This window comes from Gordonia sp. GONU, from assembly GCF_024733855.1.
GTDB lineage: Bacteria > Actinomycetota > Actinomycetes > Mycobacteriales > Mycobacteriaceae > Gordonia > Gordonia amicalis.
Genome location: NZ_JANRHB010000019.1, coordinates 1 through 56,864, shown reverse-complemented (window position 1 = coordinate 56,864; position 56,864 = coordinate 1). Strand labels below are relative to the sequence as shown.

At 68.2% G+C, this 56,864-nt stretch carries 52 protein-coding genes, 1 pseudogene and 1 riboswitch (1 of these 54 running past the window's edge); of the genes and pseudogenes, 29 read left to right on the top strand and 24 right to left on the bottom strand.

Annotated elements, in window-relative coordinates:
* The 4 genes in view from NWF34_RS16715 to NWF34_RS16700 are tightly spaced (at most 11 nt apart) and all read left to right on the top strand, a layout consistent with a single transcriptional unit that may run on beyond the window.
* Window positions 1-86, top strand: partial view of a phosphotransferase family protein gene (locus NWF34_RS16715; protein WP_258325549.1) — the 3' end only. 1,300 nt of this gene lie to the left of the window's left edge; 86 of the gene's 1,386 nt are visible here — the last part of the coding sequence; the start codon falls outside the window, past its left edge; the stop codon is at window positions 84-86.
* The gene (locus tag NWF34_RS16710) at window positions 83-1,192 is read left to right on the top strand and encodes a hypothetical protein (protein WP_258325548.1); all 1,110 of its coding nucleotides are present in this window, start codon (window positions 83-85) and stop codon (window positions 1,190-1,192) included. Before NWF34_RS16715 ends, NWF34_RS16710 begins: the two co-directional genes overlap by 4 nt.
* A gap of 11 nt (window positions 1,193-1,203) precedes the next feature.
* Entirely contained in the window at window positions 1,204-1,677 is a 474-nt protein-coding gene (locus tag NWF34_RS16705) for a nuclear transport factor 2 family protein (RefSeq protein WP_258325547.1), read from the top strand.
* Window positions 1,670-2,539 (top strand): TIGR03619 family F420-dependent LLM class oxidoreductase, encoded by an 870-nt coding sequence (locus tag NWF34_RS16700; protein WP_258325546.1) that lies wholly within the window; start codon window positions 1,670-1,672, stop codon window positions 2,537-2,539. Before NWF34_RS16705 ends, NWF34_RS16700 begins: the two co-directional genes overlap by 8 nt.
* Window positions 2,540-2,558: 19 nt before the next feature.
* Here NWF34_RS16700 and NWF34_RS16695 read toward each other — a convergent pair whose 3' ends face one another.
* Complete coding sequence (locus NWF34_RS16695; RefSeq protein WP_258325545.1) at window positions 2,559-3,191, bottom strand: histidine phosphatase family protein; 633 nt, start codon at window positions 3,189-3,191, stop codon at window positions 2,559-2,561.
* Between the two features lie 166 nt (window positions 3,192-3,357).
* On the opposite strand from NWF34_RS16695, the gene NWF34_RS16690 reads away from it, so the two are divergent.
* The gene (locus tag NWF34_RS16690; protein WP_258325544.1) at window positions 3,358-4,341 is read left to right on the top strand and encodes an LLM class F420-dependent oxidoreductase; all 984 of its coding nucleotides are present in this window, start codon (window positions 3,358-3,360) and stop codon (window positions 4,339-4,341) included.
* Window positions 4,342-4,515: 174 nt separating this feature from the next.
* Here the strand turns inward: NWF34_RS16690 and NWF34_RS16685 are convergent, their stop codons facing one another.
* Window positions 4,516-5,682, bottom strand: coding sequence for a pyridoxal phosphate-dependent aminotransferase (locus NWF34_RS16685; RefSeq protein WP_258325543.1), 1,167 nt, complete (start codon window positions 5,680-5,682; stop codon window positions 4,516-4,518).
* Between the two features lie 101 nt (window positions 5,683-5,783).
* Between NWF34_RS16685 and NWF34_RS16680 the strand changes: the two genes are divergently transcribed.
* Window positions 5,784-6,341, top strand: a complete 558-nt coding sequence (locus tag NWF34_RS16680) for a pyridine nucleotide-disulfide oxidoreductase (protein WP_258325542.1) — start codon at window positions 5,784-5,786, stop codon at window positions 6,339-6,341.
* A gap of 141 nt (window positions 6,342-6,482) precedes the next feature.
* Complete coding sequence (locus NWF34_RS16675; protein ID WP_258325541.1) at window positions 6,483-8,246, top strand: serine/threonine-protein kinase; 1,764 nt, start codon at window positions 6,483-6,485, stop codon at window positions 8,244-8,246.
* Window positions 8,247-8,304: 58 nt separating this feature from the next.
* On the opposite strand, the gene NWF34_RS16670 is transcribed toward NWF34_RS16675, so the two are convergent.
* The 4 genes from NWF34_RS16670 to allB all read right to left on the bottom strand — a co-directional run bounded on the left by NWF34_RS16670 (window position 8,305) and on the right by allB (window position 14,914).
* Complete coding sequence (locus tag NWF34_RS16670; protein WP_024499875.1) at window positions 8,305-9,975, bottom strand: DNA repair helicase XPB; 1,671 nt, start codon at window positions 9,973-9,975, stop codon at window positions 8,305-8,307.
* A 55-nt stretch (window positions 9,976-10,030) separates the two neighbouring features.
* Complete coding sequence (locus NWF34_RS16665; protein ID WP_258325540.1) at window positions 10,031-10,957, bottom strand: oxygenase MpaB family protein; 927 nt, start codon at window positions 10,955-10,957, stop codon at window positions 10,031-10,033.
* A 181-nt stretch (window positions 10,958-11,138) separates the two neighbouring features.
* Entirely contained in the window at window positions 11,139-13,487 is a 2,349-nt protein-coding gene (locus NWF34_RS16660; RefSeq protein WP_258325539.1) for a helicase-associated domain-containing protein, read from the bottom strand.
* Between the two features lie 32 nt (window positions 13,488-13,519).
* Entirely contained in the window at window positions 13,520-14,914 is a 1,395-nt protein-coding gene (allB, locus tag NWF34_RS16655) for an allantoinase AllB (RefSeq protein WP_006438198.1), read from the bottom strand.
* 248 nt (window positions 14,915-15,162) lie between these two features.
* On the opposite strand from allB, the gene NWF34_RS16650 reads away from it, so the two are divergent.
* Together NWF34_RS16650 and NWF34_RS16645 are read left to right on the top strand one after the other, a co-directional pair.
* On the top strand, window positions 15,163-16,716 hold the full coding sequence (locus tag NWF34_RS16650; RefSeq protein WP_258325538.1) for an NCS1 family nucleobase:cation symporter-1: 1,554 nt from the start codon (window positions 15,163-15,165) through the stop codon (window positions 16,714-16,716).
* A 20-nt stretch (window positions 16,717-16,736) separates the two neighbouring features.
* Window positions 16,737-17,459, top strand: coding sequence for an aspartate/glutamate racemase family protein (locus tag NWF34_RS16645; protein ID WP_006438200.1), 723 nt, complete (start codon window positions 16,737-16,739; stop codon window positions 17,457-17,459).
* A 55-nt stretch (window positions 17,460-17,514) separates the two neighbouring features.
* Here the strand turns inward: NWF34_RS16645 and NWF34_RS16640 are convergent, their stop codons facing one another.
* The 4 genes from NWF34_RS16640 to NWF34_RS16625 all read right to left on the bottom strand — a co-directional run bounded on the left by NWF34_RS16640 (window position 17,515) and on the right by NWF34_RS16625 (window position 21,379).
* Window positions 17,515-18,132, bottom strand: coding sequence for a TIGR03086 family metal-binding protein (locus tag NWF34_RS16640; protein WP_258325537.1), 618 nt, complete (start codon window positions 18,130-18,132; stop codon window positions 17,515-17,517).
* Window positions 18,133-18,295: 163 nt separating this feature from the next.
* Complete coding sequence (locus NWF34_RS16635; protein ID WP_081598273.1) at window positions 18,296-19,201, bottom strand: alpha/beta hydrolase; 906 nt, start codon at window positions 19,199-19,201, stop codon at window positions 18,296-18,298.
* Window positions 19,202-19,242: 41 nt separating this feature from the next.
* On the bottom strand, window positions 19,243-20,055 hold the full coding sequence (locus NWF34_RS16630) for a bifunctional allantoicase/(S)-ureidoglycine aminohydrolase (protein ID WP_006438203.1): 813 nt from the start codon (window positions 20,053-20,055) through the stop codon (window positions 19,243-19,245).
* 49 nt (window positions 20,056-20,104) lie between these two features.
* Entirely contained in the window at window positions 20,105-21,379 is a 1,275-nt protein-coding gene (locus tag NWF34_RS16625) for an HpcH/HpaI aldolase/citrate lyase family protein (protein WP_258325536.1), read from the bottom strand.
* A 149-nt stretch (window positions 21,380-21,528) separates the two neighbouring features.
* Between NWF34_RS16625 and NWF34_RS16620 the strand changes: the two genes are divergently transcribed.
* Entirely contained in the window at window positions 21,529-22,290 is a 762-nt protein-coding gene (locus NWF34_RS16620; protein WP_006438205.1) for an IclR family transcriptional regulator, read from the top strand.
* 15 nt (window positions 22,291-22,305) lie between these two features.
* On the opposite strand, the gene NWF34_RS16615 is transcribed toward NWF34_RS16620, so the two are convergent.
* Both NWF34_RS16615 and NWF34_RS16610 read right to left on the bottom strand, forming a co-directional pair.
* The gene (locus NWF34_RS16615; RefSeq protein WP_258325535.1) at window positions 22,306-24,702 is read right to left on the bottom strand and encodes a protein kinase; all 2,397 of its coding nucleotides are present in this window, start codon (window positions 24,700-24,702) and stop codon (window positions 22,306-22,308) included.
* 122 nt (window positions 24,703-24,824) lie between these two features.
* Entirely contained in the window at window positions 24,825-27,068 is a 2,244-nt protein-coding gene (locus NWF34_RS16610) for a protein kinase (RefSeq protein ID WP_258325534.1), read from the bottom strand.
* 88 nt (window positions 27,069-27,156) lie between these two features.
* Between NWF34_RS16610 and NWF34_RS16605 the strand changes: the two genes are divergently transcribed.
* From NWF34_RS16605 to NWF34_RS16590, 4 genes are read left to right on the top strand one after another with little or no spacing between them, the layout of a single operon-like run.
* A complete protein-coding gene (locus NWF34_RS16605; RefSeq protein WP_006438208.1) occupies window positions 27,157-27,387 on the top strand; it encodes a hypothetical protein in 231 nt (76 codons plus the stop codon).
* A 5-nt stretch (window positions 27,388-27,392) separates the two neighbouring features.
* Window positions 27,393-27,935, top strand: coding sequence for a cyclic pyranopterin monophosphate synthase MoaC (gene moaC / locus NWF34_RS16600; RefSeq protein WP_024499887.1), 543 nt, complete (start codon window positions 27,393-27,395; stop codon window positions 27,933-27,935).
* On the top strand, window positions 27,928-28,431 hold the full coding sequence (locus NWF34_RS16595; RefSeq protein WP_024499888.1) for a molybdenum cofactor biosynthesis protein B: 504 nt from the start codon (window positions 27,928-27,930) through the stop codon (window positions 28,429-28,431). Before moaC ends, NWF34_RS16595 begins: the two co-directional genes overlap by 8 nt.
* A 28-nt stretch (window positions 28,432-28,459) precedes the next feature.
* Entirely contained in the window at window positions 28,460-28,891 is a 432-nt protein-coding gene (locus NWF34_RS16590) for a molybdenum cofactor biosynthesis protein MoaE (RefSeq protein WP_006438211.1), read from the top strand.
* Window positions 28,892-29,079: 188 nt separating this feature from the next.
* Here the strand turns inward: NWF34_RS16590 and NWF34_RS16585 are convergent, their stop codons facing one another.
* From NWF34_RS16585 to NWF34_RS16565, 5 genes are all read right to left on the bottom strand, one after another.
* On the bottom strand, window positions 29,080-29,715 hold the full coding sequence (locus NWF34_RS16585; protein ID WP_024499889.1) for a transglycosylase family protein: 636 nt from the start codon (window positions 29,713-29,715) through the stop codon (window positions 29,080-29,082).
* Between the two features lie 5 nt (window positions 29,716-29,720).
* A riboswitch (cyclic di-AMP (ydaO/yuaA leader) is annotated at window positions 29,721-29,921 on the bottom strand.
* A 251-nt stretch (window positions 29,922-30,172) separates the two neighbouring features.
* Window positions 30,173-30,421, bottom strand: a complete 249-nt coding sequence (locus NWF34_RS16580; protein ID WP_024499890.1) for a MoaD/ThiS family protein — start codon at window positions 30,419-30,421, stop codon at window positions 30,173-30,175.
* Between the two features lie 12 nt (window positions 30,422-30,433).
* Complete coding sequence (gene moaA, locus NWF34_RS16575; RefSeq protein ID WP_024499891.1) at window positions 30,434-31,522, bottom strand: GTP 3',8-cyclase MoaA; 1,089 nt, start codon at window positions 31,520-31,522, stop codon at window positions 30,434-30,436.
* 13 nt (window positions 31,523-31,535) lie between these two features.
* A complete protein-coding gene (locus tag NWF34_RS16570; RefSeq protein WP_006438215.1) occupies window positions 31,536-32,081 on the bottom strand; it encodes a flavin reductase family protein in 546 nt (181 codons plus the stop codon).
* Between the two features lie 5 nt (window positions 32,082-32,086).
* Entirely contained in the window at window positions 32,087-32,296 is a 210-nt protein-coding gene (locus NWF34_RS16565) for a hypothetical protein (RefSeq protein ID WP_024499892.1), read from the bottom strand.
* Between the two features lie 236 nt (window positions 32,297-32,532).
* On the opposite strand from NWF34_RS16565, the gene NWF34_RS16560 reads away from it, so the two are divergent.
* Window positions 32,533-32,946, top strand: coding sequence for a cold-shock protein (locus NWF34_RS16560; RefSeq protein WP_006438218.1), 414 nt, complete (start codon window positions 32,533-32,535; stop codon window positions 32,944-32,946).
* 21 nt (window positions 32,947-32,967) lie between these two features.
* Here the strand turns inward: NWF34_RS16560 and NWF34_RS16555 are convergent, their stop codons facing one another.
* Window positions 32,968-33,501 carry a DUF2771 family protein gene (locus NWF34_RS16555; protein ID WP_024499893.1) on the bottom strand — a complete coding sequence of 178 codons (534 nt, stop codon included), beginning with the start codon at window positions 33,499-33,501 and terminating at the stop codon, window positions 32,968-32,970.
* Window positions 33,498-35,324, bottom strand: coding sequence for an MFS transporter (locus tag NWF34_RS16550; protein ID WP_258325533.1), 1,827 nt, complete (start codon window positions 35,322-35,324; stop codon window positions 33,498-33,500). Before NWF34_RS16550 ends, NWF34_RS16555 begins: the two co-directional genes overlap by 4 nt.
* A 233-nt stretch (window positions 35,325-35,557) precedes the next feature.
* Between NWF34_RS16550 and NWF34_RS16545 the strand changes: the two genes are divergently transcribed.
* Window positions 35,558-36,346 (top strand): DUF3027 domain-containing protein, encoded by a 789-nt coding sequence (locus tag NWF34_RS16545; RefSeq protein WP_024499895.1) that lies wholly within the window; start codon window positions 35,558-35,560, stop codon window positions 36,344-36,346.
* Between the two features lie 17 nt (window positions 36,347-36,363).
* A complete protein-coding gene (locus tag NWF34_RS16540; RefSeq protein ID WP_258325532.1) occupies window positions 36,364-39,117 on the top strand; it encodes a sacsin N-terminal ATP-binding-like domain-containing protein in 2,754 nt (917 codons plus the stop codon).
* A gap of 118 nt (window positions 39,118-39,235) precedes the next feature.
* Here NWF34_RS16540 and NWF34_RS16535 read toward each other — a convergent pair whose 3' ends face one another.
* Window positions 39,236-39,835, bottom strand: a complete 600-nt coding sequence (locus tag NWF34_RS16535) for a TetR/AcrR family transcriptional regulator (RefSeq protein WP_258325531.1) — start codon at window positions 39,833-39,835, stop codon at window positions 39,236-39,238.
* 108 nt (window positions 39,836-39,943) lie between these two features.
* Here NWF34_RS16535 and NWF34_RS16530 point away from each other — a divergent pair, with 108 nt between their 5' ends.
* Window positions 39,944-41,083 (top strand): acyl-CoA dehydrogenase family protein, encoded by a 1,140-nt coding sequence (locus NWF34_RS16530; RefSeq protein ID WP_127963609.1) that lies wholly within the window; start codon window positions 39,944-39,946, stop codon window positions 41,081-41,083.
* A 207-nt stretch (window positions 41,084-41,290) separates the two neighbouring features.
* Here the strand turns inward: NWF34_RS16530 and NWF34_RS16525 are convergent, their stop codons facing one another.
* Complete coding sequence (locus NWF34_RS16525) at window positions 41,291-42,013, bottom strand: hemerythrin domain-containing protein (RefSeq protein ID WP_258325530.1); 723 nt, start codon at window positions 42,011-42,013, stop codon at window positions 41,291-41,293.
* A 218-nt stretch (window positions 42,014-42,231) separates the two neighbouring features.
* On the opposite strand from NWF34_RS16525, the gene NWF34_RS16520 reads away from it, so the two are divergent.
* The 6 genes from NWF34_RS16520 (at window position 42,232) to NWF34_RS16495 (ending at window position 50,022) form a co-directional block, all read left to right on the top strand.
* Window positions 42,232-42,813 carry a phosphatase PAP2 family protein gene (locus NWF34_RS16520; protein WP_096273349.1) on the top strand — a complete coding sequence of 194 codons (582 nt, stop codon included), beginning with the start codon at window positions 42,232-42,234 and terminating at the stop codon, window positions 42,811-42,813.
* Window positions 42,814-42,874: 61 nt separating this feature from the next.
* A complete protein-coding gene (locus NWF34_RS16515; RefSeq protein WP_258325529.1) occupies window positions 42,875-45,520 on the top strand; it encodes a PQQ-binding-like beta-propeller repeat protein in 2,646 nt (881 codons plus the stop codon).
* Between the two features lie 36 nt (window positions 45,521-45,556).
* The gene (locus tag NWF34_RS16510) at window positions 45,557-46,807 is read left to right on the top strand and encodes an acyl-CoA dehydrogenase family protein (RefSeq protein WP_258325528.1); all 1,251 of its coding nucleotides are present in this window, start codon (window positions 45,557-45,559) and stop codon (window positions 46,805-46,807) included.
* Between the two features lie 49 nt (window positions 46,808-46,856).
* Window positions 46,857-47,930 carry a phosphotransferase family protein gene (locus NWF34_RS16505; protein ID WP_258325527.1) on the top strand — a complete coding sequence of 358 codons (1,074 nt, stop codon included), beginning with the start codon at window positions 46,857-46,859 and terminating at the stop codon, window positions 47,928-47,930.
* 43 nt (window positions 47,931-47,973) lie between these two features.
* Window positions 47,974-49,140: an MFS transporter gene (locus NWF34_RS16500; protein WP_258325526.1), complete on the top strand. Its 1,167-nt coding sequence runs from the start codon at window positions 47,974-47,976 to the stop codon at window positions 49,138-49,140.
* 213 nt (window positions 49,141-49,353) lie between these two features.
* Entirely contained in the window at window positions 49,354-50,022 is a 669-nt protein-coding gene (locus NWF34_RS16495; protein WP_258325525.1) for a hypothetical protein, read from the top strand.
* Here NWF34_RS16495 and NWF34_RS16490 read toward each other — a convergent pair.
* Window positions 50,019-50,267 (bottom strand): DUF2530 domain-containing protein, encoded by a 249-nt coding sequence (locus tag NWF34_RS16490; RefSeq protein WP_006360672.1) that lies wholly within the window; start codon window positions 50,265-50,267, stop codon window positions 50,019-50,021. The genes NWF34_RS16495 and NWF34_RS16490 overlap by 4 nt on opposite strands.
* A gap of 24 nt (window positions 50,268-50,291) precedes the next feature.
* Here NWF34_RS16490 and NWF34_RS16485 point away from each other — a divergent pair, with 24 nt between their 5' ends.
* Together NWF34_RS16485 and NWF34_RS16480 are read left to right on the top strand one after the other, a co-directional pair.
* Window positions 50,292-51,878 carry an NCS2 family permease gene (locus tag NWF34_RS16485; RefSeq protein ID WP_258325524.1) on the top strand — a complete coding sequence of 529 codons (1,587 nt, stop codon included), beginning with the start codon at window positions 50,292-50,294 and terminating at the stop codon, window positions 51,876-51,878.
* Between the two features lie 97 nt (window positions 51,879-51,975).
* Entirely contained in the window at window positions 51,976-52,440 is a 465-nt protein-coding gene (locus tag NWF34_RS16480; protein ID WP_238064203.1) for a MarR family winged helix-turn-helix transcriptional regulator, read from the top strand.
* Window positions 52,441-52,530: 90 nt separating this feature from the next.
* Here the strand turns inward: NWF34_RS16480 and NWF34_RS16475 are convergent, their stop codons facing one another.
* Window positions 52,531-53,781, bottom strand: coding sequence for a GNAT family N-acetyltransferase (locus tag NWF34_RS16475; RefSeq protein WP_258325523.1), 1,251 nt, complete (start codon window positions 53,779-53,781; stop codon window positions 52,531-52,533).
* 96 nt (window positions 53,782-53,877) lie between these two features.
* Between NWF34_RS16475 and NWF34_RS16470 the strand changes: the two genes are divergently transcribed.
* Window positions 53,878-54,732 (top strand): RNA methyltransferase, encoded by an 855-nt coding sequence (locus NWF34_RS16470; RefSeq protein ID WP_258325522.1) that lies wholly within the window; start codon window positions 53,878-53,880, stop codon window positions 54,730-54,732.
* Window positions 54,729-55,055, top strand: coding sequence for a DUF2537 domain-containing protein (locus NWF34_RS16465; RefSeq protein ID WP_258325521.1), 327 nt, complete (start codon window positions 54,729-54,731; stop codon window positions 55,053-55,055). Before NWF34_RS16470 ends, NWF34_RS16465 begins: the two co-directional genes overlap by 4 nt.
* Before the next feature lie 144 nt (window positions 55,056-55,199).
* Here the strand turns inward: NWF34_RS16465 and NWF34_RS16460 are convergent, their stop codons facing one another.
* Window positions 55,200-56,435: an ISL3 family transposase gene (locus tag NWF34_RS16460; protein WP_191834435.1), complete on the bottom strand. Its 1,236-nt coding sequence runs from the start codon at window positions 56,433-56,435 to the stop codon at window positions 55,200-55,202.
* 145 nt (window positions 56,436-56,580) lie between these two features.
* On the opposite strand from NWF34_RS16460, the pseudogene NWF34_RS16455 reads away from it, so the two are divergent.
* Window positions 56,581-56,864, top strand: a pseudogene (locus NWF34_RS16455) (HNH endonuclease); the annotation flags it as partial.

The following is a 56,864-nucleotide window of genomic DNA, read 5'->3' as shown; positions in this document are numbered from 1 at the left end:
CCCTGCTCGACGCGCTCCTGGGATTGGACTACGCGCCCCGCTATCTGCTCGGCGCGCTGGACAAGGCATTCGAGGTGGACCGATGAACACGCGCGCCCTGCACCCGCTCGACGAGACCCTGATGCATCAGGTGCCGTGGCCGTTCGGGTTCGCCGGCACCTCCGACCCGCGGTTCTACGACCGGTATTGGTTCGCCGGCGTCGATCCCGCCGGGGACGCCGGGTTCATCTCCGGCATGGCCCTGTACAAGAACATCGGGGTCTGCGACGGGTACGGAGCGGTCCAGCGCGGCGGTCGTCAGTACAACTCGCGATGGTCGCGACCCCTGACCACCGCGACCGCGCAGTCCGCCGTCGGTGACCTCGCGGTGGAGATCCTCGAGCCGTATCGCACGGTGCGGGTCACGTGGTCCGGTGACAGCACACCACTGGCCGCCGACCTGGTGTTCACCTCCGCATTCGACCCGTACACCGAAGAGCATTACCTCGACGCGAGTACCGGTCGGGTCACCCAGGAGATCACCCGCTACAACCAGATCGGCCGCTGGGACGGATGGCTGTCGATCGACGGTGCCCGCATCGGCGTCGACGACTGGTGGGCGGTGCGCGATCATTCCTGGGGCGTGCGTCCGGGCGTCGGCGGAATCGACCGTTCGGTGGCCGATCCGGCGGCCCGTAGCTCGGCGCCGATGATGCACACGGTGCTGTACGCGGCGACCGCCGACTTCTGTGTCTGTGTGTCCAGGCGAGAGAACCAGCGCGGCACGGTGACCTACCTCGACGGCGAGGTCATCGGCGTCGACGGTCGGCATTCGACCGTCGTGATCGCCGATGTGACAACGGAGTTCGTGTCGGGGACGAGAACCTATCGGTCGGTGCGGCTCGAGGTGGAGACCGATGCCGGTGCCCGCCACGAGATCGTGGCCACTCCGTTGCTGGAGCCGTGGGCCTATGCCGGCACCGGGTATGACGGAGGCTACCGGGACGGCCGCGGCCTCGGGGTGCCGCGCGGCGACCTCGTCGAACACGACGTCTACGAGCTGGTCCCACCCGAAGCCGTTCTGCTCGACGGTGATCCGACCCCGAGCGGCCACCGCGAACAGTTCGCGAAGATCGTCGTCGACGGTGTCACCACCACCGGGTATTGCACGGTCATGGCGCGCGGCTCGCTGCCGCATCGCGGGATCGGCTGATCGGAGAAGAGATGATGCAACCGGACGAAGCGGCCGCCCGCGAGGAGATCCGGGATCTCGCCGCCCGCTACAACCTCTACGGCGACACCGGCCGCACCGAACAGGAAGCCCGACTGTTCACCGCCGACGGCACCCTCGAGTTCGTCGACCTCGACGCCGCACCACGCAGGTACACCGGGCACTCCGACATCCAGGGATTCTTCGAGGGCGTGAAGTCGGCCTGGCTGGCGGAGATCCGCGACACCGGTGTCAGTGCCCGCGTATTCCACCACCTGACAACCCATGTCATCGACATGACCGGGCCGCGCACCGCACGCGGTACCGCCTATGTGGCGCTGATCAGACACTTCGGGCTGGCGGAATGGGGCCGGTACACCGACGAGTACACACTCACCGACAGCGGCTGGCGCTTCTCGTACCGACGGGTCACCCGCGAGGGCGAGGTCGGCCCGGACGGAGGTGTCCGCGGTGAAGTCCATGGCTGAGACGGAACGGTCGGACGGTCCGCGGTACGGGGTGTCGTTGCTCCGGGTCCACCCCGCGCTGTGGCGAGATGTCGCGATCGAAGCCGAGCGCGCCGGGTACGAATCGATCTGGATGTCGGACCATCTCATGCTGCCCGAGGAGGTGGATCGCGAGAAGTACCCCGACGGCGAGCTCCCGATCTCCTCGCATTCGCCGATCTTCGACGTCATGGTTCACCTCGCTGCACTGGCGGCGGTCACCACCACGCTGAGGTTGGGCACCTACGTGTACCAGCCCGCGCTGCGTCATCCGTTCGTGGCGGCACGCGCGGTGGCGACGCTGGACGTGGTGTCCGGAGGTCGCGTCGAACTGGGCGTCGGCGCCGGCTGGTCGGAGGCCGAATGGGACCTCGTCGGAGTCGACTTCGCGCGGCGAGGCGAACTGCTGGACGAAACCCTGGATGTGCTGGACGGCCTCTGGACCCAGAAGAGTTTCGCCTACCAGGGTGCGCACCACGCGTTCCCGAGCGTCGGCTTCGAGCCCAAGCCGGTCCAGCAGCCGCGACCGCCGCTGCACATCGGCGGCGAGTCGGCCCCGGCGTTGCGGCGGGCCGTGGCCCGGGGTGACGGGTGGATCGGCATGCACCACACTCCGGCGTCCGTGGCCGTCCCGCTCGCCAGACTGCGTGCCGCAGAGCGGGATTCCGGCCGGTCGCGGCCGCTGCAGACCACCGTCGCCGCGCATCAGGGCGAGGTCGACGCCGAGGGTTGGTCCGCGAGCGGGATCGACCGTGTCATCGTCGCGCCGTGGAGCCGGTCCGGTGAGGCGATCGACGGTCTCCGGCGGTTTGCGCAGGAGCACATCCGGCCGCGCAGCGAGTAGCGGGAGGCCGGAGCGCGGCTCAGTGACTGATGAGGTCGTGGTTGCGAAGGTGGCCGGTCTCGTTGACGGACTGCACGGCCCATGCCCCGTCGTGATGGCGGACCCGGGTGACCGACGCGTGAGCGGCGAAGAAGAAGACATCCCGCTCGACGCCGAGCAGGGAGGCGAGGAACGCGCTGATCGCACCGCCGTGGCTCACCGCCGCGACGGTCTGCCCGGAATGCTCCTCGCCGATCGCGGTGAGTGCACCGCGGAGCCGGTCGCGCACGGACGCCCCGTCTTCGGCTTGCTCGCCGTGCATCTCGATCTCCCGCAGGTCGTTCCGGATCTGCGTCGTCAGAGGTGCTGCGGCCACGGCGGCGACGGCGTCCGCGGTCGACACCGCGCGGGCCAACCGACTCGAGTAGACGGCCGTCAGCGGCTCGTCCGCGAGGAGTTCGGCGGTCAGCCACGCCTGCGTGGACCCGACCGCCGAGAGCCCGGGTCCGGCCGCACCGCCGGCTTCCAGATCATCGGGATCGAAGGACTGCTGGGCATGGCGGACCAGGATCACCTCGGTCCACGGCCGGTCGATCAGCATCTCCCGCCGCAGCCGGGACCGCTCCTGGTGCAGGATGTTGGTGTCGTATTCAGGCCGGTCGCCTGCTGTCATGTGTCGTTCTCCCCAATTGCCGATGGTCGACCAGCGGCGATGTCGTGGCGGATGGCGGCGAGTCGACGAACTCATCTATGGATGGAATATTCAGTATCAGACTATCGTAGTGACGGGCAGACGCGGGGGTGTGTCGGCGCCGCGGTCAGTGCGTAGGTTGGACATCATGCGATTCGGACTCTTCATTCCCCAGGGCTGGCGGCTTGATCTCGTGGGTATCGACCCGGCGAGCCAGTGGGAGGTGATGTCGTCGGTGGCGAACCGCGCCGAGGCCGGCGGCTGGGACTCGGTGTGGGTCTACGACCACTTCCACACCGTCCCGCTCCCGACCGACGAGGCCACGCACGAGGCCTGGACGCTGGTGTCGGCGCTGGCCGCGACCACCAGTCGCGTCGACATCGGACAGATGTGCACCGCGATGAGCTACCGCAACCCCATGTACCTGGCGAAGGTCGCCGCCACCGCCGACCTCATCTCCGGAGGTCGCGTGCAGATGGGCATCGGCGGCGGTTGGTACGAACATGAGTGGCGCGCCTACGGATACGGGTTTCCCTCGGCAGGAGAGCGTCTCGCCCGGCTCGACGAGGGCGTGCAGATCATGAAGCAGGCGTGGGAGACCGGCCGCGCGACCCTGGATGGCAAGCACTACACCGTCAACGACGCCATCTGCCGGCCGCAGCCGACTGCCGGGAAGCTGCCGCTGTGGATCGCCGGCGGTGGAGAGAAGAAGACGCTCCGGATCGCGGCGCAGTATGCCGACTACACCAACTTCGACGGCACCCCCGAAGGGTTCGCCCACAAATCGTCGGTGCTCCGACAGCACTGCGCCGACCTCGGACGCGACTTCGATTCGATCGTCCAGTCGTCGAACTACAACGTCATGCTCGGTGCGACCGACGCCGACGTGGAGCGCAAGCTCGCCGACCTCGAGACGCGGCTCGCGAAGATCGTCGGACCCGACGCGGCGTCGGGCAGCATGGGGGCGTTCCGCGGGATGCCCGCGGTCGGGACGCCGGAGAAGGTCGTGGAGAACCTGCGTGGGCTCGAGGAAGCCGGGATGTCCTACGGGATCTTCTACTTCCCGAACATCGCCCACGACCGTGAGGATCTCGAACTCTTCGAGCAGCAGGTGGTGCCCGCGCTGCGCTGAGTGGATCGGAGGCGGTCGGGATTGCTGGTTGAGCCGGTAGCGAGCGGAGCGAGCCACCGCGTCGAAACCTCGCGCCATGCTGGTTGAGCGGGTCGGTGGGGTGTGGTGGCGGGCGGGTTTCGACGCGACGCCTCGCTTCGCTCAGTGTCGGCTCAACCGGCATGGGAGCGGAGCTCAGAGGTTTCGCAACCGTTCCGCGGCTTCGGCGATGACGTCGTCGCGTTTGGCGAAGGCGAAGCGTACGAGGTGGTGCCAGGGTTCGCGGTCGTCGGCGAAGACGCTGACCGGGACCGCGGCGACGCCGATCCGTTCCGGCAACGACCGGCAGAACTCGATGCCGTCGTCGATGCCGAGAGGGCGGGGGTCGGCGCAGACGAAATAGGTTGCCTCACTGCGATGTACGTCGAAACCGGCGTCGAGTAGCGCGTCGGTGATCATATCCCGCTTCTCCTGCAGCGCGGCGGCTGATGCACGGACCCAGCCGATCTCGTTGTCGAGTGCGTGCGCGACGGCCGGTTGGAACGGTCCGGAACCGACGTAGGACATGTACTGCTTGGCCGTCTTGGCCGCGGCGATCAGTTCGGGTGGTCCACTGATCCAGCCGACCTTCCAGCCCGTGCAGTTGAAAGTCTTGCCGGCGCTGGAGATCCGGAGCGTACGCTCGCGCATCTCGGGCAGGGTCGCCAGCGGTGTGTGGGTGCGTCCGTCGAAGAGCAGGTGTTCGTACACCTCGTCGGTCACCGCGATGACGTCGAATTCGATGCACAGGCGGGCGATTTCGGCGAGGTCGTCCTCGGAGAGCACGGTGCCCGTCGGGTTGTGCGGCGTGTTCAGCATGAACACGGCACTTTTCGGGCCGAAGGCGTCCGCGAGACGTTCGCGGTCGAGGCGGAAACCGTCGCCGTCGGGGACGAGCGGCACGACGCGTCGGACACCACCGGCCATCGCGACGGTCGCGGCGTAGGCGTCGTAGTACGGCTCGATCATGATGACCTCGTCGCCCGGCTCGATGATCCCGACGATGGCACCCGCGACCGCTTCCGTCGCGCCGACCGTGATCAGAACCTCGCGGTCGGGGTCGTAGTCGAGGTCGTAGTGCTCGCGCTGGTGGCGCGCGACGGCATGCCGCAGTTCCAGGACCCCGATCCCGGGCGGGTACTGGTTGTGGCCGTCGGTGATGGCGCGCCGGGCGGCTTCGAGCATCGCTTCCGGACCGTCGGTGTCGGGGAAACCCTGCCCCAGGTTGATGGCGTCGTGCTCGACGGCCAGCGCCGACATCTCGGCGAAGATCGTGGTCATGAACGGCCGCAGACGGGTCGCGGTCCTGCTCTCGAATGACATGTGTCCAGGGTGGCACATCGCCGGGGCGTGCAGCGTCCGGACCGCGTTTGACCTGCCTGATTCCCGGACTTTGCAACGTCATTGCAGCGTACGATCCTCGCATGACAGCGCCGGCGAAGGTTCGAACGTCTGGTCGCGTGCGACCCGCGGTCATCATCGCCTTCGTGGCGTGCGCCGCGCTGGTGGTGCTGGGCGGGTGTTCGTCGGTCGAGCGTGTGACGAACAACGTCTCCAAGCCGTCGGATGTGGCGATCGGTCAATGTGTGCAGGTCAGGACTGCCGGCGGCGACGATGCAACGGTCGAGGCGACGAAGTCGGAGTGCGACGCCGACGCGATGACCTTCATCGCGTCGCAGATCGTGTCCGGCGAGTGCGGCGAGTTCGAGAACTACCTGACCTTCCCCGAGACCTCCGACCGTCTGTGTCTGATGCCGAACTTCGCTCAGAGTGAGTGCTACTCGATCCCGCAGTCCGCGGGTGGTTCGCTGGTCGACTTCAAGGAGGTCGACTGCACCGCCGACGCCGGCCCCGACTCCGTGATCTATCGCGTCGAGACCACCGGCGACGGCTCGCTCGAATGCGCCGAAGGACAGGTCAAGGCCACCTACGAGAAGCCGGTACCACGCGTCTACTGCCTGGCGTCGCTGTCCGGCGCCTGACCCTCATCGCTCCTCGACCGGGCCACCGCCGGATCGTTCCGGGGTGGTCCGGTTGAGCGACGCCGGGACACGTTGTGCTCGCCGCACACGATCTGGAGGTGACAGACTTGGACAACCTGCCGAGAAGGATGAGGAGGGGCGATGCCGCGGACTCCCGGTGAGCACTTCGCCGGATACACGATCATCCGACTCATCGGTCGGGGCGGAATGGGCGAGATCTATCTGGCCCGACACCCGCACCTGCCACGCAACGAGGCGCTGAAGGTCCTGCCTGCCGAACTCAGCCGTGACCCGATGTACCGGCAGCGGTTCGTCAAGGAGGCCGAACACGCCTCGAGCGTCGTACATCCGTCGATCGTCACCATCTTCAACTCCGGTGAGTACGACGGGCATCTGTGGATCGCGATGGAGTTCATCGACGGCATCGACGCCCTCAAACTGTTGCGGAAGACTCCGCAGGGACTCGATCCGCAGACCGTCATCGCCATCGTCCGGTCCGTCGGCGCGGCCCTCGACCGTGCCCACGCCACCGGCCTGCTGCACCGTGACGTCAAACCCGCCAACATCCTGCTCCAGGGCCTCGACAGTCCAGAACCGCGAGTGTTGCTCGCGGACTTCGGGATTGCCAAGTCGGAACAGGACGTCAGCCATCTGACGTCGACCAACGTCTTTCTCGGCACCGTGGCCTACGCGGCGCCGGAGCAACTGCTCGGCAACACCGTCGACGGCCGCGCCGACCAGTACGCGCTCGCCGCCACCGTCTTCGAACTCCTCACCGGCCGGCCACCGTTCCAGGGCTCCGGCACGGCGTCGATCATCGCCCACCACCTGCAGTCGATGCCGCCACGACTGTCGAGCCTGCGTCCCGGGATCTCGCCCGCGGTCGACGCGGTGTTCAGCCGCGCACTGGCCAAGGAACCCGAACGCCGCTATCGCTCGTGCCGTGAGTTCGGCGTCGAACTCGAACGAGCACTCACCACACCGGACCCGCCGAAACTGTCCAAGGAGCCGACGCCGCGAGCCCCGGGTTCGACGCCCGGACCCGGAATCGGTGCTCCGTATCAGCAGCCGGGGAGCCATCGGCCGCAGCAACCGCCTCGGGCCGTGCAGCCGCCCTACGGGGGTCAACCGTCACATGCCGGGGCGTCATCCGGCGCTGGGTCGCCGGGGTATGCGCCCGGACAACCACCACCGGGTTCGTATCCCGGCGGCTACCAGGGGTATCCGTCGCAACCCGGATACCCGACGCCGCCGCCCGGGAAGAAGGGGGCGGGGGTACTGATCGCGCTCGGTGCGCTCGCACTCGTGCTGGTCCTCGCCATCGTCGGTGGCATCGTCTACGTGGCGACCAAGGTGTCGAGCCCACCCGAGGCGTCGGGGACATCGACGACGAACGCAGTCGGCCCGACGGAGTCCGCCGGGACCACCCCGGGCCAGAGTCCCGCGGCCCGCACCACCGACACCACGCCACTGTCGGTCACCGGACCCGACGACGTGCAACTCGGCGAATGCGTCAGCATCGCCATGCAGGCGGGATCGTCGACGACGGTGCTGGCGTCGAAGGTCGACTGCGACTCGTCGGGCATGAACTTCTACACCGCGTCGATCATCCCCGCATCCACTTCCTGTGCCAGCGAACAAAATTCGACGCTGACCTTCCCGAACAGCACCCGGAAGCTGTGCCTCACACCGAATTTCTACCAGGGGCTCTGCTACCTGATCCCGAAGGAGGGCGGGTCGCTGTCGGACTATCGCGAGGTTCCGTGCACGAGTGCGCCCGCGTTGCGGACGGTACTCGCGCGCGTCAGCACACGGGCCACATCGTCGGTCACCTGCGCCACGGGCGAAGCCCGCTGGACTTTCTTCCAGCCGGAGTCGATCGGGTACTGCCTCGTCGAGATCTGACGGGGGACAGGGGCGTGGTCGACCCCGGCGGGTCTCGCCGCCGGTGTCGGGGCCTGCCTCAGTCCGCGGAGGTGGTGTCCCCGATGGTCGGGCCGAGGAGGTCGTCGGCGTCGGTGATGCGGTACGCGTAACCCTGCTCGGCGAGGAACCGCTGCCGGTGTGCGGCGTAATCGGCGTCGAGGGTGTCGCGGGACACCACCGAGTAGAAGTGGGCTTGTCCGCCATCGTGTTTCGGTCGCAGCAGTCGGCCGAGGCGCTGGGCCTCTTCCTGGCGTGACCCGAAGGTGCCCGACACCTGGACGGCGACCGACGCCTCGGGCAGGTCGATGGAGAAGTTCGCCACCTTGGACACGACGAGAGTCTGCAACTCGCCGGAACGGAAGCGGTCGAACAGGATCTCGCGCTCCTTGTTCTTCGTCGACCCCTGGATGACCGGGCAGTCGAGTTCGCGGCCGAGCTCCTCCAGCTGGTCGATGTAGGCGCCGATCACCAGCGTCTGCTGGCCCTGATGCTTGTTCAGGATCGCCTTCACCACGTTGACCTTGGTGTGCGCGGTGGAGCAGAGTTTGTACTTCTCCTCCGGCTCGGCCACCGCGTACTGCAGGCGCTCCTCGTCGGTGAGGGTCACGCGGACCTCGATGCACTCGGCGGGTGCGATCCAGCCCTGGGCCTCGATGTCCTTCCACGGGGCGTCGTAGCGCTTGGGGCCGATGAGGGAGAAGACGTCACCTTCGCGGCCGTCCTCGCGGACCAGGGTCGCGGTGAGGCCGAGGCGTCGGCGCGACTGCAGGTCGGCGGTCATGCGGAAGACCGGGGCGGGCAGCAGGTGCACCTCGTCGTAGATGATCAGGCCCCAGTCGCGGGAGTCGAAGAGGTCGAGATTCCTGTACTCGCCCTTCGACTTTCGCGTCATCACCTGATAGGTCGCGATGGTGACCGGACGGATCTCCTTGCGCTCGCCCGAGTACTCGCCGATCTCCTCCTCGGTCAGCGTGGTGCGGGCGATCAGCTCACGCTTCCACTGCCGGCCGGCGACGGTGTTGGTCACCAGGATCAGTGTGGTGGCGCCGGCCTTGGCCATCGCGGCCGCGCCGACCATCGTCTTGCCCGCACCACACGGCAGCACGACCACACCGGAGCCGCCGGCCCAGAACGAGTCGGCCGCCATCTCCTGATAGTCGCGCAGGTGCCAGTCGTCCTGGGCGAGGGCGATGGGGTGCGCCTCGCCGTCGACATAACCCGCGAGGTCCTCGGCCGGCCAGCCGACCTTCAGCAGCACCTGCTTGAGGCGGCCGCGCTCGGACGGATGGACGATGACGGTGTCGTCGTCGATCTGCGCACCCAGCATCGGGGCGACCTTCTTGTTGCGCATGACCTCGAGCAGCACCGCACGGTCGAGGCTGACCAGCGTCAGTCCGTGCGCCGGGTGCTTCACCAGCTGCAGACGGCCGAAACGACCCATCGTGTCGACGACGTCCATCAGCAGCGGCTGCGGCACGGCATAGCGCGAGTAGGTGACCAGCGCGTCGACGACCTGCTCGGCGTCGTGACCCGCGGCGCGCGCATTCCACAGGGCGAGCGGCGTGACCCGGTAGGTGTGCACGTGCTCGGGGGCACGTTCGAGTTCGGCGAAGGGTGCGATCGCCTGACGAGCGGCCTGCGCGTCGGGGTGGTCGACCTCGAGCAGCAGTGTTTTGTCGGATTGCACGATCAGGGGTCCATCGGTCACCCGCTCCATTGTCCAGATGGGAGCACCGGTTGTCAGCGACGGGTGAGTTTGTGGGTCAGAACACGGGGATGCCGAGCCGGCGGCGCACCCGCAGGTCGACGATGTTCAGCCGGAAAATACCCCGCAGAACCGGTGCCACGACCGGGTCGACGACGCGCATCGCGGCGAGAATCGACTGGTAGCGGCGGGCGTCGTCCTCGGTCCAGGTCCAGCCCATCATCGCGCGGAACTCCGGGGGGAGGCCTGCGTTGATGGCGTAGGTGAGGAAACCGCCGAGGGTCTTGTGGGCGACGGTGCCCACGACGCCGGCGCGGAACTCGAGGAACGAGAGGTCGGCGAGATTGCGTAGCTCCTGGCGCACCGGCTCGTCGATCCGCAGTTCGGCCAGCTGGCTGTTCCAGTAGACGAGGAGCGCGTCGTAGGTGGCCGGCCACTTGTCGCGGGGGACGTTGAGCGCGGTGCCGAGCGGATGCGCCTCGGTGAGGACCATCTGCTTCTCGGCCTCGGTGAGCGGTCCGTAGATCAGTTCGTACTGATCGATGAAGTACTTGAGCAGGCACACCGCGACCCATAGCTGCAGACGCGAATCGTTGGCGCTGTAGCGGACCGGGCTGTTCTCGGTGGAGTAGACCTGATCGTGGACGCGCCCGACGAACTCGTGGATGTAGGCCTTGTCCTCGTCGCTGCCCATCAGCGCGACGGCCAGGAAGGTGCCGGTGGTTCGGGCACGTTTGATCGGGCGCTTGATGGCATTGCCCCGCGGGACGCGGCTCTCGTGGACGCCGTACCCGACCTTCGGGTTGGACAGCTGCATGATCACGTTCGCGACGGAGAGCGTCGGACCGATGACGGTGACGAGGTCGGCGGGGCGTGTCACCGGACGCCGGCGCCGTGACGGCGGTTTGATCCTCGATACCAGGTCGTGCTGGTAGGTGTCCGGGACGTCGGCGGTAGCGTCGGCGAGAGGGCGCACAGCGGTCATGACGGGCCAACTTTCCTCGGCTGAGTACCCGTGAGCCTACCAAGATTCTGAGACGGATGTCACAGGTCGTTCCATTGGGCGGCCGGACGGTCGAGAAATTCGTCCCCCTGAAGGGTGTCCGGGGGCGATGTGCCCTCGGGTGGTGCTCAGGGGGACGAGAATTTCGCCGGACCGGCGCAGACTAGGCGTCGAGCAGCTCGACGCTGGTGAGGCGGTGCAGGGAGAACCGCTGCTCGGTGTCGCTGCCGTCTTCGACGGCCACCAGTTGGCCGGCGCCGAGGACCTTCGGGGTCACGACGTGGCGGCTGGCCGACCCCTGGGCGTCGACGTAGCCGACGCGGAGCCGGCGGTTGGCGCGCAGTGCGAGCTGGATCAGCGCGGTGGCCGACTCGCCGCCGCCGGTCGCGCGCACGGGTGTCGAGGTAGAGGTGGTGCGTACCGGGGTGGCCGCCGCGGCGCGGTCGGTCGAGCGGATCCGTCCGACCACCGAACGCAGCTGTTCCGCCGACGGCGCGCTGCGGCGCGGCTGGCTCTGGCGACGTGCCCGCGACACGGTGACGCGACTGCCGCGTTCGCGGAGGTCGACGACGGCGCCCGACGAATCCTCGCCTGCCGGAGCGAATCCCGCGGCGCGCAGCTGATCGATCACCTCACGCACCTCCGACGGCGAGATCGCCACGGTCGGGGCGAGCGCCCGCAGCGCAAGGGGTTCGGCGGCCGGACTGCGCAGCACCGCGGCCAGGACCGTCGAGTCCTCGCAGCGGATGAAGGCCGACGCGACGCCGACCCGCAACTGTCCGTGCTTACGGGCGACATCCTCGATCAGATACGAAAGAGATTGTGGCACCGGAGTTCTCGAATGGGTGGTGAACATCGACAGCAGCTCGTTGCTGCTGCGTCCGGCGTCGAGCGCGCGGCGCACGCTTTCCGGGGTGATCCGGTACACCGACGCCGCGCCACCGGATTCGAGGTCGGCGACGAGTTCGACCTGCTCGGCGAGTTCCGGTGTCATCGGGCCCGGCACGGTGAGGGTGAGGTCGGCCTGGGTGAGGAAGTGGTCCACCGGCTCGGGCAGTGCGGCCCGCATTGCCGCCAGGACCGCGGCGTCGGCGTCGGCGGGATCGGCGTCGGCCGGCGGTTCGACGGTGTAGGCCCGGCCGACGGTGGTCAGCGCATCGTGCGCGACGAGGCCGATTTCGCGTGCCTCACGCAGGGTTTCGGCGACGAGGCGTCGGCTGAAGCGTCGGATCTGGCGCGGCCGATGCCAGTGCAGGTTCGCCAGCACGGCGTCGGGCGACACCGCGACCGCCGGATCGGCGTGGGCGAGCGTCGATAGGATGAGCTGCCGCTGGATGGGGGCGTAGGCGTCGTGGAGTTCGGCGGACAGGGTGGCCATCGCGTTGCCGTCGCGGTCGGGGTCGCCGACCTGCCAGGCGCGGCGGGGCATGTGCAGCCAGGCGTCGGCCAGGGACAGCCATTGGCGTTCGCGCGGCTGGTGCATCCAGGTGTCTGCGGTGGAGGTCGGGGCGAAGGCCTGCTCGCCGGAGTCGTTGGGAGGCGGAGGTTCCGGGAACCCGGCGTCGATGATCCGGAGGTAACCGGCGAGTTCGATCAGGAAGGCGACGCGCCCGGTCTCGATGCCGGTGAGCTTGGCGAGGCGTCGGAGTTCGCGGACGCCGAGCGCTCCGGACCGTAGGACCGCGGCGGGGGTGGCGCCGAGGACGTTGATCAGCGAGGTGAGGTGGCGGATGAGTTCGAGGGCCTCGCCGCCCGCCGCGGCGTCGACCGCCTTGGCCGGGAAGCGGGGCTTGACACCCGGTTCGTGCAACGGAGGGGGAGTGAGATCATCGGTGCGCCAAGCTGGTTCGTCGCGGATCACCGCTCCGACCATGGGTGGGAGTTCGACGGTCTGATTGTCGACGCGGGCCAGTAGTCCCGACGAGATCAGCTGTGCGACCGGCGTGGACGGGTCGGCGTCGGGGGCGGCGTCGCGGCTGCGACCCAGGGCCGGACCGCGAGCGAGGGTCTCCAGGAGCTCTCTCGGCCGCTCGTCGAGGTCGGCGATCATCGCGGCGATCTCCTCGCCGGTCCGACCTGCCATCGGGCCGGTGAGATGCGATGACCGCCACGGCATCGCGGACTCCACGTGCTCGCCGGCGCAGAGAGCGGTCTTGTCGCCCCAGAGGATCGCGCGGCGTCGGAGAAGGTCGATGCGGGCACGGATGGCATCGGCGTCGGCGCGCCCGGACAACGCCTTGACGATCTTGGTGACCGATGGGCGCTTGGTCTTCGCGGTACTACGGCTGCCCAGCGCGATCGCCTGCTCCAGGACCGCCACCGCCAGGACGTCGAGATCCTCCCCGGCCAGCGCCAACGACGCCGCGGAGAGTGCACGCTGCGCCAGGACCCGGGTGCCCTGCGGAGTGGGGGAGGCGAGGTCGGGGCGTTCGATCAGCAGTTCGGTGAGCTCGTCGTCGGAACGCGCGGCCAACTCATCGGCCAGGCCGGCGTGCTGGTCATCCGAACTCATTCGATCGAGCTTACCGGGTGGGGGTTTCGCCCTCAGACGTCGCCGCGGCGGAGCATCCGACCCCGCGGGGTCTCGAAGTCGACCCGCTGTCCGCGAACCCAGGTCCCCGTGACCACCCCGGCCAACGCGCGGCCGTCGTACGGGCTCACCGGATTCTTGTGGTGGAGCCGGTTGACGTCGACGATATGGGCGGATTCTGGCTCGAAGATCGCGAAGTCGGCATCGCAGCCGAGGGCGATGCGGCCCTTGGTCGGCAGGCCGGCGAGATCCGCGGGCTTCGACGCCATCCACTCGATGACCTGCGGAAGGTCGATGCCGCGTTTCTTGGCCTCCGACCAGATGAGCGACAGCCCGAGCTGCAGTGACGCGACGCCGCCCCACGCGACGCCGAAGTCGCCGTTCTCGGGGTCCTTGAGGTCGATGGTCGACGGCGAGTGGTCGGAGACGATGCAGTCGATCGTGCCGTCGAGCAGTCCCTCCCAGAGCAACTCGCGGTTGCCGGCCTCGCGGATGGGCGGACAGCACTTGAAGGCCGTCGCGCCGTTGGGCACCTCCTCGGCCAGCAGGGTGAGGTAGTGCGGGCAGGTCTCGACCGTGATCTTCACCCCGTCGTTCTTCGCGCTGGCCAGCATCGGCAGGGCGTCCGACGAGGACAGGTGGAGCACGTGTGCACGCACGCCCGTCCATCGCGCACGCTCGATGACCTCGGCGATCGCCAGGTTCTCGGCGCCCCGCGGCCGCGACGCGAGGAAGCGGGCGTAGTCGTCGCCTTCCGGTGACGGGGCGTTGTCGATGGCGCGGGAGTCCTCGGCGTGGACGATCATCAGCGAGTCGAACTCGGCGAGCTTCGCCATGTCGGCTTCCATCTCGTCGGCCGTCAGGTGCGGGAACTCGTCGACCCCCGAGTGCAGCAGGAAGCACTTGAAGCCGAACACGCCCGCGTCGTGCAGTCCGCGTAGGTCGTCTTCGTTGCCGGGGATGGCGCCGCCCCAGAAACCGACGTCGATGTGCGTCTTGCCCTGCGCGGCTGCGCGCTTCTCGGCCAGCGCGTCGACGTTCACGGTGGGCGGGATCGAGTTGAGCGGCATGTCGATGAGCGTGGTGACGCCGCCGGCGGCCGCCGCACGGGTGGCCGAGTCGAAGCCCTCCCATTCGGTGCGGCCGGGCTCGTTGACGTGCACATGGGTGTCCACCAGTCCGGGGATCATCACCTGGTCGTCGGCCAGCTCGATGACCTCGCGGCCGGCCAGTCCGCTCCCGAGCGGTTCGATGGCGACGACACGCCCGCCGCGGATGCCGATCTCCCGCGCCACGATACCGGCCGTCGTCAGCGTCTGGCGGCCCCGCACGACCAGGTCGAACGGCGCTTCGGTCACGTCGGAGGCGGAATCGGAGAGAGGGGTCGGGGCACCGGTTTCTGCGGTCATGGGGCGGGACTCCTTGGGTGGTCGCCGTGTCCGGGGGTCGGTCCAGAGACTAACCCAGCAGATTCCTCATCGTGGAATCTTGCGATGCTATTTCGGAAACGCGACTCGCGAGTAGTGCTGGGCGGTGCTATTGACAACGCCCCTGACGATGCGGATAACCTTCACGCACGCGGAACACTAATTCCACATCACGGAAACTTCGCGAGTGTACGAGCGCGGTCATCGACCGTCCGACCGAAAGTGCAGAGATGAGCACTGAACCGCCCACGATCCAGCGCGACGAGGCGACGTCGACGACGTCCCGGACCGGCATCCCCGTCGCCGAGGACGCGCACGGTGTGACCGGAACCGTCCCGGCCGGGCTGAGTCCCAAGCTGTACAACGACGACCTGGCGCCCACCAGCCGCGTCGGCCGACGCTGGAGCAGCTACAACATCTTCACGTTGTGGGCCAACGACGTTCACAGCCTCGGCAACTACGCGTTCGCGATCGGCCTCTTCGCGCTCGGACTGGGCGGCTGGCAGATCCTGACGGCGCTGGTGCTCGGCGGCGTCTTCCTCTTCCTGCTTCTGAACCTCTCCGGTTTCATGGGCGAGAAGACCGGTGTGCCGTTCCCGGTCATGAGCCGAATCTCGTTCGGCATCCGCGGCGCGCAGATCCCGGCCCTCATCCGCGGTGGAGTCGCCATCGCGTGGTTCGGCATCCAGACCTACCTCGCGTCCGTCGTCCTCCGGATCATGCTGGTCGCGCTGTTCCCGGGTGCGGCCGATCTGGACACCAACCGGTTCCTCGGGCTCTCGACCCTCGGCTGGATCTCCTTCGTGTCGTTGTGGGTCATCCAGGTGATCATCGTCAGCTACGGCATGGAGATGATCCGTCGCTACGAGGCCTTCGCCGGTCCGGTCATCCTGATCACGATGGTCGCGCTGGCCATCTGGATGCTGAGCAACGCCGACTGGAGCATCGCGTGGTCGACGCCCGACTCGCTCACCGGTGTCGACATGTGGCTCAAGATCATCGGCGGCGCCAGCCTGTGGGTCGCCATCTACGGCACCTTCGTCCTGAACTTCTGCGATTTCACCCGCAACGCCGAATCGCGAAAGGCGATCGTGCGCGGCAACTTCTGGGGCATCCCGCTCAACATGCTGCTGTTCGGCGGCATCGTGGTCGTCCTGGCCGGCGCCCAGTTCCGGATCGACGGCCGCGTCATCGAGTCGCCGTCGGACATCGTCCAGACCGTGCCCAACACCTTCCTGCTGGTGCTGGCCTGCCTGGCGCTGTTGATCCTGACCGTGGCGGTCAACCTGATGGCCAACTTCGTCGCCCCGATCTACGCGCTGTCCAACCTGTTTCCGCGCCACCTCGACTTCCGGCGTGCAGCATTCGTCGCGGCGGTCATCGGCCTGGTCATCCTGCCGTGGAATCTCTACAACTCGCCCGCGGTGATCAACTACTTCCTCGGTGGACTCGGTGCGCTCCTCGGGCCGCTGTTCGGCATCGTCATGGCCGACTACTGGCTCGTCCGACGCTCGCGGATCGACGTCCCCGCGTTGTTCAGCGAAGCCCCGGATGCCGCTTACCATTACCGCAACGGCGTGAACATGCGGGCCATCGTCGCCCTGGTCCCGACGGCCGCCATCGCCCTGGTGATGGCCTTCGTCTCGGCTTTCGAGGTGGTCTCGGAGTTCTCCTGGTTCATCGGTGCCGGTCTCGGCGCGGTCGTCTACCTGCTGGTGGCCGACCGCCGGGGACCGTTCGCCGAGGTGTCGGGTGAGCCGATCTCCGTCCCCAGCACCCACTGACAACCCCGGAGGAAGATCCGATGCGCATCCTCGTCGCCAACGTCAACACGACCGAGTCGATGACCGAGGCCATCGCCTCCTCGGCACGCTCGGTCGCCTCGCCCGGCACCGAGATCGTCGGCATCACACCACGGTTCGGTGCCGACTCGTGCGAGGGCAACTTCGAGTCCTACCTCGCCGCGATCGCGGTGATGGACGCGATCCTCGCCTACCCCGAGCCGTATGACGCCGTCATCCAGGCCGGGTACGGCGAACACGGACGCGAGGGACTGCAGGAACTCCTCGAGGTCCCGGTCGTCGACATCACCGAGGCCGCGGCGTCGACGGCGATGTATCTGGGTCACCGGTTCTCGGTCGTGACGACGCTGGACCGCACGGTCCCGCTGATCGAGGACCGGCTCAAGCTCGCCGGACTCGACCAGCGCTGCGCATCGGTCCGGGCCTCGGGTCTCGGTGTGCTGGAACTCGAGTCGGATCCGGAACGGGCGGTCAAGGCGATCGTCGAACAGTCCCGGCAGGCGGTTGCCGACGACCACGCCGAGGTGATCTGCCTCGGCTGCGGCGGGATGGCCGAACTCGAGGAACAGGTCCGCGCCGCGACCGGCGTGCCGATCGTCGACGGTGTGCGCTCGGCCGTCACGATCGCCGAAGGTCTTGTCCGGATGGGACTCTCGACGTCGAAGGTCCGGACCTACGCCAAGCCGCGGGAGAAGAAGATCACCGGCTGGCCGTTCACGATCTGATCGACGGGTATCCGTTCCGTCCGAGGGGCGTCCGGAGATGAGGCCCGCACAACGGCTAGTTCTGTGCGGTTGTCCGAGACCACCGCGGGTCCCGACCGGTCAAGCCGGCGAGCCGGTCGGCGAGGGGTGCATCGTCGGGCACCTCGACCACCGGTCCGAACATGCCGTCGCGCTCGTCCTGCGGTTGCGGTGGGAAGTGGAAGTCGAAGACGACCTGAAGGATCTCATCGGGCACATCGAACGAGATGCCCGCGGCGCGCGCGATATCCCAGCCGTGTAGCACCAGTTCCGATAGTGCCACCATCCCCATGATCTCGGCGGGCAACTCGACACCGCCGGCCTGGGTCATCCCCTCCCAGGCGGCATCATCGTCCCACGAATCCGCGAGGTCGTGCACGTGACGTTGCATATCGTCCCGCCACTCCGACGGCAGTTGGGTCTGCTGGTTCTGCGTCGGGTCTGGCGGCGTCGACGTCAGCGGGCCGAACTCTTTGCGTGCCGCAGCCGAGAACGCCTGCGACAGGCCGTCAACATGGGTCAGCAGGGCGGCGAGGTTCAGGTCGCGACACGGGGTCGGACGGGCCAGTTCCGTATCGGCGATCGTGGCAGTCATGGCGACCACGTGATCGGCAGCTGCCGATATCGATCGCGCCTTGGGGTTGTCGGTGGACATGCGCTCCCTCTCGTCGTCTCCGGGTACTCACCGGGACTGACCGACCAACAGCGGACTTCTCATCGGCCGGCGACGTCGTGCGGCCTCGGCGTAGCCGGCCTTCGGGCAGAACGCGCGACGTTGACGTGGTGCTCCAGGCGTGCACCCAAATGCGCCACCGCAGTCATCCCGGGTTCACGGGGACGTGTCGGCTGAGGAAATCGAGCTGGTCGGAGACGTTGCGCTCGAAGTCGTCGCCGACGTAGATGTCGAAGTGGCCGGCGTCGTAGAGCTTGATCTCGCTGCGTGGCGCCTGGGCTGCGTACCTCAGGGTCGGTCGAGGTGGCGCCACGCTGTCGCGCTCGCAGATGGCGAAGAAGATCGGGCAGGTCACGTTGCGTGCCTGCCGGCCCGGGAAGTGGCGCACGATGTCGAGACCGAACCGTGCGGCCACCTCCTCGGGAATGTCGCTGCCCTCCGGGATGAGCGCGGTGATGCCGGCGATGCTGTCCGGGGTGGACATCAGCGACGTCGATCCGGGCGGACCGTAGGTCGGGATCATGACCGGAGGCCGGCCGAACCTGGCCCCGATGGCATCGCGTAGAGCGCGGCCGGTGATCTTGATCGAGCTCAGTGTCGGGATCGCCCACGCAGAGGCGATGCCGTCGGTGAACGGGCATTGCGCGATCACGGCGGCGACACGAGTGTCGCGAGCGGCGGTGATGATCACGTGGCCGCCGGCGAAGGATGTTCCCCACAACACGACTCGGTCGGGGTCGACGCCGTCGAGGGTGCGCGCGTACGCGACGGCCGATTCCCAGTCCTGCAGTTGCTCGTTGATGTCGAGCAGTTGGCGTGGCTCGCCCGAACTCCCACCGAAATGGCGGTAGTCGAAGACCAGGCATGCGTAGTCCATCGCGGTGAAGCGGTCGGCGAAGGCGTCGAGGCGCATCTCCTTGACGCCGCCCAGCCCGTGAGCCATCACGATGACCGGCCGTGATGTGCCCTCCTGCCGGGGCGGGGTCGGCTGATAGAGCCATGCCGCGCAGAAGCCTTCACCGGAAGGGACGTGGATGTCGGTTCGGGTCATGATCGAGAGTGTATGGAACACGTCTCGCCGGAGTGCCTGTGTCAGAGCACGATCTGCCGATTCACGTCCTTGTAGAGCAGGTACCGGAAATTCGACGGTCCACCGGCGTAGCAGGCCTGCGGGCAGAAGGCGCGCAGCGACATGTAGTCCCCGGCCTGCACCTCGACCCAGTCCTCGTTGAGGCGGTAGACGGCCTTGCCCTCCAGGACGTACAGCCCGTGCTCCATCACGTGGGTCTCGGCGAACGGGATCGACCCGCCCGGCTTGAAGGTGACGACGTTGACGTGCATGTCGTACGCGAGATCCTGTGGATCCAGCATCCGCGTGGTGCTCCACGCGTCGGTGTCGGGCATGGGGGAGGGCTCGATGTCGCGTTCGTTGCCGAACTTCGGCGCCGGCGTGTGACCCGCAATCGGCTGGTAGCGCTTGCGGATCCAGTGGAAGGACGTGGGGGCGTCGCCGGCGTTGTGCGCCGACCACTCGGTGCCCGCCGGCAGGAAGCCGAAACCGCCCTCGGTCAGTACGTGCTCCTCACCCGCGACCGTGACGGTCAGCGCGCCGGCGGTGACGAAGAGAAATCCCTCGACCTCCGGCTGTGGTTCCGGCGCCGGCGATCCGCCACCGGGGGCGACCTCGACAATCGCCTGGGAGAAGGTCTGCGCGCCACCGGGAACCGGGCTGTTGATCACCCAGGCGCGGGTGTCGGTCCACTCGGGGAAGACCGACGTGACGATGTCGCGGAGCACGCCACGCGGGATCACCGTGTAGGCCTCGGTGACCACCGCGCGGTCGGAGAGCAGATCGGTCTGCGGCGGAAGTCCGCCGGCGGGTGTGTAGTACGGCGACGCGGTCATCGAGAAATCCTTCGAGTCGGAAATGGTCATGGTGGGCTTGGGGTTCGGTTCAGGCACCCGAGACCGGTGGTCGGTGCAGGGCGAGGTCGCGAACCTTCGAGATGGGCAGGTCGGTCGCGGACTCGACCTCGTCGACGGTCAACGCACCGCACACCTCGCCGCGCCGGATGAAGCCGGCGAGCGCGCGAGCCGTCGCCGGTTCGTCGAGCACCGACGAGGAGATCTGGTGCGCGTAGTTGCGTAACCGCGTTGCGGCGGAATCGAATCCGTCGCGGTAGAAGGCATACGTCGCCAGGAACCTGGTGACCAGCTGGGCCGGATGGAGATCCCAGCCCTGGTAGATACCGCGCTCGAGGTGACGGCGGACCAGACGTGAGTGCAACGCCCAGCCGGCCTCGACGGTCTCGCGGTCGCCGACCGGGAGGATGTTCGTCGATCCGTCCGACAGGCGCACACCGGTGCCGGCCGCGGCGAGCTGCATGACGGCCTTCGCGTGGTCGGCCGCCGGATGTTCCATCGACTGATAGGCGGCGGCGATACCGAGGGACGCCGAATAGTCGTAGGTCCCGTAGTGCAGCGAAGTCACCCGACCATTGCCGGCGTGGATCATCTTGGCGACGGCGGCCGTGCCGTCGACCCCCATGACCGCCTGCGGGGTCTCCACCTGGATCTCGAACCCGATGCGTCCGTGGGGGAGCCCGTGGACCCGTTCGAGCTCGTGGGCGACGGTCACCATCGCGGCCACCTGGTCGACCGAGGTGACTTTCGGCAGGGTCAGCGTCAACCCGGCGGGTAGGTCGCCCGTCTCTGCCAAGCCGGAGACGAACAGGTCGAGGGTGCGCAGTCCGCGGGCCCGGACGTCGGCCTCGAAGCACTTGAAACGGATGCCGATGAACGGCGGGGAGGTGGCGCCGGCGTCGCGGACTGCCGCGACGGCAGCCGCCACGGCCTCGTCCTCCTCGTCATCGGAGCGGACGCCGTAGCCGTCCTCGAAGTCGATGCGCAGATCCTCGATCGGCTCGGTACGCAGCTTGTTCTCCACGAGGTCCGCGAGTTCGGTTGCGGCCGAGTCGGTCCCGGCGACGGTCGCGCGGGCGATCGCCGCGAGTCCGCCGTGATCTGCGGCGGTGTTCAGTGCCGCACGTCCCCACTCCTGCGAGAGGTCCGCTGAGAAGCGGTCGGCAGGGACGTAAACCGTGTGGACCGGCTGACGGCTTCCGTCCTCGCCCGGATACCGGTCGGACAGCAGAGCGTCCGCGGGGGCGAGGGCTGCCTCGACCTGGTCGAGAAAGGCCGCACCGAGGCGACCGGACTGCACGCTCATGAAGACCCTTCGTCGATTCGATGGAAAAGTAATTCCGCAGAGTGGAGTTTAGCTGAATATCTCCACGTCGGCAGCTTCATGTTCGCGTGGACTCTGATTGTGGTTTCACATGATGGAACGTAAAGTTGCGCCGGACTACGGAGGTGGCGATGGCGGGGAACTCGGGCGGTGTCCAGTCGGTCGAGCGCGCGTTCGAGCTGCTCGAACTCATCGGACGCGCCGGCGGCGAGTGTTCCCTGAGCCATCTGTCGGCAGAGTCGCCGCTGCCGCCGCCGACCATCCACCGGCTGCTGCGGACCCTCGTCGGCATCGGATACGTCCGGCAACTGCCCAATCGCTCGTATGCTCTGGGTCCCCGGCTCATCCGACTCGGTGAGGTGGCCAACCGCCAGCTCGGGGCAGTGGCCGCACCCGTGCTCACGTCCCTGGTCGCCGAGCTGAGCGAGACCGCGAGCCTCGCCGTACTCGACGGCGACATGGTCATCTACGTCGCCCAGGTCCCGTCACCGCACAGCATGCGCACCAACAACGAGGTCGGGCGTCGGGTGACGATGCACAACACCGCCGTCGGCAAGGCGGTCCTCGCCGAACTCGACGACGCACGAATCCTGAAACACGTCACCCAGGCCGGTCTCACCGCCGCCACCGAGCGGAGCATCACGTCGTTGTCCGGCGTGTTCGCCGCTGTCGAGCAGGTGCGGGCGGAGGGCGTCGCCACCGACGAACAGGAGTACGAGGTCGGGGTCTGCGGCATCGCCGTCGCGGTGCCCGGTGCCCCGACACCCATGGCGGTCGGCATCTCCGGGCCGGTCGCCCGATTCGACGAGGACCTGCGCGCCCGCGCGGTCGGGGCCCTTCGAGCGGCGGCCGGGATCATCTCCGAGGCGCTCATCGGCGCGCGGGAGTCGTAGACCAGGCGCTCCGCCTCAGATCGTCAGCTTCGTCGGCGTCGTGCGATTGGCCGATTCGCCGCTCGAGCCGTCACCGATCTGCCCGTCGTTGTTGAAGCCCCAGCACCAGACCGAACCGGAAGCCATCGCGCACGACGTGCCGTTGCCGGTCGAGATCGAGGTGACATCCTTCAGACTGCTGACCTCGCGGGGGATCTTCACCGAGCCGCCGCCGGAGCCGAGCTGGCTGCGGTCGTCGTCGCCCCAGCAGTACGCCTTCTTGTCGGCGACCGCGCAGGTGGTTCCCCAGTCGGTGGCGATGGCCGACGCCTTGGAGATGCCGTTCACCTTGGTCGGCGTGTTCCGCGGTTCGGCGGTGCCGTTGCCGATCTGGCCGTAGGCGTTGGCGCCCCAGCAGTACGCATCTCCGCCGCCGGCGATCGCACACGCCGTCTGGTAGTAGGTGCTGGTGTTGGTGCTCGGGTCGTTGTCGTCGTCGGGATCGGACTCGTGGTAGCCGCCGAGGGTGATGTCGGCGACGTCGCTCAGGCCGCCGATCTTCACCGGCGCCGACCGCTCGGTGGTGCTGCCGTCACCGATCTGCCCGTTGTCGTTGTTGCCCCAGCAGAACGCCGACCCGTCGGACACGGCACAGGTGGTGCCGTAGGCGGTGGTGATGTCGGTGACGACGCCGAGGCCCGGGACCTTGGTGGGAACCGAGACGGGGTCGGTGCCGCCGGTGCCCAGCTGGCCGTACTCGTTGTTGCCCCAGCAATAGGCGTCGGTGCCCGCGACCGCGCAGCTGGTGCCCCAGCCGGTGCTGACCGCCTTGACGTCGGAGATCGTGCCGATCTTCGTCGCGGCGTCGACCGTGTTGCCGTCGGAGCCGTTGCCGACCTCGCCGTAGTGGTTGTTGCCCCAGCACCACGCCGCGCCGGCGGCGACCGCACAGGCCGTGCCGACGTACTTGTTGTCGCCGGTGAGGTAGCCGCCGACGGAGACCGACGTCGCGTCGGTGACCCCGCCGACCGTGGCCGGCCGACTGTGCGGAGTGGTCGTCCCGTCGCCGAGCTGTCCGGTGGTGTTGTCGCCCCAGCAGTTCACGGCGCCGTTGACGATCGCGCAGCTGGTTCCGAAGTTGGTGCTCACCAACGGTTGTGCGACGGTGGCCTTCTCCGGGTCGTCGACGGTGCTGCCGAGGAGGACCAGGCCGGCGATCGCACCGATGACGACCACCAGCACGGCGCCGAGGACGCCGGCGATGATCAGGCCGGTGCGCTTCTTCTTCGGCGGGGTGGCTGGTGCGCCCGGGTATCCGACCTGCGCGGCGGCCGGCGGCTGCGTGCCGTAAAGCGGCTGCGGCCCAGACATGTTCGGCCCAGACATATTCGACCCAGAGATGTTCGGGCCGGCCATGCCGGGTCCGGAGGGATGGTTCATCAACGGCTGGGGCCCCGAGGGGCCGGTCATCGTCGGCTGTGGCGGCGGGGTGTACTGCCCGTAGGTCTGGCCGTACGGCTGCTGCGGCGCCGACGGTGCGCCGGTGCTGCCACCGACGAGGGTCGGCGGGGGAACTGCTGCGGCCGCGATCGTATTGCCCTGCGCTGCAGGGGCTTCGATCGCCGACTTCAGTGCGGCGGCGAAGCTGCGGCAGTCGGGATAGCGGGCCGCCGGGTCCTTGGCGAGTGCACGCTGGAAGACCGGGTCGAGCTGTGCGAGATCGCCGCGCAACTGGCCGATGTGGGGGACCGGACGCTGGATGTGGCCGAGCATCACCGACGGCTCGGACTGGCCGACGAACGGCGGCTGCCCGGCGAGGAGGGCGTAGGCGGTGCAGGCCAGCGAGTACTGGTCGGAACGTGCTGTGGCGTCGGCACCTTCGAGGGTTTCCGGTGCCGAGAACGCGACGGTCCCGATGAACGAGTGGGTGCCGGTGAGGTTGGCCGAGCCGGCGAGCTTGGCGATGCCGAAGTCGAGCACGAGTGCACGATCGATCTGGCCGGTCGCGGGGTCGCGGGTCACGAGGATGTTGGCGGGCTTGATGTCCCGGTGCACCACCTGGTGCCGGTGGGCGTAGTCGAGGGCGTCGGCGACCTGGGTGACGACCGTCGAGACCTCGGCCGGCTTCAGCCGCTCCTCGGTGAGGTCCTTGCCCTCCACGTAGCTCATCGAGAACCACGGCGAACCGTCCTCGATGCCGTACTGGTGGATCGTGATGATGCTGCGGTGGTCGAGCTTCGCGGTGGTACGTGCCTCGTTGGTGAAGCGCTGGTTGAACCCGGGCTGCGCACTGACCGCCGTCGAGATGACCTTCAACGCCTCCCGCCGCTCGAGTTGCAGGTTCTCGACGAGATACACCTCGCCCATGCCACCGGCACCGAGCTGGGAGATCACGCGGTAGCCGGCGATGTGGGTGCCCGGACTCAACGGCACGGCGACACCTCTTTCTGACGATGAACTCGGACTCCTGGCGGACGTACGCTGGGACGATACCGAAGGCACATCCGTCTGGGGCACCCTTCAACCGGATGACTCCCGGCTGTGCGCGACCGTGCCTAGTACGCGACCTGAGTGGGTGTCAGGCGGTCGTCGGTGTTGCCGACGCCGAGCTGACCGGTCGCGTTGAAACCCCAGCAATAGACGTACGACGACGCGAGTGCGCACGTCGTCCGTTCGCCCGCCGAGATCGCGGTGACATCGGACAATCCGTTGAGCCGGGTGGGATTCGGACGGTCGGTGAGGGTGCCGTCGCCGACCGATCCCCAGGCGTTGGCGCCCCAGCAGTAGCCGACGCCGCCGGCGATCGCACAGGTCGTGTGCCCCGTTCCGGTGCTGATGCCGGTCACGCCGTCGACGCCGGACACCTGCGTCGCGGTGGTGCGCGACTCCTTCGTGCCGTCGCCCAGCTGCCCGAAAGCGTTGTTGCCCCAGCAATATGCGCTGCCGCCGGCGATGGCGCAGGCGGCCTGGGCGCCGGCCGACACCGACGTCGCGGCGTCGAGGTCGGCCACCCGGGTGGGCTTCGACTGGTTGTAGGTGGTGCCGTCGCCGACCTGACCGTTGTCGTTGAGGCCCCAGCAGTAGGCGTCGCCGCCCGCGACCGCGCACGTGAAGTTGACGCCGACACTGATCGAGGTCACGTCCTCGAGTCCGGCGACGCGCACCGGGCGGTACTGGTTGGCCGTCGAACCGTCACCCAATTGGTCGAAATCGTTGGTGCCCCAACAGTAGGCGAGTCCCGCGGAGATCGCGCAGGTCGCCCAGTTGGCGGTCGAGATCGCGGTGACGTCGGTGAGATCGGCCACCCGCGTGGGCTTCCACCGACTGGTCGTGGTGCCGTCACCGATCTGCCCGTAGTCGTTGTTGCCCCAGCAGTAGGCGACGCCGGCGGCGATCGCGCAGCTGTTGGGACCGCCGGTGGTGATGGAGGTGACGCCGGACAGGTCGGCGACGCGCGTGGGTTTCCAGCGGTTGGTCGTGGTGCCGTCGCCGAGCTGCCCGGCCTGGTTGTCGCCCCAGCAGTAGGCGGTGCCGTCGCGGATCGAACAGGTGGTGCCCAGGCCCGCGCTGAGCGGGACCTCGGACGCCTCGGCGGCCTGCGGGCCCGACGCAGCGCCGCCGTCGTCATCACCACCTTGGGTGACCAGTGCGACGGCCGCGACCGCCGCCAGCACCGCGACGATCGCAGCCGCACCGGCGATCCACGGCCATCGGCGTCGACGACCCGGCGGCGCGGCCTGCGTGGGGGCCGAGTGCGCGGGGAGCGGGGGAGTGAAGCCGGGCGACGACCGGTGCTGTGTCTCGGAAGGAGGCTGCCGCCCGGACGGGCTCTGCGCGTACAGCGGGGGACTCTGTTGGGGCGGACTCTGCTGGGACGGACCCGGATACCGCGGCTGCTGGGCGGGCGGCGGCAAGGTCTCCGGTGCCAGTGGCGGGACGAAGTGAGTCGCCGAGGTGCCGGATCGGGCGTCGGGTCCCGACCGGCCGAGCGCCGCACGCAGGTCCGCGGCGAAATCGCGGCACGTGGGGTAGCGGTCCAGCGGGCCGCGGGCCAGGGCACGGTCGAAGACCGGGTCGAGCGCGGCGAGGTCGGGGCGATACCGGCTGATCCGTTCCGGCGGCGACGTCAGCTTCGCGACGATGTGCCGGGTCTGGGTGTCGGCGTCGAACGGGGTGGTTCCGGAGAGCAGCTCGTAGGCGGTGCAGGCGAGCGCGTACTGATCCGACGCCGGGCCCGCGGGCTTGCCGTCGAGGATCTCCGGGGCCGCATAGACCAGCGTGCCGACGAACGACGACGGTGCGGTCAGCGTGGTGGCGGTGGCGAGTTTCGCGATCCCGAAGTCGAGGACGACTACCCGGTCGAGGGCGCCGTCCATCGCCCGCCTGGTGACGAGGATGTTGCCCGGCTTGATGTCGCGGTGCACGACACCGTGCGCGTGGGCGTAATCGAGGGCGTCGGCGACGCGGTCGACGACCGTGAGGATCTCGTCGGGCCGGAACGAACTACGACGCAGGTCCTGTCCGTCGAGGTAGGTCATCGTGAACCACGGGTCGTCGTCGGTGACGCCGTAGTGATAGATGGTGACGATGTTGGGGTGGTCGAGGGCAGCAGCGGTCTGGGCCTCCCGGCTGAACCGACGGACGAACTCCTCGTCGACGGTCTCGGCGATCGAGATGACCTTGAGCGCCTCACGCCGCCGCAGTTGGGGGTTCTCCACCAGGTAGACGGTCCCCATGCCGCCCGTGCCCAGGCGGCTGATCACCCGGTAGCCGGCGACCTGTTCAGGGTGGTGGGCCATCAGCGCCTCCTGGTGGCGTGACCGGTGATGCGACGACGATAGCCCCGCTCCGGCCGCCATGCCCCGGACACGGCACTTCTTCATTCGAATGGCGTGGCACAATGCTCCCGTGGCAAACAACAGTGGTGAGAAGGCCGGCAAGAAGCGCTACGTCGACAACGGCTGGCCCCAGGATGACAACGGTGACGCCGCCGACCATGCGGTCTCCGAACTCGCGACGCACATCTCGGGTGCACTGTCCCCGTTCGGTGAAGTCGAGTTCCCGCTCCCGGTCGACGATCTGCCCTTCGTGCAGTCGAAGACGGTCGTCAACCGCTGATACCGATGCCGACCACCGGAGATGACGGCGGCGGGTCGGTCTTTTCGGGTGAGGGTGCCGACGCCGGTCGCCTGACGCACATCGACGACGCCGGGACGGCGCGCATGGTCGACGTGGGACACAAGGCCCCGACGAAGCGTCGTGCGATCGCCGGCGGCACCTTTCACACCACGGCCGAGGTGATCGGTCTGCTCAGTGAGTCGAAGCTGCCCAAGGGCGATGTTCTCGCGACCGCGCGCATCGCCGGGATCATGGCGGCCAAACGCACCGACGAGCTGATCCCGCTCTGCCATCAGCTGGCGTTGTCGTCGGTGGAGGTCGACTTCACCATCGGCACCGACTCCATCGACGTGACCGCGACCGTCGCCACGTCCGGCCAGACGGGCGTCGAGATGGAGGCACTGACCGCGGTGGCCGTCACCGGGTTGACGCTGCACGACATGGTCAAGTCCGTGGACAAGCGGGCGCGCATGGACGGGATCCGCCTGCTCGAGAAGACCGGCGGCAAATCCGGCGACTGGTACCGGGACGACCCGGCCGATGGCTGAGAACACGCCGCCCGACCCCGCACGACGACGCGTCGCGCAGATCGTCGTCGCGTCGACGCGCGCGAGTACCGGGATCTACCCGGACCGCACCGGTCCGATCATCGAGGGCTGGCTCGTCGAGCAGGGTTTCCGCGTCGCCGAACGCGATGTGGTGGCCGACGGGCCGCCCGTGGGCGCCGCGATCCGTGCCGCCGTGTACGCCGGCGTCGACCTCGTGATCACCACCGGCGGAACAGGTCTCTCACCCACCGACCGCACCCCCGAGGAGACGCGACCGCTGCTCGACGTCGAGATCCCCGGCCTGGCCGACGCCATCCGTGCGGCCGGACTGCCCACGGTCCCGACCGCCGTGCTCTCACGCGGCCTCGCCGGCGTCGCCGGGACGACACTGGTGGTGAACCTGCCCGGCTCGACCGGGGGCGTACGGGACGGCCTGACCGTCCTCACGGACGTCGTGCACCACGCACTCGATCAGATCCGCGGCGGGGATCACTGATCGTCCCGCGACAGGACAGGATTCGCGAATGACCGTAGTCGTACACACCGCGGTGTCGGAGGAGCCGATCGGGCTCGCCGACCACGAGGCGATGGTCGCCGACGCCGCCGACGGGAAGGCCGGCGCGATCGTCGGCTTCGTGGGCGCGGTCCGCGACCACGACGGCGGCCGGAACGTCGCCGCTCTCGACTATTCCGCCCATCCGACGGCGTCCAGGGTGCTGACCGAGGTCGTCGAGGAGGTCTCGTCGGTCGACGGTGTGCGCGCGGTCGCGGTCTCGCACCGCGTCGGAGAACTCGAGATCGGGGATGTCGCCTTCGTGGTGACCGTGGCCGCCGACCATCGCCGCGCCGCATTCGAGACGTGCGCGCGGCTCGTCGACGAGGTGAAGGCGCGTCTGCCGGTCTGGAAGCACCAGTACTACGACGACGGCACCGAGGAGTGGATCAACTCGGCCTAGCCCTTCGAGGCTCGTCGCTATCGCTCCTCGCACCTCAGGGAGCAGGAGATGGCTCGTCGCTATCGCTCTTCGCACCTCAGGGAGCGTGAAGAATTGGAAAAGGGCCCCGCACGGATCGCTCATCGTGCGGGGCCCTTTGTCTGTGGCCCTCTGCGTTGCTCCGAATCGGTGTCCGGGCTACCTGCAGATCAGGGGTTGGGCAGCAGGTGCTTGTTGTCGTTGAAGAGCTTGATCTGTTCGGGACTCAGCGAGACACCGCTGCTCTTGGCGGCGTTCCAGAGGTTCTTGACCTCGGGGCTCACGCCGGAGTCGGTGAGGACCGAGGTGACCTGGTTGGCGACGTCGTCGGTGGTCTTGGCCTCAGGGGCCTTGACGAGGCTGAAGCTGCCGTTGCCGTCCTGGAGCTGCTTGACGATCGGGGCCGGGACATCGCTCGGCGCGGTGCGCGGGGTGTGACCCGAGAGGCCGACGCCGCAGGTGGGCCATGCGCCCTTGCCCTGCGAAGCGAGCACGCGCTCGGCGACGACGATCTGCTCCTCGCGGGTGGCCTGCTCGGCGGTCGGGGCGAACTCGCCGCCGCCGTGGCCGCTCCAGGTGCTCGGCGAGAACTGCAGGCCGCCGTGGTAGCCGTTGCCGGTGTTGATGGCCCAGTTACCGCCGGACTCACACTGGGCGACCTTGTTCCATTCGGCGTCGGTCGCGGCGTTCGCGGTACCGGTGCCCATGAGGGCGGCTCCGCCACCGAGGGCGGCGCCGGTGAGGGCGACCTTGGTGATGGTCTTGGTGGTCGAGCTGGTCGTCTGCTTGCGGTGACGTCCGGTCATAGATCGATTCCTCTCTCCACGCGCCTACGAAGTCAGCTGTCGGGTTCGAGCGAGAGGTTGCTCGGCCCCAGTGCGTCCCCGTGAATGTTAATCACGGTTCTGCGCCTGGGACTTAACCCCGAGGACACCTGGTGTGGTGCCCGGTCTCAGGGGATGAGGTTGGGTCCCCCGTCCTCGCTCCTAGATTCGTTCGGTCGTTCCCACCGGCGGAGCGAGGCTCGGCGCGGCCGGCAGGACGTATGTTCTGTTTCCTTACCGTGACCTTCGAGAAGGTCGCTTCGTACAGTACGTCGTTCGATGGAGTGATTCACCTGCTAGTTCGCAACTGATTTTCGCGCCAGATCCTGGTCTCCCGACCCACTTTCGGCGTCATCCCAGTTCATCGGGCCGGATGCGCTCCCGTGGCCTGCTCGTTACCACTCCGTTATGTGACAAAGGTCACATGCCCGAAGTGGTATCAACCACCGGCAAACGGCGGGAGGACGTCCAGTGTCGAGCAGATGCCGAGCGGCTGTGAACGGTCAGTGAGCGCGATCTCGTCGCGGAGGTAGGAGCAACGCTCGAGAACCGTCGCCAATCCGGGGTTGCCGGCGGACAGTGTCGACTCGAGGTCTCCGAGGGTGGTCGCCGGGTCGATGTCGACGACCCGCGACTCGGTGCCGGCGGCGGCGCGCGCGGCGGCGAAGAAGCGGACGGTGAGGTTCATCGGAACCCGAGCCTATCCACCGATGGCGGACATGGGCCGCGACGGCTGCTGGAAGCCGGCGGCGTTCACCTCGTGCCCGGGCGCCTTCTGCCACATGTCGGTGCGCCACAGCGCCGCCACGGCCGCGTCGACCTCGTCGTCGGGCAGGGTTCGCAGGGTGGTGCGCAGATCTGTTTCCGAGGACGCGAACAGGCAGTTGCGCAGCGAGCCGTCGGCGGTCAGCCGGGTGCGGTCGCAGTCGCCGCAGAACGGGCGGGTGACCGACGCGATCACCCCGACCTTTGCCGGGCCCCGGGACGTCCGATGGCCGTCGACGAGCCACGTGGCCGCCGGCGCGCTGCCGCGCGGTGCCGGATCGGGCAGCAGGGTGAACCGTGTGCGCAGGGTCGCCAGGATCTCGTCGGCGGTCACCATCCGGGATCGCTGCCAGGCGTGATCGGCGTCGAGTGGCATCTGTTCGATGATGCGCAGCTCGTAGCCGTGCTCCAGGCAGTAGGCGAGGAGATCCGGTACGGCGTCGAGGTCGGCGCGGTCGGGGATCACGGCGTTGACCTTGACGGGGTCGAGTCCCGCGCGTCTGGCGGCCGCCAGACCCGTCAGCACGTCGTCGAGCCGGTCGCGTCGGGTGATCTCGGCGAATCGTTCCCGGTCGACGGTGTCGAGGGAGATGTTGATGCGGTTGAGGCCGGCCGCCACGAGCCCGTCGATCCGCCGGGAGAGTCCGAGACCGTTGGTGGTCATCGCGATCTCCGGGCGTTGCGGCAGTGCGGAGACGGCACCGATGATCTGCTCGAGGTCGCCCCGCAGCAGCGGCTCGCCGCCGGTGAACCGGATGCGTTCGATCCCCAGGTCGCGGACCGCGACGGTCAGCACCCGGATCAGCTCGTCAGCGCTCAGCACCGCCTCGGTCGGCATCCAGTCGAGGCCCTCGGCGGGCATGCAATAGGTACAGCGCAGGTTGCACCGGTCGGTCACCGAGACGCGAAGGTCCTTCGCCACCCGCCCGAACGTGTCACGCAGGGGGCCCTGCGTGGGAGCGTCGGCGGATGCCCCGGCCGAGTGCGGCCGTGGCATCGGAATCCCGAGGCCGACCGTGCTCATGCTGACCTGCGGATCACGTGGCGTTCGGACCCTTGCGGGCTTCGAGAGCGCGGAAGGTGCTGGCGTGGAACACGAGTGGCTCGACACCGGGATCGGCACGCAGGGTGTTGATCTCCAGCAGCACCACGGTGTGGTCGCCCGCCTGGATCTCGTTGTGGATGCTGCACGACAGGTGGGCGGCCGCATCGGGGACGAACACCGCCCCGGCGTCGGTGCTCAGCGGCGTGATGCCGTCGAACCGGCGCTCCGCCGGACCGGCGAGCTGCTTGCAGACGTCGGTCTGGTCGCCGGCGAAGACACTGACCCCGATGGCCGGCGCGGTACGGATCTGCGGCCACGTCGTCGACGTGTTCTGGACGCACACCGACACCAGCGGCGGGTCGAGGGAGACGGTCGTGAAGGAACTCGCCGCCATTCCGATCAGCGTGGTCGAATCTCCCTCACCCCGTAGGCAACACACCGCCACGACGCCGCTCGGGAAGCAGCTGAACGCCTCCCGGAGGGCCTTGGCGTCGGAGACGGGGGCAAGGTCTGGAGTGGTGTCGATGGTCGCTGTCACGGTCCTCACCTGGCTCGGCGTCCGGCACGGAGTGCGTACACCAGGCCGAGGAGAAAACCCAGAGGTGCGCACATGGTCAGCAGGTAGACGAAGGTCGGGGCGGTGTCGCCGTCGGTGAGGAGCGGGGTCACGAACAGCGCCACGAGAGCGATGAGTCCGATCGCGAAGATCACCATGGCCACCTGCAGCAACCGTGGGGACGTCGTCTTCTGCATGCCATCCACGGTAGTGCACTCGTCGGCAGACGACGCCGAGTGATGGGTGGAACGGGGTGCGCGGAGGTAATGGTGTGACCGGCGGTGGGGTGTTGGCTACCATGGGGCAGCAGGCGCCTTGCATCCGTCTGGGCCCTTACGGACTTCCCGGGGGCTGTAGAGATGGGTCACGGCGTCTTTTGTTGTGACAGGCAGATCTTTGACGAGATCACGACGTACAGATGAGGGTGAGCACAGTGCCGACCGGCAAGGTGAAGTGGTACGACGCGGACAAGGGCTTCGGCTTCCTCGCGCAGGAGGACGGCGAGGACGTCTATGTCCGTGCGTCTGCCCTGCCCGACGGGGTGGAGGCCCTCAAACCCGGGCAGCGCGTGGAGTTCGGCATGGCCGCCGGTCGCCGCGGGCCGCAGGCGCTGAGCGTCAAGGTCCTCGAACCCGCGCCGAGCGTGTCCAAGAACGTGCGCGAGGCCGCTCGTAAGGACGTCAAGCGGCACACCCCCGACGAACTTCACGGCATGGTCGCAGATCTGATCACCCTGCTCGAGGGCAAGGTGCAGCCGGACCTGCGCAAGGGGCGCTACCCCGATCGCAAGACCGCGCAGCGGATCTCCGAGGTCGTGCGCGCGGTGGCCCGCGAACTCGAGCACTGAGTTCGACGAGCCGCCCGTTCCTCAGCCGAGGTACTTCTGGAACTCCTGCGGTGCGGTCTCTGCTGCCAGCACGCCGCGCGGGATGATCTCGTCGTTCCGCGTCAGCCTGGCCGACGCCGGGTAGACGGTGATCCCCAGCAGGACGTATTCCGGTGCTGTCTTCAACGTGACCGTGTAGGTCTCGCCCGACGCCTGGGGTTGCTCGTCCTCGACGAGTCCCCTCGGCGTCCAGTAGACGGCGGCCAGGTTCCACGGACCCTGCGAGATGTCACCGGAGACCGACAGCATCACCGTGTCGCCGACCGCCACCGGAACCCGGGGCGCCTCGCGCTGCGACGTGCCGAGCGGCGGGTCGCATTCGTCGAGCATCAGGTCGCACCAGCGCACCGGTTCGACGGTGTAGAGGTTCTTCCCGACGGCGATGTGCAGGTAGGGCTTGTCGTCGTGCGTGGAGTTGCGAGTCAACAGGAACACCGAGGTGCCGACCACCGCGACGAACGCGACCACCACGATCGCGATGATCGCGAGTGCCTTCTTCTCTCCACTGCTGATCACTGTCTGCGATGTCCTGTCTGGTCGGGGGCCTGGCGGTCACCGTGGGGCCGGTCACCGGAGTTCGGGAAGGGTGCCGTCGACGGCATCCGCGTGGTGGACGGCCGCTGGGTGTGCGGCCGGGTCGGCGCCGATCCCGGGCTGGTCCGGCGGGACTGCGCGGCGTCGTCCGCGCCGGCCGCCCGGAACGCGACGGTCGGTGCGGCATGGTCGGGGCGTCGACCACCCAGACCGGGCACCAGCGACGAACCGCAGGTCGTCAGCACCGTCTGGAGCAGCCCGAGGCCCAGTAGCACCGAGACGACGGTGAACCCGATCCACAGGGTCGGGGGCAGCAGCACACCCAGCGACGCGCCGAACACCCACGACAGCTGCAGAACCGTCTCCGAGCGGCCGAACGCCGATGCGCGCGACTCGTCGGGCAGGTCGTCCTGGATCGATGAGTCGAGGCACACCTTGCCGATTGCACTGGTGCCCGAGGCGACGAGCGCGGCGACAGCGGCCGCGGCGATGTTGCCGAAGACGGCCGCGAGGACCGCGACGACGAAGCAGGCGGCGGTCGACCACACGATGATGTTCGGCGGATTCTTCAGTTCCAGCCTGGTGCCGACGCCGTTGCCGATCATGTTGCCCACGCCCGCCGCGGCACCGACCGCGCCGAGCAGCAGCAACTGCGTCCAGTCCGACGCATCGCCCTGCTGGGACTTGGCGTAGAACGCCACGAACAGCGTCAGGAAGCCGGTGAGGATCCGGATGGTGCCGTTGCCCCAGAGGCCGGCCACGACGGTGCGGCCCAGCGGCTGACGCATCTTGGCGGCCAGCATCTTCGCACCCTCGCGAGCGCTGGTCGGCTCGTGTTCGGGGGTGCTCGAACGGGCCGGTTCACCGTGGTAGGTCAGGGTCGTGGGGATCTCGCCCTCGGTCGACTCGACCCACGACGGGATGCGCATGCACTGGTACGCCCCGGCCGCGGCGACGATCGCCAGCCACACCATGGCTCCCGGCAGATGCAGCGGCAGCAATTTGCCGAGCAGCATCTCGACGAGCGCGGCGAACGCACCGCCGACGATGGTGCCGCCGATCAGTCCGAACGTGGTCAGGCGGGAGTTGACGCGCGGCAGGTCGATGGTCGGTGGCACCACGCGCGGGGTGACCGCCGATTTGAGCACGCCGAAGGATTTCGACAGGACCAGCAACCCCAGAGCGCAGGGATAGAGCACCCACGGGTCGTATTCGAGTTGCTGGGTGGCGTCGTTCCACTGGACGTTGGTCATGATCAGCAGGGCCAGCACGACGCGCAGGCCGAAGGTCGTGGCCATCGCGATGCGACGTCCGCGCTGGAGCCGGTCGAGCAGCGGACCGATCAGGGGAGCGATGAGCGCGAACGGGGCGATCGTCAGCGCCAGATACAGCGCGACGTTGGTCTTGGATTCACCCGATGCGGCGGCGAAGAACAGGGTGTTGGCCAGCGCGACGGCCATCGCGGCGTCGGCGGCGAAGTTCGCGATCACCGGGAGGGTGAGCGCGGTGAGGCCGGACTGGTCGGCACCGTCGGCGGTCGCGGCCTGATGGATCTTGCCGATGCCCTTGCTCGTCAGCTCGCGGCTGCGCATCGCGGCGACGCGCATCACGGTGAGCTTCTCGGGCGTTCGGGGCCCGTGCTCGGTGGGCATCGCGCGGGTCGCCGTCTCGTCGTGGAACGGCTGACCTCGATCGTCGAGCGGCGGTAGATGCGGATTGTGTGTGGGCGGGGGCAGGTAAGCGTTGCGGCCGGGGCCCGGGCCGGGCGGCGGTCCCCAGCCGGGTGCCGGCCGGCCTGCCCTCATCTGGCGGGTCTCGTCGGCCGGGTAGTTCGCCGACCCGGGGTGCTGCGCGGCACGTCGGCCGCGATCATCGGTCGGCGGTTGAGGCTGGCTCGCCGGACCCCTGGGGGCCCCGCGCCCATCGTCGTGTCGGGAACTCCGTGGGATCACGCACACGATTGTTCCTCATATCGTGCCGGTGCCGCTTGAAGCGGGTCGTTGTGTGGCACACGTCGGCGATATTGCACACTGGAACCGTGACTGACGTAAGTGAGGGCGGACGACTGCTGGCTGCCGTCGACATCGCACGAGCCGCGCTGGTCGACGACGGACAGCAGCCCGGGGCACATCGGCGCAGCGTGGCCGAGGGCGAGTGGGCTGCCGCACACTATTTCGACGCCGAGCTCGCTGGCTATCGCGGGTGGCAGTGGTGTGTCGTGCTGGCCGGATCGCCGGGCAGCGACGAGATCACCCTCAGTGAGGTCGTGCTGCTGCCGGGCGACGGTTCGCTCCTTGCGCCCCCGTGGGTGCCGTGGGCCGAGCGCGTCTCGTCCGGCGATCTCGCGCCCGGCGATCTGCTGGCCGCCGAGCCCGACGACCCGCGTCTGGTGCCCAATCAGATCGACACCGGCGACGAGTTCCGCTTTGACTCCGAGTCCGAGGACCCTGACGACATCGGCCAGGTGGCCGGCGAGATCGGCCTCGGCCGCCGCCGGCTGCTGAGCTACGACGGCCGCGCCGACGCCGCGCAGCGCTGGTACGACGGCGACTTCGGTCCGTCGTCGGAGATGGCGCAGGCGGCCCCGTTCTCGTGCTGCACCTGTGGTTTCTACGTGCCGCTCGCGGGCGCGTTGCGCGCCGGGTTCGGTGCCTGCACCAACGAGTACGCGGCCGATGGTCGGGTGGTCTCCGCCGAGTACGGCTGCGGCGCACACTCCGACGTCCAGGCTCCGAAGGGTGACGGTTCACCCGCGTACGACGCCTACGACGACGGTGCCCTCGAGATCATCTCGATCACCCGGGACGCCGAACCGGCGAACTCCTGAGCGACACGCCCTCACCCATGAGCGCCGATCCGTTCGGCACCGCCGCGCTGCGGTCGTCGACGCTCGACGGGTGGGTGGCCTCGCCGACACGCCTCGCCGAGGATGCCGCCGCCGAGGCTGATCTGGTGACGGTCGGATACCGCGACCGTCTGCTCACCGAACTGGCGGCCAACGCCGCCGACGCCGCGGCTGCGGCGGGGGTCGTCGGCGAGCTCTCGATCTGGGTGGATGGTGACGAGCTGCATGTCGCGAACACCGGTGAGCCGCTGACTGTCGAAGGCGTCCGGTCGCTCGCCGCGCTGCGGGTGTCGGCGAAGACACCCACCGGCGGTCAGATCGGACGGTTCGGCGTCGGATTCACCGCCACCGCAACGGTCGCGGACCGTGTCGAGGTCCGCTCGCGCACCGGATCGATCGTCTTCGACCGTGCCGAAACCGTGGAAGCCGTTCGGGAAGCCGGACTTTCGGTTGACACCGTTCCGGTCCTGCGGCTCGTGTGGCCGTCGAAGGTCGAACCCGCTGAGGGTTTCGACACCGAGGTGGTCCTGAGCCTGCGTGAGCCCTCCGGTCCGCTGATCGAGGCGATGCTGGCCCAGGCTCCCGATCTCGTGGTCGAACTTGCTGCACTGCAACGGATCACCGTCGGCGGTGTGGAGATCGAGGCCGAGCGGTCCGCCGGGCCAGGGGTCGCCGACGACGAGGCCTCGTCGGCGATCGTCACGGTGTCCGTAAGCGGCGCCGGGTCGTCGTCGACGCAGCGCTGGCTGGAGGTCACGCGTGGCGGTACACGCTGGCTCGTCGATGCCGACGGCGGTCGCACACCCGATCACGATGTCCTGCGCGCACCCACGCCCACCGACATCGAACTGAGCCTGCCGTGTCGGTGTATCACCGACCTCGCGCTCACCCCGGACCGTCGGCACCTGCACCCCCGGGCCGAGATCCGTTACGCCGCAGCCGGTTACGTCGACCTGCTGCTACTCCTCGACCCGGTGCGTCGACTGCAACTCGTCCCGGAACTGCACCTCGCCCGGAATCGCGACGACGTCAGGCTGATAGAGGCGGTGCGTGAGCAGCTCCGCGACACGGCGTGGTTGCCGGGTGCCGACGGCGAGGCGTTGTTGCCCTCGCGTTCCGTCGTCCTCATCGGGCTCACCGATCGCCTGGCCGAGATCCTCGCCGAACACTTCGCCGACCTCGTGCATCCCGACATCTCTCTCGCGCAACACCTTCCGACGATGGGTCGGCTGGGGGTCGAGGAGTTGGGGCTGGCGGCGCTGGCCGAGCGACTCGGCGGTCTGCAGCATGAACCGTCCTGGTGGCACGACCTGTACGAGGCGCTCGCGCCGCTCGTGTCCACGGGACGCGAGGTCGAGGAACTGGGTGCGCTGCCGATTCCGCGGTCGGACGGCCGGATGTCGGTCGGGGTTCGCGGCCTTTTCGTCAGCGATCGCATCGCGACCCCGATGCGGTGGATTCCCACCGTCCACACCGACGCCCGCCACTCGCTGCTGGAACGTCTGGGCGTGCAGGAACTTTCCGTCACCGATGCGCTGGCCGACCCGGCGCTGCGGGTGCTGATCGAGGACATCGACCCCGAGGGCGCCGGTGACGACGGGTTGGCCGCCGAGATCTGTGCGGTACTGCGCGCCGACCCGGACGCGGCGGTACCGACGTGGCTGGCCACCCTGCCGCTGCTCGACACGGACGGCGAACTCCGTCCCGCCGATGAACTCCTGCTTCCCGACAGTCCGCTCCTCTCGGTCCTCGTCGACGATCATCCGTTCGGCGTCGTCGACGACGAGGTCGTCTCCGAGTGTGGCGCAGGCGAACTGCGACGGCTTGGCGTCGGGTGGGGTTTCCTCACCGTCGACGACGAGCTGCCGGTCGCTCCCGACCACGACCTCCCCGATGAGGAGGACTGGTGGGACACGCTGCCCGACGCGCCCGAAAGGCTCACCGCGGTACGCGATCTCGACCTGATCGACGACCGGTCCTGGTCCGAGGCGCTGACCATGATGGCGACAGACGAGGACATCGCGCCGCTGCTCGCCGACCGGGACGGGTACACCTCCTGGTGGTTGCGTCGGCACGCCGAGGTCGACGGGTTGCTGCTGGGGGAGTACCGCGCACCGTCGGACGAGATCCTCGCCGGGATCATCGACCCCCTCGACCATCCGCACGCCGACGCGCTGGTCGGTGCGCTCGCACGCCTGGAACCCGACACCGCCGTCGATGCCGACCTCCTGCTGACCCGCCTCGGCGATCCGGAGCGGGACATCTCCGCCGGTGCCGCGGTGATGGTGCACGCCGCCGTGGTCGCGGCGTGCCGTCGCGGCGTCATCGATCCCGCGGATGTCGAGGTGCCCGAACGGGTTCGGACGATCGCCGGCATCGTCACCGAACGCGCGGTCGTCGTCGACCAGCCGTGGTTCCTGCAGGCCGTGCCGGACCTGGAGGCGGTTCTCGCCGGACCGACGATCACTCCCGCCGACGCCGAGGTCCTGGCGACGCTGCTCGACCTGCCGCTCGGTTCCGAGGAGTACACCGCGACCGTCCGCGACCCCGGCGACACCGCGACCTGGGCCCACCCCGAGGCGGTGCGTTTCGGTGCCGAACGCGGGGTCGAGGTACCGCGTGGCCAGGTGCGGTTGCATGACGAGTTGTGGATTGGGGTGCGCGACGGGGACTCGCACAGCGAGGTCCGCGTGCGCTGGTGGGTCGAGGACGGGGTCACGCATCTCGAGCGGCGTGCGGCTCCTACGTCCTGAAGCCGGACCGATGTCGCACGCAACTCCTGCTCCCTGAGGTGCGAGGAGCGATAGCGACGAGCCTCGAAGGGCCGGCGACGCATGTCACCAGGCCTTCGTGGCTCGTCGCTTGCGCTCCTCACACCTCAGGCGCCAGGGGCCTCCCCGCGTCGATCCCCGCGGTGAGGATGCTCGCGAGCTGGCGGTATGCGGCGGCGTCGTCGAGGCCGGTGGCGGCCCACACCTCGCGGCGCTGGATGCGACTCATCATCGAGGCGGCGAGGTCGGCGGCGAAGGCGGCGTCGATGTTGCGGAAGTCGCCCGCGGCGACACCGTCGGCGATCAGCTTCTGTACCCGGGTCGCGGCCGCGGCGGTGTTGAGTTCGTAGAGCGAGCGGGTCGGGGTGAAGGCGTCGAGGTCTCGCATGAACGCCTCCGACGCCGGTGACAGCGCCTCACCGACGGCGACCAGGTATGCGATGACCCGCTCGCGTGGGCTGTTCGACGCCGCGACCCGCGCTTCGACCTGCTCGGTCGCGGTGCGGAAGAAGTGGGTGACGGTGGCCGTGACCAGCTGTTCCTTGCTCGCCGCGAGGGTGTAGAGGGTCGACTTGGAGCACCTGAGCTCGGCGGCGATGTCGGCGATCGACAGGTGGGCGAAACCGTCGCGCAGGATCAGCTCGAGCAGGGCGTCGAACAGGGCGGCACGACGCCGCGTCGCGAACCCCTCGCGTGGCATACGACTCCTCCCGACTACGTCGGCTGTACTGACCGCTTCCGAAATAGTACTGTGCAGAGGACTTGAGTACTAGTTTGATTACCTGAGCTCCCTGACATGGAGGTACCGATGCCGGTCGACCGTCTGCTCCCCAACGACGAGGCTCGCGACCTGATCGCGCTGGTCCGCGACATCGCCGACAAGCGGATGAAGCCGATCGTCGACCAGCACGAGAAGGATCGGCAGTACCCGGAGGGGCTGTTCGCCGAACTGGGTGAGGCCGGCCTCCTCGGCCTGCCGTACCCGACCGAGTGGGACGGCGGCGGTCAGCCGTACGAGGTCTACCTGCAGGTGCTCGAAGAACTCGGTGCGCGCTGGGCGTCGGTCGCGGTAGCTGTCAGCGTCCACGGCCTCGCGTGCCATCCGCTGTTCAACTTCGGTACCGAGGAGCAGAAGCAGCGCTGGCTCCCGGATCTGTTGAACGGCAAGCTGATCGGCGCCTACAGCCTGAGTGAGCCGCAGGCCGGGTCCGACGCCGCGGCGCTCGCGTGCCGCGCCACCCCCACCGAGGGTGGTTACACCATGACCGGCTCCAAGGCATGGATCACCCACGGCGGTATCGCCGACGTCTACAACGTCTTCGCGCGGACCGGCGAAGGATCGAAGGGCATCTCCTGCCTCTTCGTCGCCCGCGACACCGAGGGTCTGACCTTCGGCAAGCCCGAGGACAAGATGGGTCTGCACGCGGTCCCGACCACCGGGGCGTCGTACGACAACGCCTTCATCGACGAGGATCGTCGTCTCGGTGCCGAGGGACAGGGCCTGCAGATCGCGTTCTCCGCGTTGGACTCCGGGCGGCTCGGCATCGCGGCCGTGGCGACCGGGCTGGCGCAGGCGGCTCTCGATGCGGCGGTGGATTACGCGCAGGAGCGAGCCGCGTTCGGCCGCAAGATCATCGACCATCAGGGTTTGTCGTTCGTGCTGGCCGACATGGCCGCCGCCGTCGACTCGGCGCGCGCCACCTACCTCGACGCGGCGCGTCGTCGTGATGCGGGAATGGAATACTCGCGGGCGGCGGCCACCGCGAAGCTCGTCGCGACCGACGCCGCCATGAAGGTCACCACCGATGCGGTGCAGGTCTTCGGCGGCTACGGCTACACCCGCGACTTCCCGGTCGAGCGCTACATGCGCGAGGCGAAGATCACGCAGATCTTCGAGGGCACCAACCAGATCCAGCGTCTCGTGATCGGGCGTGCGCTCGCGAAGTGACGTCCCGGCGAACCCCGGACCCGCTGCAGGATCGCGACCTCCCGCCGCGCACCGACCCACCCCACGCCGGTTGAGCCGACACCGACCGAAGCGAGGCGTCGTGTCGAAACCGGACACAACCAGCAGATGGGCGTGCGTCACGGCCGGCCAGCGCTTCTGGGTCGGGCTCGTGATCATGCGAGCGGCCGGGGCCGCCTGGGCGCCTGCTCATCGGTCGAGGTAGTAGAAGGCGCGGCCGTCGAGCCGACGGAAACGCGGTCCACCGAGCTTGATGAGCAGCTTGAGGATGCCGGGGATGCGGGCGAACACCACCTGGCGGTCGGCGTCGGACAGACCCTTGACCATCATCGGGCTCATCCTCAGCATCTCGCCCAGGCCCGACTGCTTGCCCATCTTGGCCTCGAACTCCTCCCAGTCGTGCATCGTCATCCGGCGCTGCACGATGGCGATCGCGTCGGTCTCCTCGTGGGCGAGGTGATCGCCGAGGATCGGCTGGGCGCGGACGAGTGCGTCGACCAACTCGGAACGGGTCTGCTCGTCGGCGTGGGCGGCCATCGTCGTGAACCCGGCGTGGCACTCCTCGAGGATCGGGTCGATCTGGTCGTGTTCGGCATCCATCGCCTCGAGGACGCGCTTCTCGGCGTCGTCGCAGCGCTCCTCGAGCAGCGGCCACAGCTCGACGTCCTCGCCGTTGTGATGGTGATGAAGTGCCGTGGCGAACATCGTCCAACGGTCGGCGAGAGCGCGCCAGGTGCCGGCGTCGTCGAGCTTGGTGCGGGGTACGGCCGCGGCGAAGTCGGCGAGGTCGCGTCGGAACGCGTGGTGGAGGACGTACATCATGAACGGGTCGATCGGCCCGTTGGGCGCGGCGGCCTGACCGGGGAGGCGGAGCTGGATCGGGAACGTGGTGGCGGCGGGGTGGGTCGTCATCGGGTGGGTCCTCATCTGGTGTGTGGGGTTCGGGCTGACGGTGACCACTGTCGGTCTCGCCTCTTGTGGCGCACTTGAAGACGGCTTGAGCGTCGGGTTTCGGCAGGTCACGACGTGCGCGGCGTCGGTCGGTCGAACGATCGCGGCGTCGGGTTAGGGTCGGTGCAGTCAGAGTCGGTCGCGCTACCGGCACGCCGGAGGAGAGGAAGGTCGGACCGATGTTCCTGTCGCCGACGACGATCGACGAGAACGTGTGGGACTGGGTCGTGCGGAATCGCGCCGAGCCGTGGAACACGATCGCCGAGTTCGTCACGCTTCTCGGCAACACCCTGATCCTGACCACACTCACCGTCCTGGCGGTGATCGGCCTGGCGGCCGCCGGTCGGCGCGTCGACGCCGTGTACCTCGGCGTCGGAACCCTCCTCGGTTACGCACTGATGCAGGGACTCAAATTCGGGTTCGCGCGCAACCGGCCGCCGATCGAGGACCGGTTGCTGAACATCGACTCGTTCTCCTATCCGTCGGGCCACGCGATGATGACGATGATCGTGTTCGGTCTGTGCGCGGTGGTGGCGTACCGCTGCTTCGCGTGGGTGCGCGGGCATCGGTGGATTCTTCTGCTCGCACCGCTGCTGTCGATTCTCGTGGGGCTCACCCGAATTGAGCTCGGCGTGCACTGGACGACAGATGTGGTGTCCGGCTGGATCTTCGGGGTGCTGTGGGTCGCGCTGTGCACCTGGGTGCTCGCACGGTACGAAACGCGGAGGCGTGCAGACGTTCCCACCGCCGGCGCGAGCTGACCCGGGAAATCGTCCGGGCAGGGGATAGTTCGGACGCGTGCGATTGGGATTGACTGTGAAGATGTCGCATCCGGGTCCGCCGTCCGATGGGGATGCCGACGCGCCCCGGCCATCCGATGAGTCGCCGACGTCCATCCAACCTGCGCGTCCCACGGTGGGACCCGGGGTCTCGCTGAACAAGGACAGTCGCCCGGACCCGCACGCGACGACGCCCTCCGGCGCCGGGCCGGCGCAACCCGACCCGTACGCGTCGACGCAGTTCGGCCAGAATCCCCATCCGCCCGCCGGCATCGCGCCCCCGATGGGACCGCCCGGGTATCCACCGCCCGGCTACCAACCGCCGGGATACCAACCACCCGGCCGGCAGCCGCCGCCGGGGTATCCACCTCCCGGGTATCCACCGTCCGGTTGGCAGCCGCCACCTCCGCGCCGGTCGAACACCAAGGCGTATGTCATCACCGGGATCGCATTGGCATGCGTGCTCGCCCTCGTCGTGGGTGGCGTCGTGTGGTGGAAGACGACGCAGTCCGCGGAGGAGCCCGACCTGCTCGCCGGACAGTTGACGGGGTCGTATCCCACGGCGCCGAGTGCGGTGTGGACCGTCGAGTCGGGATCGTTCGGGGCGGACTCGTATGTGTCACCGCTGACGATGGAATCGTCATACGAGACCCTGGGCGCGGTACACGACGACCAGACACTCGTGACCCTGCTCCGAGCGGACCGCGGGAGCTCGTCCTCCGGACACCGTGTGCTGGGGATCGATGTCGCATCGGGAAAACGGTGGATGTTCGACGAGCCGGTGTCGTCATGTTCCGACGCGATCGTCGATCACACCATTGCGTGTCTCGGCAACGCGGGCGCTCACTTCATCGACACGCGAACCGGACGCTCGGCCGGCAGTGTGCCGGTCCCGGGGTCGGCCTTCGGCATCGCGTTCAACGGCAGCGCGGCATTCGTGCGGCAGTTCGGTGGCGGGCAAGGCCAGATGACGCTGATCAAGCTGACGCCACAGGGCACCGAGTGGCAGAAGACGGTGACCCTTCCCGAGGCATTACCGAGCGGGGACTCGTCGCAGTTCACGGCGACTGACAAGTTCGTCGCAAGCGCTGACGGCGTCATCGGGGTGGTGTCGGCCGACGACGGACGTGTGGTCTATACGAGCCCCGGTCGGACCGGCATCGGACGCCTTGCGGACGGCTCGCTGATGTTGTTGAGCGGCAGCATGAACGGTGGGCAGCCGCAGAACGGGCCGGTCGTGCACCTGCGCGCCGACGGCACCACTGCAGAATTCCCGGGCGTCTACCTGGCGGTCGCATCTGTCGCGACACCCGGCCAGCGTGACCGGGTGCTGGCTGGTGGCGCGTACGTCGATCTCCGCGACGGCGAGACCGCATGGTCGATTCCCGACTTCACCAACGGCATCGTCACGGGGTTCGTCGCCGATGACCGTGAGTTCGTCTACCTGCACAGTGGGCAAGTCGTGTCGCTGGACGCCGACAGTGGCCGGCCGCGCTGGACTGCCCCGGCGGGTGCGTATGGAGGACGGACGGGTGAAGGGGTCACCGACGGTGAACGCGTCATCGTGCCGTCCCGTGACAACGGTGTCGTCGCCATCGATCTGGCGACCGGGTCCACGGTGTGGTCGATGCCGCCGACCGCGATCGGGAACGTTGTCGCGCAGGACGACACCTACGTCGACCCGGCACGCACCTTCGCCATCGGCGACCGTCTGGTCACGCTGACCTCGACCACGATCACCGGATTCGCCCCGACGGGTCCGCGCGCGATCGTCCCGGGCACCACCCGGGCGAGCGACCGCGGCTCCGGCGGTGGGGGAACGGAGTACGTGACACCGTGCGGGTCGCCGCCGGTCTTCACCCCGCAGTCGTTCCGCACCGCCACCGGTGGCCTCGTCGTCACGATGAGGGTCACCGCGAAGTGTCCCGGCGGGGACGTCCTGTTCGGTCCGCAGACCCGGATCACCATCTCCGATGGCGGGGGTCTGGTCGCGTCGGGCATCTTCGACTTCCAGCGATCCCCGCTCGCCGTCCCGGCGCCCGATGGTGGTGGCGCCCTCGATCTCGAGCTGACCTACCCGCCGGGCAGTTTCTTCCGGTTGCCCGACACGCTGAACGGAAGCGGACCGAGTTCGGGTTCTGCCGGTGGCTCCGGCTCGGGTTCGGCTGGGGGACAGTATCTCGTCGACTGTGACAAGGGCCCGACGCCGGGGCCGCCACCTTCGCTTGCCACGCCGGGCTCGGGCATGCCGGCGGCATCGTCGGTCGCCACGGGCGGCGCGTTCCCGGCCGGCACGGATGTGACCGCGACCAGCGTCGACGCCCTTCGCCTGCAAGCCGACGCCGACCGCGCCTTCATCCTCGCCAACCTGAACAACCGCTGGGTTGCCCAGCTCAGCTCGAAACGTCCGGGTCTGGTGGCCGACGGTCGTACCTGGGACGATCAGGCCATCCTCGACGAGTTCCTCGCACTTCGTCTGCGGTTCAACGATGTTCGGTTGCTGTGGAGTGATGAGTGGCCGGTGTTCTCGTACCAGGGCTGGTGGGTGACGGTCGCGGCGGCGACGTTCCCCGGCCCGGTGGAGGCGAACAACTGGTGCCGAACCCAGGGCTTCGACCCCGACCACTGCTTCGCCAAACTCGTGAGCACCACGGCCGGACCGGACGGCTCGACGCTGTACTGGAAGTAGCCGCCGGAAAGGGCTCCTCCGCGATACGGTCGGGGAATGGATTTCTCTCCGTCCCCACGGTCCGCCGAGCTCACCGAGCGAGTGCGGGCGTTCGTCACCAACGAGATCGAACCCGTCGAATCCCGGATCCACCAGGACATCAAGGAACGGCGCGACGGGGACGGCGATCCTTGGACGCCGTCGCCGATCATCGCCGAACTGCAGGCGAAGGCGCGTTCTGAGGGCCTGTGGAACCTCTTCCTGCCCGCTGCGCACGCCGGTCGCTACGCCGCCGACTTCGGGACCGACGGGGGAGAGGGCCTGTCCAACGTCGACTACGCCCCGATCGCCGAGGCGATGGGATCGTCGGCGCTGTCGCCGGTCATCTTCAACTGCAACGCCCCCGACACCGGAAACATGGAAGTTCTGCTTCGGTACGGCTCCGAGGAGCAGCGGGAGCGCTGGCTGGAACCGCTGCTGCGCGCCGACATCCGCAGCGCCTTCTGCATGACCGAGCCGGCGGTTGCCTCCTCGGATGCCACCAACATGGCCGCGTCGGCCGTGCTCGACGGTGACGACGTGGTCATCAACGGCACCAAGTGGTTCTCCACCGGTGTCGGGCACCCCGACTGCAAGGTCCTGATCTTCATGGGCGTCACCGACGCCGAGGCCGACCGCAAGTCGCGCCACACCATGGTCCTCATCCCGACCGACACGCCCGGCGTCACGATCGACCGGATGCTCACCACCATGGGCTATTTCGACGAGCCGTTCGGCCACGGCGAGGTGTCCTTCACCGACGTCCGCGTCCCGGCGTCGAACATCCTCCTGGGACCGGGCCGCGCCTTCGAGATCGCCCAGGGTCGCCTCGGCCCGGGACGTGTGCATCACTGCATGCGAGCGATCGGCCTGGCCGAACGCGCACTGGAACTCGGTGTCCGCCGGGCACTCTCGCGGGAGGCGTTCGGTAAGCAACTGGCCCGGCTCGGTGGTAACAGCGAACGGATCGCCGATGCCCGCATCGCGATCAACCGCTCGCGCCTGCTGGTCCACCACGCCGCCTGGCTGCTCGACCAGGGCATGTCGCGGGAGGCATTGTCCGCGGTTAGCGAGATCAAGGTCGAGGTCCCGAACATGGCCCTGTCCGTCATCGACATGGCCATCCAGCTCCACGGCGGTGCCGGCCTCACCGACGACTTCCCGCTCGCGCAGGCCTGGGTCGGTGCACGTTCGCTGCGCCTGGCCGACGGTCCGGATGAGGTGCACCGCAACGTCGTTGCCCGCCTGGAACTCGGTAAGTACCGCTGACCGCGGCCCGCCCACACACATTCACGAACGAGAAGGGTGACTTCCCACGATGGCTGACCAGGTGACCGAGGCGCGCGAGGTGCGGGACGAGGACGCGTTCGACGTCGAGGCGGTGGCCTCGTGGCTGCGGACCGCGGCGCCGGACGTCGAGGGCCTCGACGCGGTGCCCGAGGTGCGGCAATTCGCCGGTGGCGCTTCCAATCTCACCTACCTGCTGCGGTACCCGACGCGGGACCTGATCCTGCGCCGGGCCCCGCGCGGTACCAAGGCGCGCGGCGCGCATGACATGCGCCGCGAGTACCGCATCCAGTCCGAACTCTCCGGGGTTATCCGGTACATCGCACCGATGGTCGCCTTCTGCGACGACGATTCGGTCCTCGGCGCCGACTTCTACGTCATGGGTCGCATCGACGGCGTCATCCCGCGCAAGGAGTGGCCCGCCGACGTCCCGCTCGACGGCGATCAGGCACGGCAACTCTGCTTCAACTTCATCGACACGCTCGTCGAGGTGCATTCGGTCGACCCGGCGAAGACCGGTCTCGGCGACCTCGGGAAGGGACTCGGCTACGTCCGGCGCCAGGTCGACGGCTGGACCGCCCGGTTCCGCAACGCGCACACCGACGACGTGCCCGATTTCGAGGCGGCGATGGCGTGGCTGGCCGACAACCAGCCCGACGATGTGGCGAACTGCATCATCCACAACGACTTCAAGCTCGACAACGTGGTGCTCGACAAGGATGACCCGACGAAGGTCATCGGCATCCTGGACTGGGAGATGGCCACGCTGGGTGATCCGCTGATGGATGTCGCGGGGTCGATGGCGTACTGGATCCAGGCCGACGATCCCGACGACCTACAGCTCATGCGCCGCGTCCCGACGAACCTGCCGGGGATGATCACGCGTGCGGAGTTCGTCGAACGATACTGCGAGCGTATGGGTTTCGAGATGTCGGCGGAGCGGTGGCGGTGGTACGAGGCGTTCGGACTCTTCCGGGCCGTCGTCATCGCGCAACAGATCTACTACCGCTACTACCACGGGCAGACCACCAACAAGGAGTTCGAACGACTGGGTTACGCGGTGGGCATCATCGGCAAACGCCTGAACGAGATCGTCGCCGGCTGACCGGCCGGGACGACCCGCCGTAGCGGGCCTCTACAGTGAACTCGTGACGGCCTCGCCGCGTTCGATCGCGCCCCTGTACCTCGCGGGTTTCACCACGGCATTCGGCGCGCACGGCGTCGCGACGGTTCTCGGTTCCGAAAGCGACGACATCGGACTGTCGCTGCTGGGCCTGGGCCTGGTGCTCGCGTTGTACGACCTCGCCGAGGTGGTTCTCAAACCGCTGTTCGGGGCTCTGAGCGATCGCATCGGGGCCAAACCGGTGATCCTCGGCGGGCTGATCGCCTTCGCGGTGGCGTCGTTGATCGGCGTGGCGACCGCGACGCCGCTGGCTCTCGCGCTCGCCCGGCTCGGGCAGGGCGCCGCGGCGTCCGCGTTCTCGCCCGCTTCGTCGGCGGCGGTGGCCCGCCTGGCGGGACGAGAACGATTGGGGCACTACTTCGGTCGGTACGGCGCGTGGAAGAGCCTGGGCTATGTGTTCGGACCCCTGCTCGGCGTCGGACTCGTGTACCTGGGCGGGATTCGGTCGCTGTACGCGGCACTCGCGGTCCTCGGTCTCGCCGCCGCCGTCTGGGTGGCCGTCGCATTGCCCGCGCCGCCCGTGCTGCCCCGGCAGCGATACACCCTCGCCGACCTGGCCCGTCAGACGACCGAACGCGGCTTCCTCATCCCCACGATGCTGCTCGCGACCACGACCGCGATTCTCGGTGTCGCCGTGGGCTTCCTACCGCTACTGGCCTCGCGCGAGGGTCTGCCGTCGTTCGTCGGCGCGGCGGCGGTCGCGGTTCTCGCCCTGGTGTCCGCCGTCGTCCAGCCGATGGTCGGGCGGTATCGGGACGAAGGCCGGGTGACCATCCGAACCGGAGCCCTGGCCGGGATGGCCGTCGGCGCGGCCGCACTGATACTCGTCGCGTTCGTGCCCCACGCCGCGACATTGCTCGTCGCAGCCGCGGCGATCGGGATGACGGTCGGCGGTGTCACGCCGTTGGCCTTTGCCCACCTCGCCGACTCGACGCCCGACGAGCGGATGGGTCGCACGATGGGCAACGCCGAACTCGGCCGCGAGGTGGGTGACGCCGGCGGGCCGCTGATGGTCGGGGCCATCGCCACCTTCGCGACCCTGCCCATCGCGCTGCTCGCCCTCGCGGTGGTGGCCCTAGGCATCGGGGCAACCGGGCGACAAGCCCTGCGCCCGGTCGACGACCCGGCCTAGGTCCTCTTCGTGAGCTGACCTTGGATGGCTCTCCCGTGGGCGTCGGGTCGGTTGATCAGAGGGTTCCCCGTGGTTGGGCCTCGGGCATCGTGGGTACGGCGCTGTCGGCGCGGCGCCAGCGGACTGTCCATGCGCCGGGTGCCCGTCCCGGATTCGCTCGCGTCGACACCGTGCGCTCTGGTAGTCATATATGAAACCTGATTGGGGGCCTGGGTGAGTGCAGCGACGATCCTGCTGATCGTTCTCGGGGTGTTGGTGGTGCTCGGCGTGCTCGGGCTCATCGCGCTGTTCGTCCTGCATGGGCTGGCCGGCAACCCCGGCCGGTTCGCGGTGCGGGAGCTCGCGCTCGACGAGGTCGACGACTACATCGATCGCCGGGCGTCGTTCGCGATCACCTTGCAGGAGACGACGCCGCTGTCGCGCCGCGAGGTGTGGGAGCGGCTCACCGAGGCCGAGTACCTCTCGAGCCTGCCGTTCCTCACCGGGCCGCGATGGATCACTGCCGAGGCGGGGGCTGTTGCCGTCGACTTGCGGCGGACGATGTCGGGCACCATCCTGTCGGTCGAGGAGCGGCTCGCCGCGGTCACCGAGCACGAGCAACTCGTCCTGGTGGGCACGGGGATCTCGCTGCCGTTCGCGATCAAGAACTTCGCCGAGCGATTCACCATCACCGACGGCGCACGGCTCGACACCGCCACGGTGACGTGGGAGATCGCCGGGTCGCCGCGGTGGGTCGGCTGGTTGCCGTGGCGGTGGGGTGTGCCGTTCATCCGGCCAGTGCTCGGATTTGTCCTGCGTCACGTCCTCCGGCTCAAGCCGTTCCGGCGTCCGAGCGCAGGGGAGAACCGCAGCGGCGCGTCGGGAATCGCGGACCCGATCTAGTCCAGACCCTCCTGCGCACCGCGGGCGCCTCGGCGGACGCCGGCCCGCTGGACCAGCACGATCGTGGTGCCGAGAAGGCCGACGCCGAGCCCGACGAGACAGATCCGGAGTGCGTTGCCGCCGCCCACATCGTTGACCGCGACGACCACCGTCGCCACCAGCCAGGCCACCATCCCGACCACGATCACCGGCTCGGGAGCACGCAGCACGCGCGGTAGTTCGGGGACGTCGACTGTATCGGCCATGAGACAAAGGGTAGCTTTCCACAGGTGCCCAAAGATGTCCCGAGTGAGGCCCGCGACCTGACACCCGCCGACACCTCGACCGCGGAGGCGACCGCTGCGGCCGACGCAGGTGTTGCCGGCCCGGCAACGGTCGACACCGGCCCCGCGACCACCGCAGGCCCTGCGTCCACGACGCCCAACGGTCGACTCGACCGTTTCTTCAAGATCTCCGAGCGCGGATCGACGATCAACCGCGAGTTCCGCGGCGGCCTGGTCACGTTCTTCACGATGGCCTACATCGTGGTGCTCAACCCGATCATCATCGGCGGCATCCCCGGCGGCGACAAGAACGCCGACGTGCTCGGCAACGTGCTGCCGCTGGCGCAGGTCGCCGCGGTCACCGCACTGGTCGCGGGCGTGATGTCGATCCTGTTCGGTCTCGTCGCCAACTATCCGTTCGCGATCGCCGCCGGTCTCGGAATCAACAGTCTTCTCGCAGTCTCGATCGCGCCCGAGGTGACGTGGCCGGAGGCGATGGGTCTCGTCGTGGTCGACGGCATCATCATCGTGCTGCTGGCGGTGACGGGATTCCGCACGGCGGTGTTCAACGCGGTGCCGACCGAGCTCAAGGCGGCCATCGCCGCCGGCATCGGCGCGTTCATCGCGTTCATCGGCTTCGTCGACGCCGGCTTCGTCAGACGCATCCCGGACGCCGCCGGAACCACGGTTCCGGTCCAGCTGGGCAGCGACAACTCGATCGCCACCATCCCGACGCTGATCTTCGCCCTCGGCGTCCTGATCATGGGTGTCCTGGTGGTACGGAAGGTCCCGGGCGGTCTGCTGATCGGGATCGCGATCACCACCGTCCTGTCGGTCGTGCTCGAGCGCATCTTCGACTACGGCTCCAGCATGGACAACCCGTCGGGCTGGGGCCTCACCGTGCCCGACATCCCCACCGCGCTGGGCGGATTGCCCGACCTCAGCCTCGTCGGAGATGTCGACCTGTTCGGCGCGTTCACCCGCATCGGTGTGCTGGCGGCGTCGGTGTTCGTGTTCGCTCTCGTCCTGTCCAACTTCTTCGATGCGATGGGGACGATGACCGGCCTCGGCAAGGAGGCCGGCCTGGCCGACGAGAAGGGCAACCTCCCCGGCATCGGCCGTGCGCTGGTGGTCGAGGGGACCGGCGCCATCGCCGGCGGTGCCGCGTCGGCGTCGTCGAACACCGTCTTCGTCGAATCGGCCTCGGGTATCGCCGAGGGCGCGCGGACGGGTCTGGCGAACGTCGTCACCGGCGTGCTGTTCCTGGTCGCCATGTTCCTCACCCCGATTTACGAGGTGATCCCGCTCGAGGCGATCGCACCGGCTCTCGTGGTGGTGGGTGCGATGATGATCGGGCAGTTGACGGCAGTCGACTTCCGTCGTTTCGACTTCGCGCTGCCGGCCTTCCTGACCGTGGTGACGATGCCCTTCACGTACTCCATCGCGAACGGAATCGGTATCGGCTTCATCAGCTGGGTCGTGATGGCCACCGCCTCCGGCAAGGCACGCTCGGTCCATCCGCTGCTGTGGCTGGTGGCCGCGGTCTTCGTCGCCTACTTCGCTCGTGGACCGATCTCCGACCTCATCAGCTAACGCCTGTAGTCAAAATTTGCGACCGGTTTGTCATCCACCCGGGTCAATTTGCTTTGCTTAGGGATCTGGGCGTCGATACCTGCCCTACTCTGGGGTAATGCATTCACCGTATGGTGACGGAAGTCTATCCGGCGACCTGTCGCTCGCCGTCGTACGTCTCGCGCGACGCCTGAGGGGGCGGCGCGAGAACAAGCTGGTCTCGCTGACGCAGCTCTCCGCCCTCTACACGTTGCACCACGAAGGTCCGATGACCCCTGGTGCTCTCGCCGCGGCTGAGAGGGTGCGCCCCCCGTCGATGACGAGGGTGATCGCGTCGCTGTCGGATCTGGGCATGATCAAGCGCGAACCTCATCCGACCGACGGGCGTCAGGCCATCGTGACCCTCTCGCAGGACGGGGTGGAGGTCATCAAGGAAGAGCTGGCGGCCCGCGAGGCCTGGCTGAGCGACCGGCTGCGCGAACTGTCGCCGGACGAACGGGACGCCCTGCGCGAGGGCGTGATCATCTTCAACAAGATCCTCGGTAAGCCGGACTCCGACGTGCAGCACACCCGGGCGGTCTAGTCTGCTCCCTGAGGAGTCCCGGAGCTTGCGGAGGGACGTCTCTTTGCTCCCTGAGGAGTCCTGGAGCTTGCGGAGGGACGTCTCGAAGGGTCAGAAGAACGTGCCGGAGAACGGTGCGCGATCGGTGGTGAAGGCCTGGTCCAGAGCTCGAAGCGTTGTCGGGGAGTCGACGCTGAGCCGGCCGGCCGCCGCGAAGGCCGACGGTCGTGTGCCGCCGAGATAGATGCTCGACAGTACCGAGGTGTCCATCTTCACTGTGGGCGTTGCGGTTTCGGCCGCCGGCGCGACGATCGCGTCGCCGCCGCGCGCGGACACCGTGAAAACCCCTCCGTGACCACGGAACTCGTCGGTGACCTCGATGACGGCATCGAGGTCGGCGGCGTACTTCCGCGATCCCAGCGCGGCCGGGATGTCGAGGATGCGTAGCCACATCTCGTCGCGCAGGCCGGTGATCGACACATCTCGCGCGTTGATCAGCTTGTGGCGCAACGGGTCGTCGACCGGGATGGTCGCGGTCAGTGACGGGATCAGGTCGAGGTTGGTCAGCACCCGCCACAGGTCGGAGTGGGCGTCGTCGGTGACGGCGAAGACCTCGTTCACCTCGCCCCGTACGCCGCCGTTCTCGTTCTTGTAGATGCGGTAACTGGCGTAGCCGTCGTCGTGCAGCAGGTAATGCAGTCCGCTCGCGGGCAGCGGACGCTCCGACGGCCGGTCGGCGAGGATCGGGGCCCACCAGGCGGGGGTCCGGGTGAGCGCGCCGGGGGTGGTGAGCGTCCAGCGTGCATGGAGATCGGGTACGGCAGCGGCGATCTCGTCGACGTCGGCGAAGCGCACGGTCGCGTCCTTCGGCTGATCGCCGCGCATCGGTGCATGACCGGGCGTGATCGACACGGTGTTGGAGAAGCACGCCGGACCGAACCCGAAGCGTTCGTAGATGGTGCCCTCACTCGCGGTCAGGATCGCGAACGTGTAGTTCTCGGCCTCCCACTGCCCGAACAGCTCGGTCAGCATCGTGCGCAGGATTCCACGACGACGATGCGTCGACGCCACGGACACCCACGACAGTCCGGCGGCGTCGGCCACACCGGCGCCGGGTAACGACATCGACATCCGGTAGAACATCGACACCCCGACGAGCGGCTTCGACGGGAGGCCGGTGTCGCGCACCAGGACGATGTCGTCGTCGGCGACCTTGCCGCGAAGGTCGGCGCGCTCGTCGTCGGGCAGTGGATTGCGCATGGCGAATGCACGGGCATCGGTGGTGATGATGTCGTCCCAGTCGGCGTCGGTGGCGCGCTGGAGGGACAGACGTGACGTCGGGGTCGAGACGCTGTTGGTCACGAGTTCAAGATTTCCACATCGGCGGGGCCGGGGTACTCATCGGGTGTTCGAACGGGTGTCGCAGGTCACGTACGGCCCGGGTGGCACACTGTTCCGGTGCCCGGGCTCGCAGTGGAAGTGATCGACATCGACGACCCGCAGGATCCCCGGGTCGAGGACTTCCGTGACCTCAACTCGGTGGACCGCCGACCCGACCTCCCGGTTCTGCCCGGCGGACGCCCGGGACGCGGTTTGGTCATCGCCGAAGGCGTGCTCGTCGCGCAGCGCATGATCGCCTCGAGGTTCGCCGCCCACGCCCTTCTCGGCGTCGACAAGCGTCTGAAGGAACTCGACGACGATCTGCGCGACCCGTCGCTGTCGGGTGTCCCGTTCTTCCGGGCCTCGGCCGAGGTGATGGCCGAGATCGTCGGGTTCCATCTCAACCGCGGCGTCCTCGCCGTCGCGCGACGCCCCGAGGTGCTCTCGGTGCCGGACATCGTCGAGACCGCTCGCACCGTGGCGATCCTCGAAGGCGTCAACGATCACGAGAACATCGGCTCGATCTTCCGCAACGCCGCCGGCCTGGGCGTCGATGCCGTCCTGTTCGGTCAGGGCTGCGCCGACCCGTTGTACCGGCGTTGCGTGCGCGTCTCGATGGGTCATGCCCTGCTGGTGCCGTTCGCGAAGTTCGACGAGTGGCCCCGTGGTCTCGACGAACTGCGTTCCCGCGACTTCCGTCTCGTCTCGATGACCCCGGACCCCGACGCGGTGACCCTCGCCGAGGCGGTCGACGCCGAGAAGATCGGATTCCTGGTGGGCGCCGAAGGGCCCGGCCTCACCGCGTCGGCGATGGCGTCGACGGATGTGAAGGCCCGCATCCCGATGAGTCGCGGAACCGACTCGCTCAACGTTGCGACAGCCGCGGCCGTCGCGTTCTACGAGCGTGTCCGGTCGGGCACGATGGGGGAGTGAACACTCCCGAACCGTTCGATCGGAATGGCGAGCCCACTCCGTGGGTGGGGCACACCGAGCCCACGCCCTGGGCGCTCGGCATCGTCGTATCCGCCGTCTGTGCACTCTTCGGGGCGTTCGTGCTCGTCGGGATCTACGAACTGATCGGTGGCATCCTGAAGTTCCTCGGCATCGCCGCGGTGCTCGTCGTCGCCGGCGGCCTCGGCTGGACCCTCTGGGAGTTCCGCTACCGCCTCGTATGGCGCTGGATCGTGTGGGGCCTGCTCATCGGCTTCCTGGCCGGGGTCACGTCGTCGATCGCCTTGCTGATCATGGGTCGGTAGCTCTCCCGCCAGGCAGTCCGGGCTCATCTACCAGACACCACCGACAGTGCCGAGCCGATGAGTGGACTTCGAGATTCGTTGCACAACAGGGGATTCGCGGGTAGAGTCGAACATGTATCCCCCTCTTGACGTTTTCGTGGGCCACTATTGGTGCGGCAGAACGGGACATGCACCGCCTCGGGTGAGGGTGGCCATGGCTGTGAGAGCTTCTGGGGAGTGAAATCCGTAGGCTCGTTTGGTCAGCGCTCTCAGGTGGGTGTTGGTGGCTTCGGCCCGGGCGTTCGATAAGCCCACGACAACCGAGTTGTAGATCTGGACCTGCTGCTGTCGTACCGATTTTGATAGACCGACGAATTCGATGATTCGACTGTGTTCTGCCCGATGCAGCCAGAGTTCGAGCCGTCGCCACGCACCAGAATGGGTCCCGGTGACGATGTGGCGGAGTTCCTCTTTCAGCTGGTAGGCGCGGGCGAGTTCGCTATTGGCGCGTTTGACGACCAGCTCGCATGTCCGCTGTTGAGCTGGCGTGAGGTTTTCGGGGTTCTTCAACAACGCCCATCTCAGATGCCGACGATCGGTGTTCGAGAGTCCGCGGACACGGTGGAGGACTCGGCTGCGGCACCGGTCCACGGCCCGCGTCGCCCACTGGACGACATGAAACGGATCCATGCATCGGATAGCGTCGGGAACACGTTCTGCGACAACAGTTTCGATGTATTGACCTGCGTCGGCACTCACGTGGGTCAGCTCTGCGCTGCGTGTGACGCCGAGCTCGTCGAAGAACTGGCGAAGAGTCTTCTTGGTTGCCCCCTCGCGTGCCCACACCAATCTTCCGGTGTCGTGATCGATGATCACCGTCATATAGCGTCGGCCCTTCCGATAGGCGATCTCATCGATCCCGATCCTGCGCAAGCCATTCAGCCGATCGGTGCGTCCGGTGTGATCGGCGACGACACGAGCGATGATGCGCTGTACCGTACGCCACGAGACCCGCATGTACTCACACACCGCTGAGGCCGGGCTGTGCGCAGCAAGCCAGGCGACCGTGTCGTCGAAGGCTCGGGTCATCTTGGCGGCGGGCCGTGCCCATGGCACGTGCTCAGTGACCACGCCATGGTGTGCGCAGTCCACGCGGTGAACATATCCCTGCAGGTAGCAGCGTGTTCCGCCCAGGTCGAGATGCCGCCAACGCCGGGGTTGGGTCCCACGGTCATAGCCCGGCCGGCGCCGTCGGCAGTGCGGGCACCGCGAGCTTTGTGCGCGATGTGCACGCACCGAGACAACTAATAGCCGGCCGTCATCATCGTCTTCAAAGGCAACGTCGAGCACCACCAGGTGCTCGATCTTCAGTAACTTCTGCAGTAGTCTGGTACCACGCAACGCCCTGCTCCTCGGTTTAGTCTTCGCAAACCAAACCTTATGTGAGACAGGGCGTTGCGCCCTTTAGGCGCACCGGAAAGCACCCACAGAACCGTCAAGAGTGCCACATGTATTCGATCACTGGTTTCCGGGGGGTGCCGCGACCATGTCAGACATCTCACGGCCCGAGGCTGCCGCAGTCTCGCCTTCCGAGGCCGCCGCACTCATCGATCAGCTCCACTCCCTCATCGACGAGCTGCAGACCGTCGACCTGACGCAGTGCTCGGATGCCGAACTGGTCGACGTCGCGGCAGAGACCGAAAGGGCGATCGCGCGACTGAGTTTCGCCGGGGACCGTCAGGTCGTCGAAGCCACCGAACGTGACCTACCCCGTAAGACCGGGCACCGCAGCGTCATCCAGTTCATGACCCACCGCCTCCGGATCGCCGA

Bases quoted from the DNA above. Each gene is read 5' to 3' on its own strand.
- NWF34_RS16710 (WP_258325548.1), top strand. From the start codon at position 83: ATGAACACGCGCGCCCTGCACCCGCTCGACGAGACCCTGATGCATCAG.
- NWF34_RS16705 (WP_258325547.1), top strand. From the start codon at position 1,204: ATGATGCAACCGGACGAAGCGGCCGCCCGCGAGGAGATCCGGGATCTC.
- NWF34_RS16700 (WP_258325546.1), top strand. From the start codon at position 1,670: ATGGCTGAGACGGAACGGTCGGACGGTCCGCGGTACGGGGTGTCGTTG.
- NWF34_RS16695 (WP_258325545.1), bottom strand. From the start codon at position 3,191: ATGACAGCAGGCGACCGGCCTGAATACGACACCAACATCCTGCACCAG.
- NWF34_RS16690 (WP_258325544.1), top strand. From the start codon at position 3,358: ATGCGATTCGGACTCTTCATTCCCCAGGGCTGGCGGCTTGATCTCGTG.
- NWF34_RS16685 (WP_258325543.1), bottom strand. From the start codon at position 5,682: ATGTCATTCGAGAGCAGGACCGCGACCCGTCTGCGGCCGTTCATGACC.
- NWF34_RS16680 (WP_258325542.1), top strand. From the start codon at position 5,784: ATGACAGCGCCGGCGAAGGTTCGAACGTCTGGTCGCGTGCGACCCGCG.
- NWF34_RS16675 (WP_258325541.1), top strand. From the start codon at position 6,483: ATGCCGCGGACTCCCGGTGAGCACTTCGCCGGATACACGATCATCCGA.
- NWF34_RS16665 (WP_258325540.1), bottom strand. From the start codon at position 10,957: ATGACCGCTGTGCGCCCTCTCGCCGACGCTACCGCCGACGTCCCGGAC.
- NWF34_RS16660 (WP_258325539.1), bottom strand. From the start codon at position 13,487: ATGAGTTCGGATGACCAGCACGCCGGCCTGGCCGATGAGTTGGCCGCG.
- allB (WP_006438198.1), bottom strand. From the start codon at position 14,914: ATGACCGCAGAAACCGGTGCCCCGACCCCTCTCTCCGATTCCGCCTCC.
- NWF34_RS16650 (WP_258325538.1), top strand. From the start codon at position 15,163: ATGAGCACTGAACCGCCCACGATCCAGCGCGACGAGGCGACGTCGACG.
- NWF34_RS16645 (WP_006438200.1), top strand. From the start codon at position 16,737: ATGCGCATCCTCGTCGCCAACGTCAACACGACCGAGTCGATGACCGAG.
- NWF34_RS16640 (WP_258325537.1), bottom strand. From the start codon at position 18,132: ATGTCCACCGACAACCCCAAGGCGCGATCGATATCGGCAGCTGCCGAT.
- NWF34_RS16635 (WP_081598273.1), bottom strand. From the start codon at position 19,201: ATGACCCGAACCGACATCCACGTCCCTTCCGGTGAAGGCTTCTGCGCG.
- NWF34_RS16630 (WP_006438203.1), bottom strand. From the start codon at position 20,055: ATGACCGCGTCGCCGTACTACACACCCGCCGGCGGACTTCCGCCGCAG.
- NWF34_RS16625 (WP_258325536.1), bottom strand. From the start codon at position 21,379: ATGAGCGTGCAGTCCGGTCGCCTCGGTGCGGCCTTTCTCGACCAGGTC.
- NWF34_RS16620 (WP_006438205.1), top strand. From the start codon at position 21,529: ATGGCGGGGAACTCGGGCGGTGTCCAGTCGGTCGAGCGCGCGTTCGAG.
- NWF34_RS16610 (WP_258325534.1), bottom strand. From the start codon at position 27,068: ATGGCCCACCACCCTGAACAGGTCGCCGGCTACCGGGTGATCAGCCGC.
- NWF34_RS16605 (WP_006438208.1), top strand. From the start codon at position 27,157: ATGGCGTGGCACAATGCTCCCGTGGCAAACAACAGTGGTGAGAAGGCC.
- moaC (WP_024499887.1), top strand. From the start codon at position 27,393: ATGCCGACCACCGGAGATGACGGCGGCGGGTCGGTCTTTTCGGGTGAG.
- NWF34_RS16595 (WP_024499888.1), top strand. From the start codon at position 27,928: ATGGCTGAGAACACGCCGCCCGACCCCGCACGACGACGCGTCGCGCAG.
- NWF34_RS16590 (WP_006438211.1), top strand. From the start codon at position 28,460: ATGACCGTAGTCGTACACACCGCGGTGTCGGAGGAGCCGATCGGGCTC.
- NWF34_RS16585 (WP_024499889.1), bottom strand. From the start codon at position 29,715: ATGACCGGACGTCACCGCAAGCAGACGACCAGCTCGACCACCAAGACC.
- NWF34_RS16580 (WP_024499890.1), bottom strand. From the start codon at position 30,421: ATGAACCTCACCGTCCGCTTCTTCGCCGCCGCGCGCGCCGCCGCCGGC.
- moaA (WP_024499891.1), bottom strand. From the start codon at position 31,522: ATGAGCACGGTCGGCCTCGGGATTCCGATGCCACGGCCGCACTCGGCC.
- NWF34_RS16565 (WP_024499892.1), bottom strand. From the start codon at position 32,296: ATGCAGAAGACGACGTCCCCACGGTTGCTGCAGGTGGCCATGGTGATC.
- NWF34_RS16550 (WP_258325533.1), bottom strand. From the start codon at position 35,324: ATGAGGGCAGGCCGGCCGGCACCCGGCTGGGGACCGCCGCCCGGCCCG.
- NWF34_RS16540 (WP_258325532.1), top strand. From the start codon at position 36,364: ATGAGCGCCGATCCGTTCGGCACCGCCGCGCTGCGGTCGTCGACGCTC.
- NWF34_RS16535 (WP_258325531.1), bottom strand. From the start codon at position 39,835: ATGCCACGCGAGGGGTTCGCGACGCGGCGTCGTGCCGCCCTGTTCGAC.
- NWF34_RS16530 (WP_127963609.1), top strand. From the start codon at position 39,944: ATGCCGGTCGACCGTCTGCTCCCCAACGACGAGGCTCGCGACCTGATC.
- NWF34_RS16525 (WP_258325530.1), bottom strand. From the start codon at position 42,013: ATGACGACCCACCCCGCCGCCACCACGTTCCCGATCCAGCTCCGCCTC.
- NWF34_RS16520 (WP_096273349.1), top strand. From the start codon at position 42,232: ATGTTCCTGTCGCCGACGACGATCGACGAGAACGTGTGGGACTGGGTC.
- NWF34_RS16515 (WP_258325529.1), top strand. From the start codon at position 42,875: ATGTCGCATCCGGGTCCGCCGTCCGATGGGGATGCCGACGCGCCCCGG.
- NWF34_RS16510 (WP_258325528.1), top strand. From the start codon at position 45,557: ATGGATTTCTCTCCGTCCCCACGGTCCGCCGAGCTCACCGAGCGAGTG.
- NWF34_RS16505 (WP_258325527.1), top strand. From the start codon at position 46,857: ATGGCTGACCAGGTGACCGAGGCGCGCGAGGTGCGGGACGAGGACGCG.
- NWF34_RS16490 (WP_006360672.1), bottom strand. From the start codon at position 50,267: ATGGCCGATACAGTCGACGTCCCCGAACTACCGCGCGTGCTGCGTGCT.
- NWF34_RS16480 (WP_238064203.1), top strand. From the start codon at position 51,976: ATGCATTCACCGTATGGTGACGGAAGTCTATCCGGCGACCTGTCGCTC.